Origin of the sequence: Frateuria sp. YIM B11624 (assembly GCF_049727805.1) — a bacterium.
Classification (GTDB): Bacteria; Pseudomonadota; Gammaproteobacteria; order Xanthomonadales; family Rhodanobacteraceae; genus Frateuria_A.
Window position 1 is genome coordinate 1 of record NZ_JBCNYA010000035.1, and the last position, 42,331, is coordinate 42,331.

Below are 42,331 nucleotides of genomic sequence, written 5' to 3' on the forward strand. Positions count from 1 at the left end.
GCATGATGCTATCAACACCATCGGAGAGCATCATCCAGGTTCGTCCATATGGGTTGAGCACGTCGCGCAGCCCTAACTACGCGTTCAAGGCGGACGGCTTCGCCGCCGCTTAACTCAAGCGTTAGGCAAACAGGCTCCATGGACAAAGACAACTCCGCTCGAATCTTTTGCGAACTGCATGGCGAGCAGTTGAGCTCTGTCACCTTCGTCCAGACCTACCTGCAACTCAGTTTCGACGGCCCTTGCGTCAACATCACTAACCCTCTCACCGTCCACTCGCAAACGTCCACCGTCACCTCTTGGCAACCTGGGTTCCGTGACGCCTTGTGCGCTCAGATCGGCAAGACTGTTTCCCCTGCCACCTTCGAAGCCGGCGAAGCTCTGACCGTCCGCTTCACGGACGACTCAGTGGTGTCTGTCTCTCTTCGTCCAAGCGATTACACTTCCGCCGAAGCAATCTATGCACACGGCTTCAAGAACAAGGGTTGGTTTGTCGCCTAACAACTCGTTCAAGGCGGACGCGCGTACCGCGCGCCGCTTAACTCCAGCATTAGGCCTCATGAAGCATGCTCCGCCGGGATACGAGTGTCCGTTCTGCGGCATCGCAGCGACCCTGCCGGCGTCCTACTCAAGGTCGGCCATCGTCTTCGCTGATGCCAATGTGTTCGCTGTGCTCCCGCTGCACTACTACGGCGGCATCAAGGGAAACTGTCTGATAGTCCCAAGGAGCCACTACGAGAATTTGCTCGAGGTTCCAGATAGCCTCGGGAACGACTTTTTTGCCGCTACACGTCGTTTGGCCCAAGCAATGCTGAGCGCATTCGGCTGTCAAGGCATATCAACGCGCCAACACAATGCCCCGGCTGGCGATCAAGATGTGTGGCACTACCATCAGCACGTTTTTCCTCGCTATTCCGGCGATGGGCTTCATGCCGGGCATAAGGGTGTGTACACCGCAGAGGAACGGGTAGCACTCGCAGCCAGGCTCCGGGCTGAGCTGCGGTAAGAGCGCGGGAACTGCGGGTGTGGCAGCATGAGGCCTAACAATTCATTCAAGCCGACGCCGCTTCGCGGCGCGGCTTAATTCAGGCGTTAGGCGGGTCGAATTCAATGACGATTACTCAGTCCCAGCAGGCAAATAGGCATTCTTGGTTCCGGCCGTTCATGGAAGCTTTTTTTTCTGATTTAGAAGCTTTTGACAAATCATTGCATTTCTCCAAAGCAGGAATTGCTAAGCTCCAGGGGAGCGCAAGGATGGCCCAAGCACTGGTCCCGTTCTTGGGTAATGAACCACTCAATCTGGAGGAAGCTGAGGCAGAGTCAGCTTGGGCTAAATCCGAAACAGCAGCAGGATTCCCGACCTTACATGCGTTCGCAACCATAACTCTTTGGGCACTACTCGAGAGTCTGGTACGTGAATTGCTCACAACGTGGTTGAACCGCGAGCAACACTTGCTCGGCGCAAAGATTTTCTCCAAGATCCGAGTGCCACTTTCGGATGTGCTTCCACTGCAAGGGGACGAGCGTGGCGAGTACCTTGCAAGCATTGTGGAAAGGGAATTAGGTGCTGGGCTCAAGAAGGGCGTTGCCCGGTTTGAGTTACTGCTTGAACCATTCGGCTTAGCGGGCTCCGTAGACGAACGAACCAAGAACCTAATCTTCGAGCTTGCTCAGATAAGGAACAACATTGTTCATCGGGCAATGATAGTGGACAAACAACTGGTTCAGTGCTGCCCCAATCTTAACTTGAAGGCCGGCGAGCGCCTCAAGCTCGACCAGAACCTTTATCGGCAATATTTCCTTGCCGTAAATGACTATTTGCTTACTATAATTGTACGCGTCGGCGAGTACTACGAGCTTGACATGCAAGAGACTCGCGATGTCTTGGGACAATACTAGGCGTACTGCCTAACACCTCATTCCAGCGGACGCCAACACCTCGCTTGCACTCTTACAAACCTAGCGGTGCCGGTGTCGCTAGTTGTAGGCGTTATGCCTCGCATGGATTGGCGTCTTACGAACCAGCGGAGCTACCGCACCGGCGTGTCCCTCACGCGCCGCACGTGGGATGCAGCCTTTCAGGCTTCCGATCACGAGCACTGTGCATTTTGTTGGGCAAAGTTCGCCGCCCCATGCGTGCCTGAGGCGATCCAGGCGGGGTACGTCACCTAGACGGCCTCCACTGGATATGCGACACGTGCTTGAAGACTTCCGTGGCCCTTTCGGCTGGGATGTGGTCTAGTGCCTGACAAATCGTTCAAGGCAGGCGGCTACGCCGCCGCTTAGCTCCAACGTTAGGCCCCACAGCCAGCACTACGGCATTTGCATTGAACCGGCCAAGACCACCCATCGCCAAGACTCGGTACACGAGCGCATACCGCAATGTGTTTGCTGCGTCCTGGCTCGGTGTCGCTCCGCTCTGGAAGGTGTTTTGGCTTATTGGGGTTGCCGGGCACGTCCTCATCCTCGTAACCACTGATTTCCTGCTTGGGTTCGTCCCGCGCCCTGTCCTCAGCCAATCCGCCATGATCTGGCCTGGTACGGAGTGGCTGGTCTATCTCTTCTATGCGGTGTTCTCTTCGATTTGTATTTGGCGTTGCGCGCACAACGCAAGCTCCCGTATATGGGCGACGCTTTCTCGCACCGCTGTTGTATTTAACGCTTTATTTGTCGCGTTCGGCATCCTGCTCTTGCTTGCTACCGGCGGGAGCTAACATTCATCCGAGCCGAAGCCGCTTCGCGGCCGGCCCAGTTCATGCGTTGGAGGGCCACCCGAGTGTCCATCACTCCCCAAGCCGAGCGTCTTTCCGCTCTCCTGCGCCAGCACGGTGTCGGCGATCCACCTGTTTCGGGCGTTGCAGCGTGGTGCGCGTTCAAGGCCTATGGTCGCGAGGTGTTTGGCGCCCCGGACGTCGGCCTCTTGTTCCAGGTCGGCACTTACGACTTTACGGGCGCTCCCCTGTTCTACTTCGATCCCGTATGCCAGTTCGAGGTCGCGGACTCCGACGGGGAGCATGATCACTTCGAGCAGTTGCACTGTGAGATGACCTGCCAAGCCGATGACCTCCTGAATGGCATCGAGGCTTCGCTGTGGTCCTTTGACTATCCAAGCGCCGATGCGTTCTTTGCCTCGGTGGAATCTCTCCCAGCCTTCCAGGCTGCCATCCAGCAAGCGGGCTACAGTGTTTCCGTCCGCCATGAGGCGGTCTAGCGCGTCCTCTCCAACAATTCATCCACGCCTAACCGCGACGCGGCTCGGCCCGGTTCAAGCGCAGGTCCCACGACACATGATCGAGATTGAACTCGAACCGCCGAGCAAGCCGACCTGCGAATGCTGCGGCAAGGACGCCGTTCGGCGCTGGAGCGCATGAGCTTCCACTTCTATTTGTATCGCGCGGGGGAAGGCTTGCCGCCCATCAATTCGTGGGCCGAGCTTCTTGCAGAACCGCTAGGGTCGCTGGAGCAAATCAGGAATGAGCTCAGCGAGTTGTTTCCGCAGATCCAATGGCAGCTCGGGAGCCATGCGTGGCACGGTTTCGGTGCTGGCTATCCTGCCCAAAGTCCCTACCTGGACATCCTCCTCAGCGAGGATGCTCCGGGGCAGTGTCACTTCGTGGTGCTCAACAAGGCGCCGCCGTCCGTGATGAGAAAGATCATGGAGCACATGAAGTTGAATTACGTCTGCGCGCCCGAGGCCGGAGATCTTGTCGATCCCTACGCTTACGGGGACGATGACCCGTACTACGCAAAACGCGCAGCCGACAGCAGGGAGTCCTGACGCAACAGGCTTTCAAATGCGGCGCCCAGGTTCTCTTTCGGAGCGAAGAAACATCTCTTTGAAGGAAGGAGGTACTGTGAAACCAGTGCTTGCTGTTGCCCTTGCAGCCCTCGTCTGCGGCCCGGCGTGCGCGCGTGGCCGCCTCGATCGTCCGGTCCTGTCCTGTAACAAGGCGCCTCTCCTGGCTGTTTTCCAAAGGCAGTTGCCGGACCACGTGCTTGCCACGACGGCCGACACACAGCCGAAGATCACTTCCGCGCTGCCGCCCATCGCGGGTTCGCTTTATCGCCGGGCGAGGACGGACCTGGTCTGTGTCGTCCTTGCCCTGGATGCCACGGGCAAGGTCCAGACGGCGGAGGTTTCGTATCCCGCGGGCGTAAGGCTGACGTCCCAGGAGCGCGCGCAGGTGCTCGCGACGCAGTGGTCTCCTGCGAAGTTGAAAGGCCAGCCCCGCCCGTCGCTGGTGAACATGGATTTCAAGTACGAGACCCGATAGCGGCCTCCCTGCCCAGGAAGCCGATCAGCGCGGCAGGCGCTCCGAGCCGCCCGCGGCGTGCCCCAGCGGACAGCCGGCGGATGTGTTGCCCTGCCCGCGCGCGCTCCGCCACGGCAGCAGCATGGGCACGTCGCGTTGGTAGTCGCGGTAGGTGTCGCCGAACTGGGCGACCAGGTCGCGCTCCTCGAGGAACTTGACCGCGACCAGGATGTAGCCAGTGGTCATCAGCGCGAACAGCAGGTGGCCGACGCTCATACTGGGAGTCGACCAGAACGCGACCAGGAAGCCGAGCATCAGCGGGTGGCGCACGATGCGGTAGTAGGCGCGCGTCACGAACGGCGCCTCGCGCTCCGGGCCGCGGCGTTGCGCATAGGACCAGACCTGGCGCAGGCCGAACAGGTCGAAGTGGTTGATCACGAAGGTGCCCGAGAGCACCAGCAGCCAGCCCGCCGCGGCCAGGGCGTAGAGCGCCCAGCGGACGGGTTCGCTGTCCAGTTGCCAGACCGGTTGCGGCAGCGTGCGCCATTGCCAGAACAGGAGGATCAGCACCAGGCTGCTGAAGAGCACGTAGGTGCTGCGCTCGATCGGCGCGGGCACGTAGCGCGTCCACCAGCGCTTGAAGGCCGGCCAGGCCATGCCGCTGTGCTGCACGGCGAAGAGGCCGAGCAGCAGCAGGTCGATGACCAGCGCGGCGGCGGTCGGGGCGGTCAAGCCGCCGTCGATGGTGCGCGGCACGCCGAAGCCGCTGACGAAGCCGATGGCGTAGAGGAAGGTGAGCAGGAAGACCGTGTAGCAGACGGCGCCGTAGAGGAGTGCGAGCAGGCGGGACATGGGTGGAACCTCGGTAGAGCGTTGATTGGGGCTGGTGGCGGGTGTGTCGGGGAGATCGCGTCCAAGGGCGCCCCCATCCGCCCTTCGGGCACCTTCCCCCGCGGGAGCGGGGGAAGGATCGGCAAGCGGCCCTCAGAGCGCGGAGAGGAAGGCGACCAGGTCGCTCTTCTGCTGCGCGCTCATGCGGATGTGGAAGCGGGTGTCGTAGAAGTCGACGACGTCGTGCAGCGTGGCCGCCGAACCGTTGTGGAAATACGGCGCGCGCGCGGCCACGCCACGCAGGATCGGCCCCTTGAACTTGCCGATGTCGGCCCACTTGCCGGTGAGCATGGCCAGGCCGGGATCGGTGGTCTGCACGCGCTTGCCGGTGGCGATGTTGGTGAGCGTGTACAGCGGCATGTCCGGGGTGCGCCGGCTGGCGTCGGAGATGCCGATGTTCACCGGCAGGGCTGCAGAGTGATTACCGATGTTCGGCGCGTTGTGGCAACTGCTGCAGCTGCCGCGGATCGACGGCAGGCCGGTGACGTCGTTCAGTCCGGCCACGCCGGTGATGTTGAACTTCATGGTGTTGAACAGCTTTTCGCCGCGGGCGATGGCGGCCCGCGCGCGGCCGCGGCGGTCGCGGGTGAATTGCGCAGGCATGTCCCAGCTGTCGAACAGCCGCATGGTCTTTTCGTCGAACGCGTCGCCGGTGGGATCGCCGCCGAGCGTGTCGTTGATGCCGATCCAGAAGCGCTGCTGCGTGAGGATGTTGGGACCGCCCATCGCATCGCCTTCGTTGAGCCGGCCGGCGGCGTTGTCGTCCATCTGCGCGGTGACCAGGTGCAGCTCGAACTCGACGATGCGGTCGATGATCGCGTCGCTGGGTGCGCTGGCAGCCTGCTCGTGGCCGAGAATGGCGTCGCGCGCCTGCGAGGCGAGGCTGCTGCGCAGGTTCTGCAGGTCGATGCCGGCATCCATAGGCGGCCTGAACGGGGTGAAGGTCTCGCGGCCGTCCCACATCACGGCGGTCAGCCAGATCAGGTTGGTCGCCGGCAGCGGGCGGCGGAACAGCGACAGCTCGTGCGCGCTGGCGTAGCCGTAGGGGTCGTCGACGCGGGTGAGGCGGAACTCGGCGTTGGCCGGGATCGGCATGCCCACGCGCACCAGGCCGCGGTTGAGCAGCATGGCGTAGGCGCTGCGGCGGGCGGCGACGCTGGAGACGTCGGCCAGCGGCGAGACCGCGCCGTCGACGAGCGCGAACACCGGATCCATGCCGTTGGTGCGGGCGAAGCGCTGGCGCAGTTCCTGCGGCGTGACCGTCCAGCCCTGCGCCTGGCGGTGGCAGGAATCGCACGAGCGGCCGTTGCTGCCGAAGCCCTGGAAGAACGGGTTGTCGTGGTCGATGCGGCCGCTGGGCGTACTGGTCTGCAGCCAGCCCGAGGCGTCGGGCGTGGCGAGCGGGTTGCCGCGCGACGGGTCGGCCTGTTGCGCGTGCGCGGCGCCGGCAGCCGCCAGCAACAGGGCGGTGAGGGCGGCGGTTCGGAGGGTGCGGTGGTCGAACATGCGGTGGTCCCCATGTGTCGGTGGCGCGCTCCCGCAGGGGCGCGCCGGGCGGCAAGGTGTTGGCACGACGGGGAACACCGGTCGACGGGGAATTGCGACATCGGGGATGGGTCGTTCGAGCGGACGGTTCCTTTTCCAAGGGGTGGTGGGTCCCGGTTTCGGCGCGTGCGTGTTGGTGCCCGGGCGCGTGATCAGCTCCCTCTCCCCTCCGTGGAGAGGGTTGGGGTGAGGGGTCGCACTAGCCTCGAAACTGCCTGCCGGCGACGGGAAAAAAGCACGTCGTCCCGATATGCCTCCCCGCGAGCCCCGGCCCCTCACCCTGCCCTCTCCCCGGAGGGGAGAGGGTTCCAGAAGGCGGGCCGCGAGGCGGGGTTGAATGCCCGTCCCAGACGGACATCGAACGCGTGAACCCGCAGCCGTAGGGTGGGCTTCAGCCCACCAGCGCCACGTATGCGGAAAAGGCGGGCTGAAGCCCACCCTACGTCAGTTCGAAAGGACGCCGCAGGAGGCGATGGGTCGGCGCAGCAGCGCTTCGGCGCCGGACAGTTGCGGATGCGCGGCCAGGCCGTTGCCCGCGATGACGGCCCGCGCATCGCGGGCCTGTGTCGAGGCATCGGCGCAATCGCCGCTGCGCGCGGCGGCGACGGCAAGCCACAGTTGCGCCGCGAGCCGGCGCGGATGCGTCGGCGGCAACTCGAGGCTGGCGCGCGGGATCGCCGCCGCCAGTCGCGCCTTCGCCTTGCCCGGCTCGCCATGCGCGAGCTCGACCTGTGCCAGCAGCGTATCCACCCACAGCAGTTGCGGGTCGTTGCCGGACGCGACGGAGGCAAGATCGCGATCGACCGTTGCCGCGAGCGTGGCCGGGCACTGCGGGCCAGGGGACTGGCTGCAGGCCAGCAGCAGGCGTGCTTCGGCGATCAGCGGCGGCAACAGGTACTTGCGTGTGCGCAGGCCGTCGATGGCTTCGGGCAGCCGTTCGCGCGCCCGTGCGGGCTGGCCTTCCAGCAGGTCGATGCCCGCCAGTTCGCTGTCCACCCGGCCGATGCGCATGCGGTTGGCCGGATCGCTGCCGTACAACGTGCGTGCGTCGTCGAAGAGCTTGCGCGCGCCGGCGAGGTCGCCGGCTTCGGCCACGCCGAACGCCGTGGCTTCCAGCGAATCCCCGTGCAAGGCGCTGTCCGCACCGAAGCCGCCGGCCGACCACGCCTGCGCCTGCCGGCAGTGCGCCTGCGCGCCGGCGCGATCCGCGCGCAGCCCGTCCAGCACGCAGGCCTTCTGCGCGGCGTACACCTGGGTGAGCTGGGGCCGACCGCCGTTGCGCGCGTACATCGCCAGCGCCTGGTCGAACAGCGCGTGCGCCTGCGTCCAGTGGCCGGCGCGCCAGGTGGCCGAGGCCAAACCCGCCAGCGCCAGGGTGGTCTCGTTGCTGGATGGGCCGAAATGCGCCAGCTCGAACTGCCAGGTACGACGCCACATCGCCATCGCCTCGTCGTAGCGTCCCAGGCCCTCCAGCGCGGACGCGACATCGTTGTAGCCGATGCCCACGCGCGAGTCGTCGGGCCCCCAGGTGGCGATGCGCTCGGCCAGGGCTTCGCGGGCCAGCGCGAGCGCGGCTTCGCCATGCCCTTCGCTGTTCTCGACCGCGCCCAGCGGGCCGAGCAGGTCGATCAGCGCCTCGCCGTGGATGCCCTGCGTCTGCATGCGACGGTGCGCCAGGCGCAGGTCGGCGCCGCCGGCCGCGTAATCTTCCATGCGTACTTCGGCATAGCCGCGCGCGGTGAGCGCGCGGATCGCCTCGATGTCGGTGGGCGCCAGCACACGATCGGACAGCGCGACGGCCTGGTCCGCCAGCGCGCGCGAACGCGCGACGTCGCCGAGGCTTTCGTACAGGCGCGAGAACATCGCCAGCAGGTCCACGCGGCCGCCTTCGTCCATCTGCGGCGAGTGGTCGAGCTTCGCCACCCCGTGCGCCACGAGTTCGCCCAGGCTGGGTTGTTTCGACGCGGCGACGCCATACCGGATCGGCGCGAACAGGCTCTCGACGAAGGCCCGGACCATGTTCGCGCGCACGGCTTCGCGGCGCGCCACCTGCGCCTGCCACAGGGCGATCGACAGCGAACCCAAGATGGCCAGCACGAACATCGCGGTGATCACCACGCCGCCGCGGTGCCGCGCCACGAACTTGCCGGTGCGGTACCAGCGCGAGGGCGGGTGCGCCTGTACCGGCTCGCTGTCGAGATGGCGCTCGATGTCCTCGGCCAGCGCGCCGGCCGAGGCGTAGCGCCGGTCCGGCTCCGCGCAGGCGGCCTTGCGCACGATGTTGTCGAGGTCGCCGCGCAGCTTGCGCCGCAGCGGCGCCACCGCGGCGGGCGACGGCGCCAGGCCGTAGGCGGTGGCAAGCGTCGGCGTGTCGGTGCGCGAGGGCAGCGTGTCCGATGCGCCGCTGGCGCGGCGGCGGCCGCTGATCAGTTCCTCCAGCAGGATGCCCAGCGCATAGACGTCGGTGGCGGTGGTCACCGGCTGCTGGGCGAACTGTTCCGGTGCGGCATAGGCCGGCGTGAGCGCGCGGTGCTGGGTGCGCGTGGCGCCGTCGATGTCCTCGTCGAGCAGCTTGGCGATGCCGAAGTCGAGCAGCTTGACGTCGCCGTCGGCGGTCACCAGCACGTTGGAGGGCTTCAGGTCGCGGTGCACGATCAGCGCGCGATGCGCCGTCTCCACCGCGCGGCAGACCCGCAGGAACAGCACCAGCCGCTGGCGCAGCGTCAGGCCGCGTTCGCGCGCGTAGCGGGTGATCGGCTGGCCGTCGACCAGTTCCAGCGCGATGTAGGCCTGCCCACCGTCGGTGATGCCGCCCTCGATCAGCCGCGCGATGCCCGGATGGCGCAGGCGCGCCAGCGCTTCGCGCTCGCGGCGGAACTGGCGCTGCGCCTCGGCGGTGTAGAGGCCACGCGCCAGCAATTTGATCGCCACGTCCTGGCGCACGCCCTCGCTCACGCGGAACGCGCGGAACACGGTCGACGAACCGCCCTCGCCCAGCACCTCGACCAGTTCGAATGGACCGATCCTGCTGCCCGCGGGCAGCGCTTCGGCCACGTCGGTGTCGCCGATCGCGCGCGCGGCGCCCGCGGCATCGCCGGTGGAGAGCAGCTCGCCGTCGGTGGCGTCGGCGGCGAGCAGGCGCTCGACCTGCGCGCGCTGGTGCGGGTCGGGACAGCGCTCGGCCAGCAGTTGCGCGCGCGCGGCGGCCGGCAGCGGCAGCGCTGCCTCGAACAGCTCGCGCAATGACAGTACGGACGCCATGACCCTTCTCCCCGGCACTGGCCTTGCCCTTCCATAAACCCCGGATGCCCGCCGTTTGCGACCTGGACCGCTACTCCATGCGCGCCTTGATGAACGCGCGCGCGAAGCGCCAGTCGCGGTCGATGGTGCGCCGGCACAGGCCGAGGGTTTCGCCGACCTGCTCCAGGCTGAGCCCGGCGAAGAAGCGCAGTTCGACGACCTGGGCGGCGCGCGCGTCGGTCCGTTCGAGTTCGTCCAGCGCCGCATCCAGCGCCAGCGCCTGCTCGGCGGTATCGAGCGCGAGTTTCAGCGCCTGGTCGTCCAGCGTGACGCGCTGCCATTGCCCGCCGGCGCGCAGGCGCAGGCGGTCGCGCGCGCGGTTGATCAGCAGGTGGCGCATGGCGCGCGCGGCGTAGCTGAAGAACTGCGCCGGATGCTCGAACTGCAGGCCCTCGCGCTGGCCCATGCGCAGGTACAACTCGTGCACCAGTTCGGTGGTGTCCAGGGTGGCGTTGCGGCGGCCGGCCAATTGCCTGGCGGCCATGGCTTTCAGGCGCGCGTAGACCGTGACGAACAGCGCCTCTGCCGACTGGTCGAGCGGCTTTTGCCAGGACTCGGACATGGCGAAGTACCCCGCCGATGCAGGCCTTCAACGGGCAGATGGTACGCCTGCGGCGGCCGGCCGGCGCATGGGGCAGGCAGGCGACGCGCAGCGCCGTCCGTAGCGACGCGGCCACGGGCCTCGCGGCATCCAGGGCCGTCAGGTCCAGGTGATGTTTCGTAACGATCCGTCAGGTGACGGCCGCGGAACGGATACGTAGCTTGGCGGCGGACGGGCCATGACGTCGGAGGTGGCAACGGGCCCGACACGGATCGCCAACCACAGGGAGTATCGCCATGGCCTGGTTGAAATTCAGGGATGCCCGCCAGCAGGAATGGCTTCTGCAGCAGGAAGGGCTCTGGCTGTTCTGCCAGCAGTATGCCTACGCGCAGTTGATGAACGAGCGGGCTCGCGTGGTGCCTGCAGAGACCCCCTGGTACGGGCCGAACATCAGCAACGTGGAAGTGAACTTCAACAACTTCCGCGAGAGGAAGATCCGCAACGCCGAAAGGACTTACGACGTACTGACGCGGGCGTCACTGCTTGACGGCGCCAACATTTTTTCCCAACTGGTGCAGATGAAGGACGAGTTGGACCTGTATACCGCAAGGTTCGCGGACATGAAGCGCCGCGTGGCGCAGGACAACGCCAGCAGCATCGAGGGCCATGTGAAATGGATCGGCCGTGGCATCACGGGCATGCGATTCGTGCGCGATGCAGCGGCCACCGCCGTTCTGGCCATGGCCACCGTCGCGACCGGCGGAGCGGCGGCGGTCGCCGCCGGCACCGCGGATGCGGCGGCCGCGGCGGAATCCGCTGCCGCGGCCAGAATGGCCTTCGCCGGAGGCCGCATGGCCATCACGGCGGTCGGCTCGGCGATGAAGGGGCTGTCGGCCTATGAAGACTCCGTATTATCCAAGGGCGTTTCCTGGAGCGACAGCGGGAGTATCGGTGCCGGGCTGATCACTGTCACTTCGACATTCGTGGTCAACGCCATTCCCATCCTTTCGAATCTCAGCAAGGATCCTGTCAAGCAATCGGTCCTGATCCTGGCCAAGGCGCCGATGAGCGCCTTCTCGGCGTTCGCCGTCGGCATGACCAAGGGTGACAGCATCAGTAAGTCGCTGGCCTCGGCGCTGTTTAGCGCCGGTATTTCCGCCGTTCCATTCAACGCCAAGATCAAGAACTGGGCTTTGCCGATTTTTGCCAGAGTGAGTTGGAGCCAAGTCGGCACAGGCGCCGCGGCAAGTTTCGTCCACGCTGGCGCGAATATGGGCGGCGCGGCGCTAGCCGATTTGATTACCGCCAAGCCCAAGCCGCACGTATCGGCGCAGGTGAGCAATCTGGTCGGGGTTGCCACGCATATCGACCGTTCGCTGTCGAGCGCAGATTACATCCGCCGCACCGCGCTTCGATCCGTGTGATGACTGGGGCGCACATCACATGACCTTGCGGGACGCGTCGAGAGCCCCGTGTTCACGCGATGTCGCCAGCAGCGGACCGCGCCCCCATCGATGACCCAATGCGAAAGCAACCAGAGGATCGACGCTTGTTCCGCAGATAGCCTCAGTCCCGGAGCCCAACGAACCCCGGCTCCAAGGCGGCGCGCACGACGTACATGGCATCCATCCGCGGCACCGGCCGCGTGAGCAGGCCGAGCAGGCGGCGGAACTGCGACGCGGTGACCCAGCGCTGGCCCTGCAGCCACAGTTGCGTGCGCACCATGTCGGCGCGCTCGCGGCGGGCGTCGTCGGTCGGGCGGATGCGGCGGTGCAGGTAACGCGCGACCTCGCCGGGCGAGCGGCACCATTCGATGCCGGCCAGGGCATGCAGCCACAGGTCCGAGCAGGACACGGCGCTCAGCGTCCAGCGGCGCGCGAGCGTGCGCAGCAGCGGCGGGCAGTCGCGCTCGAGGCGGGCGAGCACGGCGTCGGGCACCGCGTGCCGGTAGTAGCGCGCCACCAGGCGCAGCGGCGGCAGCGCCCACCAGGGCGGCTCGGCGCCGTGCCACAGCAGGTCCCAGTCACGCAGAGTCATGCGCGTGGCGAGCAGCGAGATGTCGTTGAGGTGCAGCAGACGCAGGCTGCGGCCGCAGAGGTTGCCGGCCGCGTGCAGCAGCAGGTGGGCCATCAGCGCCGCGTGCGACGGATAGGAGTTCAGGCCGGGCTGCGCGTCATGCGGATACACCGCCGCGGTGAGGTCGACGGCCGCCAGCGGCAGGCGCTCGTGGATGTGCGTGTGCAGCTCGATGTTGACCGGCGTGTCGCGGTGCTCGCCGAGCGCGGCCACCGGCGGCTCGCATGCCGGCTTGAACACCTGGTGCTTCCATTGCGCGAACGAATCGACGTAGCCCAGTTCACGCAGCAGCCCGGCGGTGCGCCCGGCATCGCCCGGATGCACCAGCAGGTCGATGTCGGCCATCGGCCGTTCGCCGGGAACGTACAGCCCGAGTGCGTGCAGCGCCGAACCCTTGAGCGGCACCAGCGCCACGCCGGCGGTCCGTGCGGCGGCGTCCAGGCGGTGCAGCAGATCGGCGATGCGCCGGTGCCGCTGTTCGACGTGCTCGCGCTGGCTGGCGAGGAAGCGCCGCCACGCTTCGTGTTGCCAACCCGGACGGCGGTCGAGCAGTGGCGATACGCCGTGCGCGGCCGACGCGGCCATGGCCAGGCGCCACTCCAGCGGGCTCCACTCGGGCGTGGCGCCGCCAGGCAACGCGAGTTCGGCGGCGAGCGCCTCGGTGGCGCGGCGCAGCCCGGCGCGGACGACACGTAGCGGCGGCACGGCGTCAGGCATGGCTGAGGGTTGCCGTGGCCGCGGGCCGCGCCTGCCCGGTGCGGTGCGTCTGCTCGCTGGCGATCAGCGCGTTCCAGCGCGCATCGAGCGCGGCGAGCGCCAGGGCGTGGTGCTCGGCCGGTTGCGTCAGGGCCGACTGCTGCAGTTCGACCTGCGCGTGCAGCAGGTCGCGCACGTGGCGGTAGAAGTCCGAGTCGTAGGCGCCGCGGAACATCATCGCCAGGTCGTTGCTTTCCTCCCAGTGCGTCTTGCGGCCGAGCTGGGCCTTCACCTTCTCGTAGAACTTGGTGCCCGGCAGCGGATAGGACACGCTCACGCCGATGTCGTCCGGCGCCGCCCGCGCGATCAGCTCGCGCGTGGCGAGCAGGTCTTCCAGTTCTTCGCCGAGATAGCCCAGTTGCACGAAAAAGCCCACGCGGATGCCGTGACGGCCGAGCCGCTCGCGCGCGCCGATCAGGTCGGCCACGCGGGTGCCCTTGTTCATGTCGTCGAGCACGTGCTGGCTGCCGCTCTCGGCGCCGATCCACACTTCCACGCAGCCGGCCTGCGCCAGTGCCTCGGCCATCGCCTCGCTGCACAGGTCGGCGCGGGCCTGGATGGTGAACGGCACGGAGCCGGCGCTCTCGTGCAGGTGCCTGGCGAAGGTCTGCACCCAGTCCACGTAGAAGCCGAAGATGTCGTCGGCCATCCAGATGTGGTCCGGCCCGAACGTGTGCTTGAGGTGTGCCATCTCGGTGGCCACGTCGATGGCGCCGCGCTGGCGGTAGTGGTTGCCCCAGATCGGCTTGGCGCACCAGTTGCAGCGGAACGGGCAGCCGCGCGAGGCGGCCATGTTGAGGCTGAAGTAGCCGTGCCGTTCCTTCCAGAACGCGCGGTAGCGTTCGATGTCGATCAGGTCCCACGCGGGATGGCCGACCAGCCGCGCGTCGGGCGGCTGGATGCCGATGCGCTGCAGTTGCGTCTGGCCGTCCAGACGCACGGCCACGCCGGCGAGGCCGGCGGTCCAGTCGCGATTGTCGATGGCGCGGTCGCGGTCGAGCCGGTCGACCAGCGCCGACAACGCGGCGACGCCCTCGCCGAGCAGCACGACGTCGGCGCCGGCGGCGAGGAAGGCATCCGGCTGGTCGGACGCATCGGAGCCGGCCACGATCACCCGCGCACCGCTGGCGTGTGCCTCGCCGATCATCCGGCAGGCCGCCTCGCGCATGCGGCTCAAGCACATCTTGGTGAGGAAGTTGAAGTTGTCCTCGTACAGCACCACCAGCGCGGGCGCGGCGGCATGCAGGGCCTGGGCGTAGGCCTCCACGCCGTCGGCCAGCATGGTGTCGAACAGCGTGACCTCGTGCCCGTGCTGGCGCAGGAACGCGGCGACCTGGATCGTCGCCAGCGGCGGATAGGGCTTGCCGCGTTCCCACTGCTTGCGGTCGTACTGCAGGAAGTAGGAGTGGCTGACCTGGATCTTGAGCATGGGTTCGCTGCCCGGCCATGGCGGAGAGGACCGCGCAGGGCGGCCATGCAACGCCCTTGGGCGTGCATGCGGGTATGTGCCGGGTCGAAGGGTTGAGGTTGCGGCGATACGTTCGCGAGGTTGCGGCGGTGCGTTCGCTCTGAAGCCCTCTCCCCTCCGGGGAGAAGGTTTGGGTGAGGGGCCGGGGCTCGCGGGGAAGTCATCAGTGCGTCCCCACCCATAAAAATGCCTCGCCCATAGATGGCCTTCCGCAAGAGCGTCCCCTCACCCCAGCCCTCTCCCCGGAGGGGAGAGGGAGCATGTATGAGGCGCGGCCGAAACCCTTCGCAATCTGAAGCTCTCTCCCCTCCGGGGAGAGGGTTTGGGTGAGGGGCCGGGGCTCGCGGGGCAGTCATCAGTGCGTCCCCACCCATAAAAAGCCTCGCCCGTAGATGGCCTTCCGCAAGAGTGTCCCCTCACCCCAGCCCTCTCCCGGCGGGGAGAGGGAGCAGGGATATGCGGCAGTTGGCGAAACCCGGCACAACCTCTGCCGCGCACGCGCGCACTCACGCGGCATCGGGAAGTGCGTCGGTACGCGATCCCACCCGCGAGGCTTCCGTTCCGCCGATGGTCCTGCCCGTCTTCCAGCCGGCCTCAGCCACCGTCGCCGATCCTTTCGGCGAACACGTCGTCTGTGGCTTGGCACTGCAACGGACGGTGCTGGGCGGGCGCTTCCATTTCTGCAGCGACAGCGAGCCGCTTCTCGGACTGGTCGAGGCCGCCTACGGCGGGCTGGCGCCCGGCGAGCTGCCCGGGGCGCGCGACTTCCATGTCGAACTGCGCCTGCTGCCCGCCCGTGCGAAGAAGCGCGACGAACCACCGCCGGTGTGCCAGAGCGCAGGCGCGGGACTGCTTTGCGGCGTGATGGACGAAAGCAACTACGTCGTGCTCGACCCGCAGGGTTGCCGCGCACTAGTCGTCGCTTCACAGGACATGCTGGCGCATGCCTACCACCTGCGCTACGAGCTGATCGAGTTCGCCGTGTTCACCCTCGCCACCCGCGGCATGGGCCTGGTGCCGCTGCATGGCGCGTGCCTGGGACACGCGGGCCGCGGCGTGCTGCTGCTGGGCGAGAGCGGCGCGGGCAAATCCACGCTGGCGCTGCACGGTCTGCTGCACGGACTGGATTTCCTCGCCGAGGATGCCGTGTTCGTGCAGCCGGACCGCTTGCTGGCGACCGGCGTGCCGAACTTCCTGCACGTGCGGCCCGACGCACTCGGGCTGCTCGCGCAGAGCCACGTTCGCCAATGGCTGGCGCGCTCGCCGCGCATCACCCGGCGCAGCGGCGTGGCGAAGATCGAGGCCGACCTGCGCCAGGGCGTGGGCCGGCTGGCCGGCGGACCGCTGGAACTGGTCGGCGCAGTGCGGGTGTCGCCCGAGCGTGCTGCCGCCGGCGAGGAGCTGTCGGGCCCGCTTGCCGCCGGCGAAGCAGCCGCCTGGCTGGCAGCCAACCAGCCCTATGCAGCGAACCAGCCGGGCTGGCACGCGTTCGTGCAGGCGCTGGTGCAGCGGGGCGTGTACGTCCTGCGGCGCGGGCGCGATCCGCAGGCATCGGTCGATGCACTGCGGCGGCTGCTCGACCGCCGCGATGCGCCCGGTGAAACCGAGTCTCCGTCGCGCCAGACGGCGTCGGGCAGGACAACTTTTCCACGCAGCGCTTGCACTCAGGAACGATGAGCACCGTCCCCGGTAAGAACGCCACGCTGGACCGGCCCGACGGACTGGCCGGGACCGTGTCGCCGTGGCGCCAGCGCGCGCTGGCGAAGCTCGTCCGCAGCCTGCCCGCATCGCGCTTCTGGCGCGCCTTCGCGCTCACGCTCGCCCGCCGCGACCTGCTGCAGATCGCGGCCTACGTGGTGCTGTCGCTGGGCGCGGCGCTGGCCGGAAGCCTCGCGGCGATCTGCCTGGTGCCGCTGGTGCAGCCAGGGCCGTCGCAGGCCTTCACCCGCTACGCCAGCGTGGAAATGCAGGCGACCGCCTTCGCCGTGGCCACCGCCAGCTTCGCGCTGCTGCGCTGGCAGGTGGCGCGGCTGGGCGCCGGCCTGGTCAGCCGCTGCGGCATGAACCTGCGGCGGATGGTGCATGCGCGGCTGATCGATGCGCCGCTGGGCGAGCTGGCCGACGCGAGTTCGGCGGAGATCGCCAACCTGCTCACCTATAACATCGAGATCCTCGCGCAGGGGTACCGCGCGTTGCTGCAGTTGGCCGTGATCGCCGTCACCACGGCGGTGAGCCTGGCCTTCGTGTTCTGGGTCTCGCCGATACTGATGCTGGTCTCGCCCCTGCTGATGGGGCTGGCGTTGCTCGCCGCGCGCGCCTGGGGGCGCGAGCAGTCCGCGGTGAGCCGGCAGTACGTGGCCGACATGACGCGGCTGTTCTGGCTCAGCGAGGATTTTCCGCGGCGCCTGCGCTACGTGCGCTCGTTCGGGCGCCAGGGTGCGGAGAAGGCCGGCTACGGGGCGATCTCCGCGCAGCTGGGCCTGGGCTACCGGCGCCAGCTCGAACTGGTCGCGTCCGGCCGGCTGCTGCTCGAACTGCTCGCCGCCGCGGGCATCGCCGGCCTGTTCGTGCTCGCCCATCGCTGGCACGGCATCGACAGCGCCTCGCTGATCGCCGTCAGCCTGCTGCTCGGGCGCCTGCTGCCCTACCTGGTGTCGACCCGGCAGAGCTGCCAGCAGCTGCGCTCGGCGGCGCCCGCGCTAGAGTTGTGGCAACGCCACATGCGGCACCGCCACGATGCCCTGCCGACGCTGCCCGCACGCGCCCTGCCGATGGGCGACGTGCTGGCGATCGAGCGGCTGCGCCTGCGCGCGCCGCTGGACGCGCTGTGCGTGCGCGAGCTGGTGCTGGCGCCCGGCGAGCTGACGCTCGTCTCGGGCGATTCGGGCATCGGCAAGAGCAGCCTGGTCGACGTGCTGGCGGGAATGACTTTGCCCGCCGAGTTCGCCGCGCGGGTTGGCGACCGGTCGTTCGGCTTCGACGACTATCGCGCGCTGGTGAGCAACGGCGCCTACGTCAGCCAGAGCGTGCGGCCGTGGCAGCACACGGTGCGCGACTGCCTGGCCTGGGCCGCACCCGGCGCGAGCGAGGAAACCATGCTCGGCGTGCTCGAGGACGTCGGGCTCGGCCGCTGGCTGGCGGCCGCGCGCGAAGGACTGGACGCCACCCTCCACGGCAGCGCCAGCCGCCTCTCCGGCGGCGAGCTGCAGCGCCTGATGCTGGCCCAGGTGATCCTGCGCCAGCCGTTCGTGGCCGTGCTAGACGAGGCCACCGGCGCGCTCGATGCGGCCTCCGAACTGGCCGTGCTCGCCACCCTCAAGCGGCGGCTGCCGCGCTCGATCCTGGTCGTGGTCTCGCACCGCGCCAGCGTGGCGGCGATGGCCGAGCAGCACCTGGAGATCGGCCGCGACCTGGCCGCAAGGATCGTGCGTTACGCCGCTGCCGACCTGTCCGCACCCGACGACGCCGCGTTCGGCTGAACCGCGGGCACATGTGAAGTGGACGCGCGGGCCCTTCTCCGCCGTGGCCTGGCACCTGCGGCCAGGATGGATGTCTAGAGTCGGCCACTACCGACGGGACCGGCCCATGAAACAGGCACCGCTGCACAGGACGCTCGACCAGGACATCTGCGTGCACATCTTCACCGCGTCCGCCGCGATGGTGGGCGTGTGCATCACGGTCATCGGCCTGCTTCGCGTGGTCATCACGATCCGCCGCGCCGACCTCATCGGCGACGACCTGCTCGCCCTCAACGCGATGCTCTACCTGGTCACCTGCCTGCTTTCCTACTGGGCCTTGCGCACCCGCAGCCTGCAACGCAACCACACGCTGGAGCGCATCTCCGACACACTGTTCCTGCTGGCCCTGACGCTGACCACACTCAACGCGGGCTTCATCACGTGGGCAATGTCGGTGACCTGAGCGGCCATGGGCGACCTACGGGATTGCCACCCGCAGAAGCGGCGCAGCCGACCACGCCATGGCGCCCGCAGCAACCGCGAACACGAGATACAGGACCCTTACCGTGCGGATGTCCCGCCTGTCTGCTGGCGCCCGTGCGGAGCTCGGTGACAGCCCGGCGACGCGTCCCAGCAGGCTCATGTAACGAACGAGGTAAGGGGCATCCGCGCGGCCCTTCCCGGGATCGGCCTTGGCGAGCCGGTGCAGGATGAAGATGCTCGCCAGGGCGGAGGCAAAGCAGACCGCGCCGAGGCCATCCACGACTTGCTCGGCGGCAGGCATGCGGCCCTCCGACTTCAGTTCCGCAGCCGCGGCACGCCGTGCTGGTCGCGTTCCTCCACCGCCAGCGAGCGCGTGTCCGGATGCGACAGGCGGCTGTCTCGCGGCAGGTCGAGGGTGGCGTCGCCGCGGCCGAGCGCCAGCGCGTTGCGGTAGCAGCGCTGGGCGAGCGGGATGTCACCCTGGCCGACGCTCGTGTCGCCCATGGCTTCCCACGCGCCCGCGCTGGGCGCGATGGCGAGCGAACGTTCGAGATAGGTGCGTGCCTTGCCCCACAGTTGCTGGCGCACGCACATGCGGCCGAGCGCGAGCAGCAGGCCGGGATCGTTGGGATGCGCATCGAGCCACGCTTCGGCGCGGCGCAGGCGGGCGTCGAGGTCGTCGCCGTCGAGCGCGCCCCAGGTTTCGGCCAGTTGCGGCGACCACTCGCGGCGCAGCGCGGATTCGAGTTCGTCCATGGCCGCCAGCGCCAGGCCGAAACCGGCAGCGCGGCGGGCGTAGGCGTCGATCACCGCGGGCGCGCGGCGCTGCCCCTTGGGCAGTTGCGACCACAGCGTGTTGAGCGCCTGGCCGTCCGCGGCGGCGCCGATCGCGGCGACCAGCACCTGCGTTTCCAGCGCGGCATAGCGCTGGGTGCCGAACGCGCCGCTTTTCTGCAGCGGATCGAGCGCGGCCAGCGCACGGCGCGGCTCGCCGGCGGCCAGCGCGGCCAGCGCGAGCTCGTGCCAGCCGCCGGGCGTGAGGCTGCCGCTGTCGGCTTCCGGGTTGAGCAGGGCGAGCGCCTCGGCCGGCTTGCCGTCGCGGCGCAGCACGCGGGCGCGCACTACGCGGGCGGCCTGCGGCGAAGCCTGGCCGGCGCGGTTGAGCGCCTCCAGCGCGCGCGCCGGCTCGCCGCGCCGCGAGGCGGCCTCGGCGGAGGCGAGCAGGGCGGGGCCGCGCAGTTCGGACAGGCGCGCGGCGCGCTCCAGGTCGCGCTCGGCTTCGCCGTGGCGGCCTTCCATCAGCGCGACCAGGCCGCTGCCCAGACGCTGCCGGCTGATCCGCCGGTGCCGGCGCGTCATCGCGCCGAACGGCCAGCGCGCCAGGCGCCACAGGCCGGTGAGGATCGCCCAGGCCAGCAGCACGATGACCAGCGCGGCGACCACGGTGGTTTCCACCCGCCAGCCGCGCAGGCGCACCAGCACGTAGCCGGGGTCCTCGGCGACCCAGTGCCAGCCGAACGCAGCCAGCGCCGCGACGACGATCAGCAGCAACAGCCAGCGCCAGAGCTTCACGGCCGGCGCCCCGTGCTGGCGGCGCGCGCCGGCGTGGCGTCGACCGCCTTGAGTGCGTGTACCGCGCGCAGGTTGCGCAGCTCGGCCAGCGCGGCGCCCAGTTGCACCGGCGTGGCCGGCTTGAGCGTGCCGGCCAGGCTCGCCAGTTGCGCCTGCGCATGGGCCACGGCCGGATCGGCGGTGTCGAACTGCGCCGCAAGACTGATCTGCGCGCGGACGATGGCGGCGTGCGCGGCATCGACGTCGGCGGCCAGCAGTGCGGCCTGCGCCTGCGCCAGGTCGAGCGCGGTGAGTTCGCGCGAGAAGCGCGCGTCGGCCACGGCCAGCGGCGCACCGTTGTCGCGCTGCACGCTGACCACGGTGCCCAGCGCCCGGCGGATGCGTGCCCAGGCACCGGGGTTGGCCTGCCCGGTCGAGCTGTCCTGCGGCTTGAGCGGAAGTGTGTCCAGCGCGCCGCGCAACTGCTGCAGCGTGTCGACCGCACGGGTGTGCGGCTCGCTCTGCTGCAGCGCCTCGCGCTCGGCGGCGATGCTCTGGCGCACGCCGGAGAAGGCGCCGTCGTTCACCGCGGCCAGCGCCTCGTCGGCCAGCCCGTAGGCCGCGGCCGCGCCCTGCGCGTCGTGGAACAGCACGTAGCGCTGCTGGCCCATGCGCAGCAGCGTTTCGGTTTCGTCGAGCAGCATCGCGTCGTGGCCGGACAGGCTCTTCTCCGACAGCTTGGCGACCGCGTCCTCCAGGTTGCGCAGGCGCTCGGCCTGGCCCAGCAGTTCCTCGCGCAGGCCGCGGTTGACCTGTTCGGCGTCGCCCAGGCGCTGGCGCAGCACGGTGCGTTCGTCGCCGATCGTATTGACGGTGTCTTCCAGCTGGCCGACGCGCTGATCCAGGTTGTCGCTGGCATTGCCGCGGATCTGCTGCCACTGGCGCCAGGCGACATAGCCGGCCAGGCCGAGCGCGAGCAGCGAGAGCAGCAGCGCAAGTGCCAGCGCGCCACCGCGGCGCGGGGCCGGTGCGGGCGCACGACGCGGTGCAGGGCTCGCGGCGGGAACGGGGGCCGCGGCGGGACGATCGGAGGCGAGGTCGTCTTGGCTCATGCGCGCCATGCTAGCAGCCCGCATGGCGGGGTTCGCATGGCGGGCGTGAAGCGGCGCGCCCTCGCGCGGACGTGCGAATGCCCTCAGCGCGCGGCCGCGAGCAGGTCGGCCGGCAGCGCCGAGGCGGCGCGACGCACGTGGCGGAAGCCGGCCTCGCGGGCGGCCGCTTCCAGGCGCTCGCTGCTGGCCACCGCCACGGCGTGGCACAGGCGCAACCACGCTGCTGCCGGCAGCGCCTGGTGCAGGTGTGCCAGGGACTGCGCACTGGACAGCAGCACGCGCGCACCGGGGCGCAACTGGCACACCGCCTCGACGTGCCGCCGGTCCAGCCGCGGCGCGGTGCGCCGGTACACCCACACCTCGCGCAGGCGCGCGCCGCCATCGCGCAGGCGCTGCTGCAGCAGGCCGCGTCCGCCCGGCGCGCCGACCAGCGCCACGCCGCGGTCGCGCACGTCGCGCAATGCCGGCAGGTCGAGCAGGCCTTCGCTGTCCTGGTGCCGCACGGGCGCTTCCACGGCGAGGCCGTGGCGGCGCAGCGCGGCGGCGGTGCCCTGGCCCACGGCCAGCACCGTGGCGCGCGTACGCAGCGGTGCCAGCGCGGCGGCGAAACGCACGGCGGCGGGGCTGGTGAACAGCAGCAGTGGGTCCGCGCGCAGGGCCTCGCGCAGTTGCGCGCGAGCGCGGTCCGTATCCTCGCTCGCGCGCAGGGACAGCCCGGGCAGCAACAACGGCACGCCGCCGCGTGCACGCACCTGGCGCGCGAAGCCCGAGGCCGTGCCGGCCGGCCGGGTGATCACGATGACGCGGCCGTCGAGTCCGCCGTGGGTGGAAGCGTGTGGCACTGCGCGGCCCGTGCAGCAGGGAAGGCGCCCAGTGTAAGCCGCTCGCTACACTTGCCGCTTTCCCCCGATGTCCCCTGCGCCGTGACTGCCGATCCCCAACTGCTTGCCGACGACCTGCTCCGCTTCATCCGCGACAAGATCCCGCTCGCCCGCGCGATGGACCTGCGGCTGCATCGCTGCGGCCACGACTCGCTGGCGCTGGTCGCGCCGCTGGCGCCGAACGTCAACGACAAGGGCTGCGCGTTCGGCGGCAGCCTCGCCAGCCTGATGACGCTGGCCGGCTGGGCGCTGGTGGAACTGGCGCTCCAGCGGCGCGGCGAGGACTGCGACGTGTTCGTCGGCGACTCGCAGGTGCGCTACCTGGAGCCGGTGTGGAGCGACTTCCTCGCCGAGGCGCGCCTGGCCGAAGGCGCCGGTTTCGACACCTTCTTCGCCACGCTGGCCGAACGCGGCAAGGCACGCATCGACGTGCGCTGCGTGGTGCCCGGCAGCGGCGAACGCCCGGCCGCGATGCTGGAGGCGCGCTTCGTCGCCAAGCGGCGCGCTGGGGCACAATGAGCTCTCGCCATCCAGGGAATCCCGCCATGCGCCGCTACCTGCTTCCGCTGCTCGCGCTCGTCGTCATGCTGTGCGCCGGCTGCGCCACCGACCAGCGCAACCAGGCGCTGATCCAGACGCTCAACGCCTACGCCAGCACGCTGCGCTGGGGCGATTTCCAGAGCGCCATGCAGTTCGTCGATCCGAAGGTGCGCGAGGCCCATCAGCCGACCGCGCTGGACCTGGCGCGCTACCAGCAGGTGCGCGTGACCGGCTACGACGAAGGCCCGGGTGCCGTGCCCGACGGCGAGAACCAGGTGCGCCAGGTGGTGCAGATCGGGCTGGTCAACATCAACACGCAGTCCGAGCGCATGGTGATCGATCGGCAGACCTGGCGCTACGACCCGGAGAAGAAGCGCTGGTGGCTGACGAGCGGCTTGCCGGACATCACGCAGCAATAGAGCGGTCTCCACCCTGCCTGACCTGCTCCCTCTCCCCTCCGGGGAGAGGGCCGGGGTGAGGGGACACTCTTGCGGAAGGCTCCCTGCGGGCAGCGCTTTCCGAAGGTGCAGACGCACCCGTGACTCCCCGCGAGCCCCGACCCCTCACCCAAACCCTTTCCCCGGAGGGGAGAGGGCTTCAGGGCGCGCTGCCTTTGCGCCCGCCGCGGGAGTCCCGGATAATCGCCGGTTTGCGCATCCGGCCAGGCCCATCGAGCCATGAACGACTTCCTGCACAAGCTCCCCACCTTCGTGGGCAACCACCTGGCGCTGTCGGCGCTGTTCGTGATCATCCTGCTCGCGCTGGTCGCGATGGAGTTCGGCCGCCTGCTGCGCAAGTACAAGGAACTCACCCCGGGCGGGCTCACGCTGCTGATCAACCGCGAGAACCCGCTGCTGGTCGACCTGTCCGCGCGCGCCGACTTCGAGAAGATGCACGTGCCGGGCGCGCGCCACGTGCTGCCCAGCCAGTTCGACCCCGAGCACAAGGACCTGGCCAAGGCCAAGGACCTGCCAGTGGTGGTGATGGACAAGGACGGCCGCGGTTCGGACAAGGCCGCGCAGCGGCTGGTCAAAGCCGGCTTCACCAAGGTCTACACGCTCGGTGGCGGCGTGCTGGCCTGGCAGCAGGCGCAGTTGCCGCTGGCCAAGGGAAACAAGTGACCGGCAACCCATAGCCGGTCGGCAAACGGCCGTCTATTCGCCGATGCCGGCGCGGCCAGCAAGGATCTGCGCCAGCACGTCGGGCGCGTAGTCGAACGAATCGAAGTACAGCCGCTCGTCGGGCAGGCCGGCTTCGGCGAACAGCCGGCGACCGGCGTCGATCATCGCCGGCGGCCCGCTCATGTAGACCTCGTGGCCGGACAGGTCCGGCAGGTCCTCCAGCACCGCCTCGTGCACCAGGCCCGCGCGCAGGCCCGCGGCGGCAGCCTGCTCGGGATCGGACAGCACCGGATGGAAATCCAGGTGCGATGCCTCGCGCGCCCAGCGCTCGGCCAGCGCGCGCAGGTACAGGTCGTCCACGCTGCGTGCGCCCCAGTACAGCGCCATCCGCCGGCGCGTGCCCAGCGCCAGGAAGTGCTCGACGATCGCCTTGACCGGCGCGAAGCCGGTGCCGCCGGCCATGAACACCATCGGCCGCTCCGAATCCTCGCGCGGCACGAAGGTGCCCAGCGGCCCCTCGATGTGCAATCGCGCGCCCGGCGCCAGCCCTTCATGCACCCACGAAGTGAAGCCGCCGCCGGCGACGTGGCGCACGTGCAGTTCGATGCTGCCGTCGTCCTTCGGGCCGCCGGCGATCGAGAACGGCCGGCGCCTGCCTTCGGCCAGCAGCACGTCCAGGTACTGGCCCGGCAGCCATTTGAGCGGCGTCGCGCCGGGCACCGGCCGGAGCACCAGCCGGGTCACGTCGGGCGCCAGCGCCTGCTTATCCGCCACCTCGACGGTGAGCCGGCGGCGCGCGATGTCCTCCACCGACGTCACTTCGCGCGCGGCGATCACCAGGTCGCTGGCCGCTACCGCCTGGCACATCAGGATCGCGTGTTCGGACGCCGCGCTGCCGCTCAGCGCCACCGGCGGGTTGCGCGGGTAGTCGCATTGCCCGGCCAGCAAGGTCGCCTTGCAACTGCCGCAGACGCCGGCGCGGCACGAGTACGGCAGCGCGATACCAGCGCGCTGCGCCGCCTCGAGCACGGTTTCGCCCGGCGCGGCCGGAAAGGTGCGGCCGGAGTTGGCAAGGGTGATGGTGAACACCCGCGCATTGTCGCCGCGACCGCCATCGACGGACAATGCATGCTTTCCCATCAGGCGACCCTCGTCATGGCGATCTGGAAGCAGGCACCGGACCTCGAGCGCATCAATGCGTGGAGCGAGAACACGCTGATGCAGGTGCTGGGCATCCGCTTCACCGCGATCGGCGAGGACTGGCTCGCCGGCAGCATGCCGGTGGATGCGCGCACGCACCAGCCGTTCGGGCTGCTGCACGGCGGCGCCTCGGTGGCGCTGGCCGAGACGCTGGGCAGCTCCGCCGCCTTGCTGACGCTCGATCCGGAACAGGAGGTGGCGGTGGGGCTGGACATCAACGCGAACCACGTGCGCGGCGTGCGCAGCGGGATCGTCACGGGCACGGCCAAGGCGCTGCACCTGGGACGTTCGACGCAGGTGTGGGAAATCCGCATCGAGAACGAGGAAGGCGCGCTGGTGTGCATCTCGCGGCTGACCATGGCGGTGGTGCCGCGGCGGGCGGTGGTGCGGTGAGCTACGGATCGAAGCCCGCAGCGCTTGCTCCCTCTCCCCTCCGGGGAGAGGCTTGGGGTGAGGGGCGCTCTTGCGAAAGGGTTTCGCAAGCACATGGTTTTTTCCCCCGTGCTCCGAACAATCCCTTCCGCGAGCCCCGGCCCCTCACCCCGACCCTCTCCCCGGAGGGGAGAGGGGGATGAACATCACCACCCCCTACGCCAACCTCACCCCCGACCTCGTCCTCGACGCCGTGGGCGCCTGCTGCCTGTGGCCGGACGGCCGCCTGCTCGCCCTCAACAGCTACGAGAACCGCGTCTGGCAGGTCGGCATCGAGGACGGCGCGCCGGTGATCGCCAAGTTCTACCGGCCGGGCCGCTGGAGCGATGCGGCGATCGCCGAGGAGCACGCCTTCGCGCTCGAACTGGCCGCGGACGAACTGCCGGTGGTCGCGCCGCTGGCGTTCGGCGGACGCACCCTGCTCGCCCACGGCGGCTACCGCTACGCGCTCTACCCGCGCCGCGGCGGCCGCGCGCCGTCGCTGGAATCGGCCGAACAACTGCAATGGCTGGGCCGCCTGATCGCGCGCCTGCACGCCGTGGGTTCGCGCTCGCCGTTCGAGCACCGCGAGCGCATCGACCGCGCCACGCTGATCGGGCGCCCGGCGCAGGCGGTGCTGGCTTCGCCGTTGCTGCCGGCGCACCTGGCCGACGGCTACCGCGCCGCCGTGCGCCGGCTCGACGACGCGGTCGCCGCGCACCTCGAAGCGATCGGCCCGGTACGCCAGCTTCGCCTGCACGGCGACTGCCATCCCGGCAACCTGCTGTGGACCGACGCCGGCCCGCACTTCGTGGACCTGGACGACGCACGCACGGGCCCGGCCGTGCAGGACCTGTGGATGCTCGCCCACGACGCCGCCGCGATGGACGCCCTGCTGGAGGGCTACGGCTCGATGCGCGACTTCGACGCGGCCGAGCTCGCGCTGGTGCCTGCATTGCGCGCCATGCGCCAGGTCCACCACGCCGGCTGGATCGCGCAACGCTGGTCCGATCCGGCCTTCCCCGCGGCATTCCCGTTCTCGGCCGAGCCGCGCTGGTGGGAACAGCACGTGGCCGATCTGCACGAGCTGGCCGACGGACTGGCCTGAAGTCGCAGACGGCGCGCCGCAAAATCGGCACACTGCGCGCTCCGCAAACCGTGTCCCGGAACCCGAATGCGCAGCTTCCTCTTCCGCCTGATCGGCATCCTCGAAATCGCCGGTGGCCTGTACGGCGCCGCGGGCGCGTTGCGCCGGCTGCTGCTGATGGGTTCCACCTACGACGCATTGCACGCGCTGCTGGCGCTGATCGCCTTCGGCTTCGTGCTGGTGGCGGGCGTGCTGCTGGTCGAGGGCAGCGAGCGCGGCGTGGCGTTCTCGCGCATCGCACAACTGCTGCAACTGCCGTTGATCGCCACGCCGGTGTTCAGCTATGCGCTGCACGCGGGCGGCTTCCTCAACATCTACACCACCTTCCACCTGGCGCGGCCGTGGCTGGACTGGAGCTTCGGTACGCAGGGCTTCGTGCTGGCGATCGCCGGGCCGTCGGTGTCGCGCGTGGGCGTGAACCTGCTGGCGTTGGTGTCGTGGCTGGTGCTCAAGCTGCGGTAACCGCGACGTCCGGATGGACGTGCCGGGTATCATGGCGCGATGAACATCCCCACCCCGCACGATTCCGCTGCGCTGCCGCGCATCCGCTTGAAGTCCGACCGCGCCCCCGGCCATCCCTGGGTGTGGTCCGCGCAGGTGTACAAGCCCGAACAGCGGCTGCCGCCGGGCAGCGTGGTCGAGGTGGTGGACAGCAAGGACCGTTTCGTCGGTCGCGGCTTCTGGAACGGCCACGCGCGCATCGCGCTGCGCCTGCTCACTGCAAACCCTGGCGAGGCGATCGACGCGGATTGGATCACCCAACGTATCGCCCGCGCGGTGCAGCTGCGCCGCGAGCTGCTGCAACTGGATCGCGCCAGCGACGCCTGGCGCGTGGTGCACAGCGAGGGCGACGGCCTGTCCGGCCTGGTGGTGGACCGTTATGCGGACATCCTGGTGATCGAATATTTCGCCGCCGGCATGTGGAAGTTCCGCGAGGCGATCCACGCCGCGCTGCTCGGCCACTTCCCCGGCGCGCGGCTGTACTGGTTTGCCGAGAGCCACGTGCAGAAGCAGGAATCCTTCGACTGCCGCAGCCCCGAGCCGCCGGCGCCGGTGCAGGTGCACGAGCACGGCCTGGCCTTCCACGCCGCGCCGGGCTATGGCCACAAGACCGGCTTCTTCGCCGACCAGCGCGAGAACCGCCGCCGTTTCGCCGAACTCGCCCGCGGCCGGCGCGTGCTCGACCTGTGCTGCAACTCGGGTGGCTTCGCGGTGCACGCGATGTCCGCCGGCGCGCGCGAGGCGACCGGCGTGGACATGGACGCCGGCATCCTGGAGATCGCGCGCGCCAATGCCGCCGCCAACGAGCTGACGGTGGACTTCCAGCAGGCGGACATCTTCGACTGGCTGCGCCAGGCCGCCGCCAAGGGCGAGCAGTACGACGCGGTGATCCTGGATCCGGCCAAGCTCACCCGCGACCGCAGCAAGGTGTTCGACGCGCTGAAGAAGTATTTCGCGATGAACCGCCTGGCGCTGGACGTGATCCCGCCCGGCGGCCTGCTGCTGACCTGCTCCTGCACCGGCCTGGTCGCGGAGGCGGATTTCCTGGAAATGCTGCGCCGCGTGGCGCTCAACGCCGGCCGCGAGATTCAGGTACTGCAGGTGGCCGGCGCCGGCGCCGACCATCCGGTGCGCGCCGACGTGCCGGAAGGCCGCTACCTCAAGGCGGTGTTCTGCCGCGTGGAGTAGGTTCTCGTAGGTGGGCTTCAGCCCACCCTCGGGTGCCGGCAAAGAGCGGCGGACTGACGCCCGCCTACGACATCATGCAGGCTCGGACTCGCGGTCCGGCGACCGCCGCACCACCGGCCGCGCGTCCTTGTCGAACACCAGCGTGCAGTGCCGCTGGCTGCGCATCGCCTGGGCCTCCTGCGCGTCGACGTCGAGCGCCATCACTTCCTCGACCAGGCTCACCGCGGCCGGCCCCTGGCGGCGCCGGGTCCGGTGCGCGAAACGCGCTTGGTTGTAGTACGCCCAGGCGGCGAACACCACGGCGCAGATCAGCGCGTAGCCGAGGATGGCCAGCAGGTCGGAGGTCTGGTTGGCGTAGCGCTCGGCCGACAATTCCACGTACGCGGTGCGCAGGCCGGCCAGCCACGCGACCAGCGTGACCAGCGGCAGCCACAGGTACAGCCACGCCATCCACGCCAGCAGCGTGACCAGCGACCAGAGTGCGCGTTGCGTCGGCGGGCGCCGGCGCTCGTTCTGGATCACGAACCCTTCGGCTTTCATCGCAGTCCCCGGTCCGGGCTGACCCAGATCGCGCGCACGCCGCGGCGCTTGATCAGCGCCTTGGGGAACGCCACCACCGTGGTCAGCGTGTTGATCATCCAGTAGGCGATCGGATACCAGATCATCCAGTAGTAGTTGCGCCCGATGCGCGTTTCGTAGCGCCGGTCGATCACCAGGCTGAGCAGGAACTGGGTCAGGCAGGTCAGCCCGAGGATCACGCCGTGCCAGCGCGGCAGCAGGCTGGGAATCGCCAGGTTCGGCGGCATGGGGATGAACTGGCCCAGCGCCCAGACCGCGATCACCACGATCATCAGGTAGGCCCACACCAGGCTGAGCACGTATTCCATCGCGACTGGCCACATGCGCCGGCGGCGCCAGTTGAACAGGCCGTGGGCGTAGCGCAGCAGCACCTCGCTGCCGCCCTGTGCCCAGCGCAGGCGCTGGCGCCACAGACCGTGCAGGGTTTCAGGCGTGAGCAGCCAGCACAGCGCATTGGGCTCGTAGCGCACGTCCCAGTGGCGCATCTGCAGGCGCCAGCTCACGTCGATGTCCTCGGTGACCATGTCGACGTTCCAGTAGCCCACGTCCAGCAGTGCGCGCTTGCGGAACGCGGCGATCACGCCCGACACCGTGAAGATGCGGCCGTACACGCGCTGCGCGCGCTTGATCAGGCCGATGATCGAGGAGAACTCGCCCACCTGCAGCTTGCCCAGCAAGGTCGAGCGGTTGCGGATGCGCGGGTTGCCGGTGACCGCGCCCACGCGCGGGCTGTCCAGCAGGTGGCGCATCATCCAGTGCGCGGCGTGCTCGTCCAGCAGGGTATCGCCGTCGATGCAGACGAGGAACTCGTGGCGTGCGGCCAGCGCGGCCATGCGCAGGCCCATCGCCTTGCCCTGGTTGGCGGCGAAATGGATCACCCGCAGCTGCGGCACTTCCTCGGCCAGGGCGTCCAGTTGGTCGCCGGTGTCATCGGTGGAACCGTCGTTGACCGCGATGATCTCGAACTCGGGCCAGCGCTGGCGCGCCAGCTGCTCGATCGTCTCGCGGATGTGCGTGCCCTCGTTGTGGCAGGGCACGAGGATGCTGATCGGCGGTTGGCTGGGCAGCGGCGCGGGCTCGTTGCGCGGCGGCTCGCGCCGCTCCCAGCGCAGGAAATAGATGATGCTGCCGCTCATCCACAAGAGCGACATCACCAGCGGGTAATAGAAGGCGAAGTCGAGCAGCATCGACAGGGCGTGATTCGTCGTTTCCACGATCAGCGCTCCTTGTACGGGTAGGTGGCCGAGGAAATGCCCGGGCGGATGCGCTCGAGCTCGGGATGGTCGGCCGGGAAGTCGTCGGGGTAGTAGCCCAGGTGCAGCGCGCCGTGGACCTGCAGCAGGCGCAGCCGCTCGATCACATCGGCGGCGGCGATCGGCTGGCGCGTGCGCCAGTCCTGCGTGGCCAGCTCGAACACGGTCTTCTCGCGCGCGCCCGGCACGGTCGCGACGGCAGCGGCGAGGCGTTCGAACCAGGCCTTCGAAGGCTTGGCCTCGTCCAACTGCGGCATCGCCATCAGGCCCACTTCGTCGTAGCCCTGCACGAATGCCGGCAGCGACTGCGCGAACCAGGCTTCGGCCTTGCCATCGAGCACGGGCGCGGCGAAAAGGTTGCGCGCCGAATGCAGTTGCGGGCGCCAGGTGCGCGCGCGTTCGAGCAACTGGTGGGTGAAGTCGACCAGCCACGCGGTGCGCGCGGGGCCGGGTGCGGGTGCGTCGTGAAGGCGGTCGGTGTCGCGCAGCAGCGCGTCATCGGAAAACAGCAGGCCGTCGAACTTGGCGTGGCTGGCCAGGTCCTCGTAGAGGTCGCCGATCCACTGGCGCACGGCCGGCTGCGAGGGATCCAGCCGCGCCACGTCCTTGCCCTCCCCGGCCAGGCCCAGCGCGGCCACAGGCTCGTTCGAGCGCGGACGGAAAGCGAGCACTGGCATCCAGGCATAGACGTGCACGCCGGCGCGCGTCTGCAACTGCCAGGCCACGCGCGAGAACAGGTCCGCGCGCATCGGCAGGTGCCGGTTGGGGAAGTACAACGCATCGGCCACACCGTCGCCGTCGGGATCGGCGTAGGCCTGCAGCCAGACCTGATCGACGTGCATGCGCTTGATGCGGTCGAGCAGCTTGGAGAGGTTGCGCTCCTGCTGCGCGGGATCGGCGTCGTAGACGTAATCCAGGTCGACCTGCACCACGCGCTTCGGTTCGACCTCGTGCGACGGCAGCAGTTGCCAGGCCAGGTCCGACACGCCCGGATCACCGCCGAGCAGCAGGCGCGGCAGGGTATGGTCGCGCGCCGGGTCGGGCACGTCGTCGCCCAGCGTGAGCGACATGTCCATGCCCAGGCTGGCGGCAATCTCGCGCGCCGGGCGGTTGAAGGCGCCGTACGGCCAGACGATGGCGTGCGGCGCCACGCCGGTGTGCTCGCGGATGGCTTGCGCGCTGCGCGCGAGATCCTCGGTGATGCGCTGGCGCCAGGCCGCTTCGGTTTCGTAGCTGCCGGTGGCCGCGTCATAGCGGCGCGTGACGGCGGAGGGCAGCAGGTTGCCCTGCGGGTTGCCTGCGATGCCCTCGTGCAGGGAGTCGGTATGCGAGGCGATCTCGACCAGCCCCGAGCGCTGCATCTCGCGCACCTGCGCCCAACTGACGAAGCAGGAGGCGTCGCAGTCGCGACCGTTGTAGTCGAGCCGATCGCCGGGCGCGGTTTCGATCCAGCCGGTGACCAGCGCGAACAGCGCCGGGTAGTGATAGGCCTGCAGCAACGGGTAGACGCGCGTGTAGAAGCTTTCCAGGCCGTCGTCGAAGGTGAGCAGGAAGGCCTTGTCCGGCAACGCCGGGCCGCCGTGCGCGGCGGCGCGCACCTGCGCCGGGCTGACCGCGGTCCAGCCGTTGGCGTGCAGGTAGTCGAGCTGGCCGACCAGGTGGTCCAGGCTGGTCGCGTCGGGATCGGTGGTCGGGCCCTGCGCCGGGTCGTGGATGTCGTGGTAGCTCAGGATCACCAGCCGGCCGGCGTGCGCGGGCACGGCCAGGAGCAGCAGCAGGGCGAGGATCAGGTGGCGCATGTCACTCCCCCCAGTGCAGGGTCAGTTCGAGCGTGGCGCGCGTCTCGCGGCGGCCGTCGTAGGGCTGGCTGTGCCAGCCCAGCTGCCAGCCGAACACGAGCCCCTCGTGCGGTTGCCAGGTCTGGCCGTAGCCGACCTCGGCGACCCAGCCGGCGGCCTGGCCCTGCTGCGCGTAGCTGCCCACCGCCACGTCGACGAGCTGGTGCCAGGTACGGCCGTAGCGGTCGGCCAGCACGTGGTCCAGGTGCGCATTGACGGTGGCCGCGCCGTCGCGGCGCGGGTTGAAGTAGGCGGTGTCGTCCAGCGTGTTGTGCGAGGTGTACAGGTCCGCGCCCAGGTCCAGTTGCAGGCGCGGACGAGTGAGCACGCGGCCGGTGACGCCGAGGTCCGCCGCGCGGCGGCGGTTGCCGTCGCTGAAGTTGGCTCCCTGCACGCCCAAACGCGCGCTCAGCAGCTCGCTGGCGCGCCACTGCACGGTGCTGTCCAGCGTGCTGCCGTGAATGCCGTAGTAGCGGGCGCGCAGCGGGATGTCGGCGCCGGAGCTGCTGGCGTCCGTGCTCCAGCTCCAGTGGTCGCTGATCGCCCAGTCGAAGCCAGCCTCCGCCGCCGTGGGATCGCCGCCGGTGCCGCGCGTGGGCAGCGCCTGCAGGTAGGCCTGCACGCCGCGCCATTCGCCGCGCACGCCCAGCCCCGCGTCGGTGCGGTGGGCGTCGCCTTCGGGCAGCGAGGCCTGCGCGTGGCGGGCGATGCCGTAGATGCGCCAGTGGTCGGCCAGCAGCGGCGAGGCAAGCGTGGCCTGGGTGTCCTGGTCGCGGTCGCCGTAGTCGATGGTGTTGCCGTGGCCGAAGGTCTGCTGCGCATCGAACTGCCAGCCGCGCTGGCGGTTCCAGGCGTCGCGCTGGCGCTGGACCTGGCTGTCGCGGGGATAGCGTGCCTCGATCGCTTCCAGGTCGGCCTCGACGCCGGGGAAGTCGCCCAGGTCGCGGCGGGTCTCGAGTCCGCCCATGCGCGCGCCGAGGTCCTGCGGGTCGAGCCCGCGGGCGATCGCCAGGTCCTGCTCAGCCAGCCGCGGCCAGCCGCGGGCGCGCTCGTTGTTGCCCAGCTCGCGGCGCCAGGCGGCGCTGGCCGGTGCCTCGTGCACACCAGCGGCAAGGCGTGCATGGGCGTCGGCCAGCAGGCCGGCGTAGTTGCGCAGCAGGGCGGCGTTGAGGTCGTCCTCGCTGCGGTGCGGGTTGGCCTCCGGCTCGGTCTGCCCCGGCGGATGCAGCCACACCGGCTGCGCCGCGGCGGCGGCGTCGATGGTTTGGCGCGCCTTGGCGTACTGGCCCGCCTCGCTGTAGGCGTACATCAGCACGATGGCCGGGTCCGACTCGCCCTCGGGAATGCTGCCGGGCGCGGCCGGGCCGGCCTGCTCGAGCAGGCCTGCCGCCTCCTCCGGGCGCTGGCGGTCGAGCAGCGCCTCGGCCAGCGGGCGCAGCACGTAAGGCGGAAGGGCCTCGCGCTCGGCCGGGCTCATGGCGTCGTAGGCGGCGACCACTTCGGCGTCGCGACTGGCGCCTTGCAGCGCCACCAGCCGGTCCAGGCGCGCGCGGCGCACGATCGCCGGGTCGTCGGCATGGCGGGCGATCACGGCATCGAGCTCGCGTACTGCGGCGTCCGCGGCAGCATAGGGGTCGGCATCGGGCGCCACCGCGTCGCGCACCGCGCGGGTGGCGCGATGCGCCGCCGCGTCGGCGTCCAGGCGGGCCAGCAGCGCGGGATCGTCAGGCAGCCTGCGCGCCAGTTCGCGCGCACGGCTGACTGCGCCGGCGTCGGCCAGGATCAGCACCTGCCGGCGCCGCAGCGCCACGTCGTCGGGATGGCTGCGCAGTGCGTCCTCGCACAGCGCCAGTGCGCGGGTCCAGTCACCGGCATGGCGCAGCGTGTCGATGGTCGACACCACGCCGCCGGTGCCAGTGTCGTCCATGGCGGACGCCGGCTGGCCGCACAGCGCGACCAGCACCGCGGTGGCGAGCGCAAGCCGGCTGGCCGCCGGGATGGGGCCTCGAATGAACATTGCCGTTGTTCCCCCTGCTCCTGTCCGGCACCACTCCACCGGCTGCTGCTCAGCCGTCTTGACGGCCGACTATCTGTGTGAGGTTTTTGTGAACTCTATCACATCGTAATTGCAGTTTTTTAACGCATGCCCGGCTTTCGCCGTGCACGCGTGTGTTCTTAATCAGGAGTGCGTAGGGCGCGCGCAAATTCAGCCGTCGTGGGGAATGCGCCCGCGCAGCGAAGCGGCGTCGAACGGGCCGGGCTGCGCGATCAGCGCGCGTGCGGCATCGACCTGGCCCCACACGTTCCACAGCAGCACGCCGCGCACGCGGCCGCCGTCGAGGTAGTAGACGACGCCCTTGCGGTGCGGCTCGCTCCAGTCCTCCACCAGCTGCAGCCGCGCATCGAGCAGGCCGACCGCCTCGTAGCCGAGGTCGAACAGGTCCGAGTAGAAGTACGGCAGAGTGGTGTAGTCCCCACCCGCGCCGGCCATGGCGCGGCCGGCGTGGGCGCCCATCTCGACCGCCGCGTTTTCGTGCTCCACGCGCAGGCGCCGGCCGAGCGACGGGTTGAAGAAGTTGGCCAGGTCGCCCGCGGCCCAGATGTCGGGATCGCTGGTGCGCAGCCGGGCGTCGACCAGCACGCCGTCAGCCACCTCCAGCCCGGCCTGCTCCACCAGCGCGGTATCCGGAACCACGCCCAGGCCGGCGACGACGGCATCCACGCGCAGACGCCGGCCGTCGGACAGCACCAGCTCGACATCCCCGTCGCCGGCGCTGCCGCCCACCACCTTGACGCCAGACAGCAGCTCCACGCCGCGCCCGCGGTAGTAATCGTCCAGGAAGGACGCCAGCGTGGGCGGATAGCGCCCGCTGCCGATCGACGCACCCGGAAACAGCATCCTCACCTTGCAGCCGGCGCCGGCGAGCGCGGCGGCCAGTTCGCTGCCGATGAAGCCACCGCCCACCACGGCGATGCGTGCGCCCTCCACCGCGTAGCCACGCAGGCGGCGGTAGTCGTCGGTGGTGCGGAAATGGATGACCCGCTCGTTGGCGGCGAACGGAAGCACGCGCGGCGATGCGCCGGTGGCCAGCAGCAGGCGGCGGTAGCGCCAGTTGTCACCGCGGTCGTCGACCACGCGATGGCCGGCGCGGTCCAGCGTCTGCGCGCGGCGGCCCAGGTGTAGTTCGGCGCCGCTCGCCGCGGTCTGCAGGTCGATCGAGGCTAGCGTCTTGTCGCCCTTCCACAATGCCTTGGACAGTGGCGGCCGCTCGTACGGCGGCTCGGTCTCCGCGCCGAGGATCCCGATGCTCGCGGCCGCATCGGCGGCGCTGATCGCCTTGGCCGCCGCATCGGCGGCCATGCCGCCGCCCACGATCAGGTAGTCGTACGCGTGTTCCATGTTTCGGCTCCGATGACAGGTCACGGTCCATCATGCGCCCGTTTGCACGGAGCGGGCGCGGCGCCGGTGCAAAGCCGCATGCACGCCGTCTTGATCGAGGCCACCGCCACACTCGCTTCGATGAGCAGCCGCCCCAGCGAAATCGACCCCGCCCTGCGTGCGCAGGCGCGGGCGGCCGGCCTGGTCTACGTCAGCGACGCACAGCCGGGCATCCGCCGCCTGCGCCGCGGCAAGAGCTTCAGCTACCGCGATGCGGACGGCCAACCGATCACGGACAAGGCCGAACTGGCGCGCATCCGCGCGCTGGCGATCCCGCCGGCCTACGAGGACGTGTGGATCTGCGCCGATCCCGACGGCCACCTGCAGGCTACCGGCCGCGATGCGCGCGGACGCAAGCAATACCGCTACCACCCGGACTGGCGCGCGCTGCGCGAGCACGGCAAGTTCGACCGCATCCTGGCCTTCGGCGCGGCGCTGCCCAAGCTGCGCCGGCGCACCCGCCAGGACCTCGCGCTGGCCGGGCTGCCGCGCGAAAAGGTACTGGCGCTGCTGGTACGCCTGCTGGACGAGACGCTGATCCGCGTCGGCAACGAGGCCTACGCGCGCGAGAACCGGAGCTACGGCCTGACCACGCTGCGCTCGCGCCACCTGCGCGTGGTGCGCGGCCGGCTGCGTTTCTGCTTCCGCGGCAAGAGCGGCCAGGAACAGGAGGTCGAACTGGACGACCAGCGGCTGGCCCGCCTCGCGCGCCACGTGCAGCAACTGCCCGGCCAACGGCTGTTCCAGTACCTGGACGATGCGGGCGAACGCCAGCCGATCGATTCGGGCATGGTCAACGACTACCTGCACGCCATCTGCGGCGAGGCCTTCAGCGCCAAGGACTTCCGCACCTGGGGCGGCACCACCTGCGCCGCCGGCGTGCTGGCCTGCACGCCGCTGCCCGAAAAGGGCGGCGAGCGCGCGCGCCGCAGCGCGCTGGTCGAAGCCGTCGGGCAGGTGGCCGAGGTGCTCGGCAACACGCCGGCGGTCTGCCGCAAGTCCTACATCCACCCGCAGGTCTTCGAAGGCTGGCGCGACGGCAGCCTGCAACGCGCGATCACCCCAACCTGCGCCGGGCGACCGCGCCAATTGGAACTGGCCACGCTGCGCTTCCTGCGGCAACGGCTCCGGCCGAAGCGTCGCGGCGGCTGAGACGGCAGCGCGTAAACTGGGCGTGTAGCTTGCCGGAACCTGCCATGCCCCTCGCCGACGTACTCCTGTTCCTCCTTCTCCTCGTCGCACTCGCCGTGCTGGCGTTGCAACTGGTGCTCCTGCGCCGCAGCCGCGCCGACGACGGCCTGGCGGTTCGCCTGGACGCGCTCAAGCACGACGGTGAGCGCCTCGAACGCGCGCTGCGCGAGGAACAGCGCGCCGGCCGCGAGGAACTGCAGCAGGGCTTCGACCGCTTCCGCGGCCACGTCGCCGAGCAGCTTTCCGGCATGTCGAGCCAGCAGGCCGAGCGCATCGACGGTTTCGGCCAGCGCCTGGACGGCCTCACCGCGCGCACCGATGCGGGCCTGCAGGCCCTGGCGCAGCGGCTGACCGACGACGCCCGCAAGAGCCGCGAGGAGGTCACCCTTACCCTCGACCGCGTCAGCGAACAGCAGCAGCAGCGGCTGGCGGCGCTCACTGCCGACAACGAAAAGCGCATGGGCGAGGTGCGCGCCACGCTGGAGGCCAAGCTCAAGGCGCTGCAGGACGACAACGCCGCCAAGCTGGAACAGATGCGCGCGACCGTGGACGAGAAGCTGCAGAGCACGCTGGAAACGCGCCTGGGCCAGTCCTTCAAGCTGGTGTCCGAGCGTCTCGAAGCCGTGCAGCGCGGCCTGGGCGAGATGCAGAGCCTGGCCAGCGGCGTGGGCGACCTGAAGCGCGTGCTGAGCAACCCGAAGGCCCGCGGCATCTTCGGCGAAGTGCAACTCGCCTCGCTGTTGAGCGAACTGCTTACGGCGGAACAATACGCGTTGAACGTGGCGACGGTCCCCGACTCCAACGACCGTGTCGAATTCGCGATCCGCCTGCCGGGCCAGGACATCGATGGGCAGGTATGGCTGCCGATCGACTCGAAGTTCCCGACCGAGGATTACGAGCGATTGCTCGACGCGCACGATCGCGCGGATGCCGCCGCCGCCGAACTCGCGGCGCTGGCGCTGGAGCGCCGCATCCGCGACGAGGCGAAATCCATCAAGGACAAGTACGTGTCTCCGCCGCACACCACGGATTTCGCGGTGCTGTTCCTGCCGACCGAGGGGCTGTACGCGGAAGTCATCCGCCGCCCCGGGCTGTTCGAGCAACTGCAGCGCGACCATCGCATCACCATTGCCGGCCCGTCGACGCTGAGTGCGCTGCTCAACAGCCTGCGCATGGGTTTCCGCACGCTCGCCATCGAGAAGCGCTCCAGCGAGGTCTGGCAACTGCTGGGCGCGGTGAAGAACGAGTTCGGCAAGTTCGCGGGCATCCTCGAGAAGGCCGAAAAGCAGATCAACACGGTGAGCAAGAGCCTCGGCGAAGCCGGAAAGAAGACCCGCACCATCGAGCGCAAGCTGCGTGGCGTGGAGACCCTCTCGGGCGAAGTGACGCAGCAGCTGCTGGGCGTGGTGCCCGAGCTGGACGACGACGTCGAGGAAGACACCGTCTGACACATCCGCTCCCTCTCCCCTCCGGGGAGAGGGCCGGGGTGAGGGGCGCTCTAGCCGAAGACCGGCCTGTGCGCCGCTTGTTCGTCATGCAAGCGCGAAAAAAACCATCCTCCCCGCGAGCCCCGGCCCCTCACCCAAACCCTCTCCCCAGGGGAGAAGGTTTCGGAGCGCGGGGCTTTACACATGCCTGGGTACGTCACCCGGCAGCGGACGCTAAACTGTCACGTCCGCAAGCCAAGGCATCCGCATGAGCGACCCGAGCACCCCCAACGACGTCACCCAGGCCCAGGCCGAGGAAGCCGTGCGCACGCTGCTGCGCTGGGCCGGCGACGATCCCACGCGCGAGGGCCTGCTGGACACGCCGCGCCGCGTGACCAAGGCCTACCGCGACTGGTTCTCCGGCTACGCCGACGATCCGTCCGAGTTCCTCAAGCGCACCTTCAAGGAGGTCGAGGGCTACGACGAGATGGTGGTGCTGCGCGACATCGAGTTCGAGAGCCACTGCGAGCATCACATGGCGCCGATCATCGGCCGCGCCCACGTGGGCTACCTGCCGACCAACCGCGTAGTCGGCATCAGCAAGCTGGCCCGCGTGGTGGAGGGCTACGCGCGCCGCTTCCAGGTGCAGGAGAAGCTCACCGCGCAGATCGCCCACTGCATCCAGGAGCACCTCCGGCCCGCCGGCGTCGCGGTGGTGATCGACGCCAGCCACGAATGCATGACTACGCGCGGCGTGCACAAGCGCGGCGTATCGATGGTCACCAGCCAGATGCTCGGCGCCTTCCGCGACGACGCGCGCACCCGCGCGGAGTTCCTGCAGTTCATCGGGATCCACGGCGCGCGCTGAAGTTTCGCCGGCTTCGGCCGTTACAGGGGCGCCCTTCCACCGGCTCCCCTTTCGAGTGCACCTGGACCTTGCCACCCTGAGCCTGCTTGGCGCCCTGCAGGCGTTGCTGCTTGCGCCGCTGCTGCTGGTGGCCACGCGCGCCTATACCGGCCGCGCGCGCACCAGCCTGCGCATCTGGGGCACGGTGCTGGTGCTGCAGTCGCTGGGCTGGCTGCTGGCGGCGCTGCGGGGACAGATCAGCGACTGGTGGTCGATCGTGCTGGCCAACGGCGTGCTGATCATTTCCTATGCCGAGACCGCGCGTGCGCTGCGCCTGCTGCTGGGCGTGCCGCAGCGGCGGGCGTGGCTGGCCGCGATCGGCCTGGCCGCGTGGCTGGGCATCGCCTGGTTCGGCATCGTCCAGCCGGACTACCGCACCCGGGTGTGCATCGGCGCCGCCCTGGTGGGCTGCTACCTGGGCATGTTGCTGTGGCCGCTGCGCCACGCGTTGCGTCCCGGTGGCTCGGCCGCGCAGCGGGTGATGTTGCTGGTGCTGGCCGGCGCCGCCGTCGCCTGGTTCCTGCGGCTGCACGAGCTGGGCACCGCGGCGCAGGCGGGGCTGTTGCAGGCCACGCCGGGCAACGTCGTCAACATGATCTACGGCACGCTCGAGCCGGTCTTCGCCAGCATCGGTTTCCTGCTGATGTACAACGAAACGGCGCAGGCCGAGTTGCGTCGCCTGGCCCGCACCGATCCGCTCACCGGCACGCTCAACCGGCTGGCGCTGGACGAGGAGGGGCGCCGGCTGTTCGGCCAGGACGATGCGCTCGCCGCGGTGATGCTGGACGCGGACCATTTCAAGGCGATCAACGACCGCTTCGGCCATGCGGTGGGCGACCGCGTGCTGGCGTCGCTGGCCCGGGGCATCGCCGCCCTGCTGCGCCCGGGCGACGTGCTGGGACGCGCCGGCGGCGAGGAATTCCTGGTGCTGCTGCCGCGCAGCGACCTGGCCGGCGCCATGGCGCTGGCGGAGTCGTTGCGTATCCATGTGACGATGATGTCGCTGGAACTGGACGGGCAGGTGCAGCCGATCTCCGTATCGATCGGCGTGGCGGTGCGTGCGTCGGGCGACCGCGACGTGGCCGCCCTGGTGCGGCGTGCCGACCGCGCGCTGTACGAGGCCAAACGCGCCGGCCGCAACCGGGTCGTGGCCGCGGACGCGCCCGTCGCCTGATGCGCTTGCCGCTGCCGCGCGCGGCCTGCTCCAATGCACCGATGCGCCGCCTGCTCCCGCTCTTCGCCCTGCTCTGCACGACCGTCCATGCGGGCGACTATCCGTCCACCGTCGCCGCCTACCTGGCGCAGTTCGACCAGGATGGCGACGGGCGCATCGGTCCGCAGGAATACGTCGATTACCTGAGCGCCGGCTTCCACGCCATGGACACCAATGGCGACGGCGTGCTGGAAGCGGCGGAGCTGCCGCCCGGCCCCCGCCGCACGCCGCGCACGCTGGCCGCGTTCCAGGCCGACCTGCGCGCGCAATTCCGCCGGATGGACCGCAACCACGACGGCTTCCTCAGCGCGCGGGAGATGGCGCAGCCGCCGCGGTAGCGGTGCGTTGGCGTCGATGTGGCCGGAAGAGCCGGTGGGCTCAAGCCCACCCTACGTCGGATCGGACACGGGGGTTTTGCGACCCGTGCGCACGCCGGCCTTGCCCGACACGCAGTAATCCCGTCGCAGCGATGCGCTATCGTGCGCGCTTCGCCTGCCGGCCACCTGTGCATGGACCCGACCCACACCGTTCTGAGCGACACGCGCCGCCGCGCGGCGGTGGCCTTCATCTTCGTCACCGTGCTGCTGGACATGCTGGCGTTCGGCATCGTCATCCCGGTGCTGCCACACCTGATCGAGCAGCTCGCCGGCGGCGGCATCGCCCGGGCCGCGTGGTGGGTGGGCGTGTTCTCCACCGTGTTCGCGGTGGTGCAGTTCGCGTTCTCGCCGGTGCAGGGCGCGCTGTCGGACCGCTTCGGACGGCGTCCGGTGATCCTGATCTCCAACCTCGGGCTGGCGATCGACTTCGTGGTGCTGGCGCTGGCACCCACGCTGTGGCTGCTGCTGGTCAGCCGCACGCTGCTGGGCATGACCGCGGCGAGCTTCACCACCGCCAACGCCTACATCGCCGACATCACGCCCAAGGACAAGCGCGCCGCCGCCTACGGCGTGCTGGGCGGCGCCTTCGGGCTGGGCTTCATCGTCGGGCCGGGATTGGGCGGCTTCCTCGGCGACATCTCGCTGCGCCTGCCGTTCTGGGTCGCCGGCGCCCTGGCGCTGTGCAACTTCCTGTACGGCTTCTTCATCCTGCCCGAATCGCTGCCCAAAGAACGGCGCACGCCGCGCTTCGAGTTGCACAGTGCGCACCCGCTGGGATCGCTCAAGCTGCTGCGGCGCTACCCGCAGGTGCTCGGGCTGGGCATCGTGATGTTCCTGGTGTACCTGGCGCACTACGTGCTGCAGACCACCTTCGTGCTGTACGCGGATTACCGCTACGGCTGGGGCCCGCAGGCGGTCGGCTTCGTGCTGATGCTGGTGGGCGCCTGCGACGGCTCGGTGCAGGCCTTCCTCACCGGCCGGCTGACGCCGCGCTTCGGCGAGCGGCGCGTGCTGCTGGCCGGCATGGCCTGCGGCATCGGCGCGTTCCTGCTGATGGGCGTGGCCAACCAGGGCTGGCTGTTCCTCGCCGGCATCCCGCTGATGGCGCTGTGGAGCCTGTCCGGGCCGCCGATCCAGGCGATCATGACGCACCAGGTCGATCCTTCCGAACAGGGTCGCCTGCAGGGCGCGATCACCAGCCTGGGCAGTTTCGCCGGCATCTTCGGGCCCTACCTGTTCGCGCAGGTGTTCGCCTTCTCGATCGCACCCGGCTCGCCGGTGCACCTGCCGGGACTGGCCTTCGTGCTGTCGGCGCTGCTGCTGGTCGCCGGCACCGTGATCGCCGCGCGGGTGACCGCGCACACCGCACCGCTGGCCGGCGAAACGGACATCCCCGACGCGGATGGGCCGCAGGCGCTGCCGCACGATTCCTCCCACTGACTGGAGTTCTTCCATGACGCTTTCGATGTACCAGGCTTCCGTTCCCGTGTTCGTGCGCGCGCTGTCCAACCTCCTCCACGTGCTGAAGAAGGGCGAGGCGCACGCCAAGGCCAAGGGCGTCACCGACGAGGTGCTGCTGGGCACCCGCCTGATCCCCGACATGCTGCCGCTGACCAAGCAGGTGCAGATCGCCTGCGACATGGCCGCGGGGGGGGGGGGGGGGGGGGTGGGGGGGGGGAAGGGG

Annotated in this window: 40 protein-coding genes; 24 read left to right on the forward strand and 16 right to left on the reverse strand. The window is 69.6% G+C overall.

What is annotated here, in order from left to right; genetic code table 11:
- Positions 1-138 precede the first annotated feature (138 nt).
- From AAIL17_RS15535 to AAIL17_RS15560, 6 genes are all read left to right on the forward strand, one after another.
- A complete protein-coding gene (locus tag AAIL17_RS15535; protein WP_424683764.1) occupies positions 139-501 on the forward strand; it encodes a hypothetical protein in 363 nt (120 codons plus the stop codon).
- 58 nt (positions 502-559) lie between these two features.
- Positions 560-1,006: an HIT family protein gene (locus AAIL17_RS15540; RefSeq protein ID WP_424683765.1), complete on the forward strand. Its 447-nt coding sequence runs from the start codon at positions 560-562 to the stop codon at positions 1,004-1,006.
- A gap of 104 nt (positions 1,007-1,110) precedes the next feature.
- A complete protein-coding gene (locus AAIL17_RS15545; RefSeq protein ID WP_424683766.1) occupies positions 1,111-1,899 on the forward strand; it encodes a hypothetical protein in 789 nt (262 codons plus the stop codon).
- Positions 1,900-2,776: 877 nt separating this feature from the next.
- Entirely contained in the window at positions 2,777-3,211 is a 435-nt protein-coding gene (locus AAIL17_RS15550; RefSeq protein ID WP_424683767.1) for a hypothetical protein, read from the forward strand.
- Between the two features lie 156 nt (positions 3,212-3,367).
- Positions 3,368-3,778, forward strand: a complete 411-nt coding sequence (locus AAIL17_RS15555; RefSeq protein WP_424683768.1) for a hypothetical protein — start codon at positions 3,368-3,370, stop codon at positions 3,776-3,778.
- A 76-nt stretch (positions 3,779-3,854) separates the two neighbouring features.
- Complete coding sequence (locus AAIL17_RS15560; protein ID WP_424683769.1) at positions 3,855-4,274, forward strand: hypothetical protein; 420 nt, start codon at positions 3,855-3,857, stop codon at positions 4,272-4,274.
- 24 nt (positions 4,275-4,298) lie between these two features.
- Here the strand turns inward: AAIL17_RS15560 and mddA are convergent, their stop codons facing one another.
- The 4 genes from mddA to AAIL17_RS15580 form a co-directional block, all read right to left on the reverse strand.
- Entirely contained in the window at positions 4,299-5,105 is an 807-nt protein-coding gene (gene mddA / locus AAIL17_RS15565) for a methanethiol S-methyltransferase (RefSeq protein ID WP_424683770.1), read from the reverse strand.
- Positions 5,106-5,237: 132 nt separating this feature from the next.
- Positions 5,238-6,650: a hypothetical protein gene (locus AAIL17_RS15570; protein WP_424683771.1), complete on the reverse strand. Its 1,413-nt coding sequence runs from the start codon at positions 6,648-6,650 to the stop codon at positions 5,238-5,240.
- Between the two features lie 483 nt (positions 6,651-7,133).
- On the reverse strand, positions 7,134-9,950 hold the full coding sequence (locus tag AAIL17_RS15575) for a protein kinase domain-containing protein (RefSeq protein WP_424683772.1): 2,817 nt from the start codon (positions 9,948-9,950) through the stop codon (positions 7,134-7,136).
- Positions 9,951-10,020: 70 nt separating this feature from the next.
- The gene (locus tag AAIL17_RS15580) at positions 10,021-10,551 is read right to left on the reverse strand and encodes an ECF-type sigma factor (protein WP_424683773.1); all 531 of its coding nucleotides are present in this window, start codon (positions 10,549-10,551) and stop codon (positions 10,021-10,023) included.
- Between the two features lie 275 nt (positions 10,552-10,826).
- Between AAIL17_RS15580 and AAIL17_RS15585 the strand changes: the two genes are divergently transcribed.
- On the forward strand, positions 10,827-11,954 hold the full coding sequence (locus AAIL17_RS15585; RefSeq protein ID WP_424683774.1) for a hypothetical protein: 1,128 nt from the start codon (positions 10,827-10,829) through the stop codon (positions 11,952-11,954).
- A gap of 142 nt (positions 11,955-12,096) precedes the next feature.
- Here the strand turns inward: AAIL17_RS15585 and AAIL17_RS15590 are convergent, their stop codons facing one another.
- Both AAIL17_RS15590 and AAIL17_RS15595 read right to left on the reverse strand, forming a co-directional pair.
- Positions 12,097-13,311, reverse strand: a complete 1,215-nt coding sequence (locus AAIL17_RS15590) for a nucleotidyltransferase family protein (RefSeq protein ID WP_424683800.1) — start codon at positions 13,309-13,311, stop codon at positions 12,097-12,099.
- Positions 13,312-13,315: 4 nt separating this feature from the next.
- Entirely contained in the window at positions 13,316-14,791 is a 1,476-nt protein-coding gene (locus AAIL17_RS15595; protein WP_424683775.1) for a B12-binding domain-containing radical SAM protein, read from the reverse strand.
- A 606-nt stretch (positions 14,792-15,397) separates the two neighbouring features.
- Between AAIL17_RS15595 and AAIL17_RS15600 the strand changes: the two genes are divergently transcribed.
- The 3 genes from AAIL17_RS15600 to AAIL17_RS15610 all read left to right on the forward strand — a co-directional run bounded on the left by AAIL17_RS15600 (position 15,398) and on the right by AAIL17_RS15610 (position 18,751).
- Entirely contained in the window at positions 15,398-16,507 is a 1,110-nt protein-coding gene (locus AAIL17_RS15600; RefSeq protein WP_424683776.1) for a serine kinase, read from the forward strand.
- Entirely contained in the window at positions 16,504-18,309 is a 1,806-nt protein-coding gene (locus AAIL17_RS15605) for an ATP-binding cassette domain-containing protein (protein ID WP_424683777.1), read from the forward strand. The genes AAIL17_RS15600 and AAIL17_RS15605 overlap by 4 nt, the downstream gene beginning before the upstream one ends.
- Before the next feature lie 106 nt (positions 18,310-18,415).
- Positions 18,416-18,751, forward strand: coding sequence for a hypothetical protein (locus AAIL17_RS15610; RefSeq protein ID WP_424683778.1), 336 nt, complete (start codon positions 18,416-18,418; stop codon positions 18,749-18,751).
- A 15-nt stretch (positions 18,752-18,766) separates the two neighbouring features.
- Here the strand turns inward: AAIL17_RS15610 and AAIL17_RS15615 are convergent, their stop codons facing one another.
- The 4 genes from AAIL17_RS15615 to AAIL17_RS15630 all read right to left on the reverse strand — a co-directional run bounded on the left by AAIL17_RS15615 (position 18,767) and on the right by AAIL17_RS15630 (position 22,276).
- The gene (locus tag AAIL17_RS15615) at positions 18,767-19,072 is read right to left on the reverse strand and encodes a hypothetical protein (protein ID WP_424683779.1); all 306 of its coding nucleotides are present in this window, start codon (positions 19,070-19,072) and stop codon (positions 18,767-18,769) included.
- A gap of 14 nt (positions 19,073-19,086) precedes the next feature.
- Positions 19,087-20,343 (reverse strand): heme biosynthesis HemY N-terminal domain-containing protein, encoded by a 1,257-nt coding sequence (locus AAIL17_RS15620; RefSeq protein WP_424683780.1) that lies wholly within the window; start codon positions 20,341-20,343, stop codon positions 19,087-19,089.
- A complete protein-coding gene (locus AAIL17_RS15625; protein WP_424683781.1) occupies positions 20,340-21,434 on the reverse strand; it encodes a uroporphyrinogen-III C-methyltransferase in 1,095 nt (364 codons plus the stop codon). The genes AAIL17_RS15620 and AAIL17_RS15625 overlap by 4 nt, the downstream gene beginning before the upstream one ends.
- Before the next feature lie 83 nt (positions 21,435-21,517).
- Positions 21,518-22,276 (reverse strand): uroporphyrinogen-III synthase, encoded by a 759-nt coding sequence (locus AAIL17_RS15630; RefSeq protein ID WP_424683782.1) that lies wholly within the window; start codon positions 22,274-22,276, stop codon positions 21,518-21,520.
- Between the two features lie 81 nt (positions 22,277-22,357).
- Between AAIL17_RS15630 and AAIL17_RS15635 the strand changes: the two genes are divergently transcribed.
- The 3 genes from AAIL17_RS15635 to AAIL17_RS15645 all read left to right on the forward strand — a co-directional run bounded on the left by AAIL17_RS15635 (position 22,358) and on the right by AAIL17_RS15645 (position 23,976).
- Complete coding sequence (locus AAIL17_RS15635) at positions 22,358-22,834, forward strand: YiiD C-terminal domain-containing protein (RefSeq protein WP_424683783.1); 477 nt, start codon at positions 22,358-22,360, stop codon at positions 22,832-22,834.
- Between the two features lie 26 nt (positions 22,835-22,860).
- Entirely contained in the window at positions 22,861-23,274 is a 414-nt protein-coding gene (locus AAIL17_RS15640) for a hypothetical protein (RefSeq protein ID WP_424683784.1), read from the forward strand.
- A gap of 258 nt (positions 23,275-23,532) precedes the next feature.
- Complete coding sequence (locus tag AAIL17_RS15645) at positions 23,533-23,976, forward strand: rhodanese-like domain-containing protein (protein ID WP_424683785.1); 444 nt, start codon at positions 23,533-23,535, stop codon at positions 23,974-23,976.
- A 33-nt stretch (positions 23,977-24,009) separates the two neighbouring features.
- On the opposite strand, the gene AAIL17_RS15650 is transcribed toward AAIL17_RS15645, so the two are convergent.
- Positions 24,010-25,116: a 2Fe-2S iron-sulfur cluster-binding protein gene (locus AAIL17_RS15650; RefSeq protein WP_424683786.1), complete on the reverse strand. Its 1,107-nt coding sequence runs from the start codon at positions 25,114-25,116 to the stop codon at positions 24,010-24,012.
- Between the two features lie 15 nt (positions 25,117-25,131).
- On the opposite strand from AAIL17_RS15650, the gene AAIL17_RS15655 reads away from it, so the two are divergent.
- From AAIL17_RS15655 to AAIL17_RS15670, 4 genes are all read left to right on the forward strand, one after another.
- The gene (locus AAIL17_RS15655; RefSeq protein ID WP_424683801.1) at positions 25,132-25,569 is read left to right on the forward strand and encodes a hotdog fold thioesterase; all 438 of its coding nucleotides are present in this window, start codon (positions 25,132-25,134) and stop codon (positions 25,567-25,569) included.
- Between the two features lie 178 nt (positions 25,570-25,747).
- Positions 25,748-26,695: a serine/threonine protein kinase gene (locus AAIL17_RS15660; RefSeq protein ID WP_424683787.1), complete on the forward strand. Its 948-nt coding sequence runs from the start codon at positions 25,748-25,750 to the stop codon at positions 26,693-26,695.
- A gap of 66 nt (positions 26,696-26,761) precedes the next feature.
- Positions 26,762-27,196, forward strand: a complete 435-nt coding sequence (locus tag AAIL17_RS15665) for a hypothetical protein (protein ID WP_424683788.1) — start codon at positions 26,762-26,764, stop codon at positions 27,194-27,196.
- Positions 27,197-27,235: 39 nt separating this feature from the next.
- Positions 27,236-28,423 carry a class I SAM-dependent rRNA methyltransferase gene (locus AAIL17_RS15670; protein WP_424683789.1) on the forward strand — a complete coding sequence of 396 codons (1,188 nt, stop codon included), beginning with the start codon at positions 27,236-27,238 and terminating at the stop codon, positions 28,421-28,423.
- 72 nt (positions 28,424-28,495) lie between these two features.
- Here the strand turns inward: AAIL17_RS15670 and pgaD are convergent, their stop codons facing one another.
- The 5 genes from pgaD to AAIL17_RS15695 form a co-directional block, all read right to left on the reverse strand.
- On the reverse strand, positions 28,496-28,963 hold the full coding sequence (gene pgaD, locus AAIL17_RS15675; RefSeq protein WP_424683790.1) for a poly-beta-1,6-N-acetyl-D-glucosamine biosynthesis protein PgaD: 468 nt from the start codon (positions 28,961-28,963) through the stop codon (positions 28,496-28,498).
- A complete protein-coding gene (gene pgaC, locus AAIL17_RS15680; protein WP_424683802.1) occupies positions 28,960-30,189 on the reverse strand; it encodes a poly-beta-1,6-N-acetyl-D-glucosamine synthase in 1,230 nt (409 codons plus the stop codon). Before pgaC ends, pgaD begins: the two co-directional genes overlap by 4 nt.
- 29 nt (positions 30,190-30,218) lie before the next feature.
- Complete coding sequence (pgaB, locus tag AAIL17_RS15685; protein WP_424683791.1) at positions 30,219-32,054, reverse strand: poly-beta-1,6-N-acetyl-D-glucosamine N-deacetylase PgaB; 1,836 nt, start codon at positions 32,052-32,054, stop codon at positions 30,219-30,221.
- A 1-nt stretch (position 32,055) separates the two neighbouring features.
- Positions 32,056-34,110: a poly-beta-1,6 N-acetyl-D-glucosamine export porin PgaA gene (pgaA, locus tag AAIL17_RS15690; protein WP_424683792.1), complete on the reverse strand. Its 2,055-nt coding sequence runs from the start codon at positions 34,108-34,110 to the stop codon at positions 32,056-32,058.
- A 189-nt stretch (positions 34,111-34,299) separates the two neighbouring features.
- Positions 34,300-35,493, reverse strand: a complete 1,194-nt coding sequence (locus AAIL17_RS15695) for an NAD(P)/FAD-dependent oxidoreductase (protein ID WP_424683793.1) — start codon at positions 35,491-35,493, stop codon at positions 34,300-34,302.
- 78 nt (positions 35,494-35,571) lie between these two features.
- Here AAIL17_RS15695 and AAIL17_RS15700 point away from each other — a divergent pair, with 78 nt between their 5' ends.
- The 7 genes from AAIL17_RS15700 to AAIL17_RS15730 all read left to right on the forward strand — a co-directional run.
- The gene (locus AAIL17_RS15700) at positions 35,572-36,684 is read left to right on the forward strand and encodes a DNA topoisomerase IB (protein ID WP_424683794.1); all 1,113 of its coding nucleotides are present in this window, start codon (positions 35,572-35,574) and stop codon (positions 36,682-36,684) included.
- Positions 36,685-36,728: 44 nt separating this feature from the next.
- Positions 36,729-38,171 (forward strand): DNA recombination protein RmuC, encoded by a 1,443-nt coding sequence (gene rmuC / locus AAIL17_RS15705; protein WP_424683795.1) that lies wholly within the window; start codon positions 36,729-36,731, stop codon positions 38,169-38,171.
- A gap of 247 nt (positions 38,172-38,418) precedes the next feature.
- A complete protein-coding gene (folE, locus tag AAIL17_RS15710) occupies positions 38,419-39,018 on the forward strand; it encodes a GTP cyclohydrolase I FolE (RefSeq protein WP_424683796.1) in 600 nt (199 codons plus the stop codon).
- 55 nt (positions 39,019-39,073) lie between these two features.
- Positions 39,074-40,231, forward strand: coding sequence for a GGDEF domain-containing protein (locus tag AAIL17_RS15715; protein WP_424683797.1), 1,158 nt, complete (start codon positions 39,074-39,076; stop codon positions 40,229-40,231).
- Between the two features lie 41 nt (positions 40,232-40,272).
- Positions 40,273-40,608 carry an EF-hand domain-containing protein gene (locus AAIL17_RS15720; protein ID WP_424683798.1) on the forward strand — a complete coding sequence of 112 codons (336 nt, stop codon included), beginning with the start codon at positions 40,273-40,275 and terminating at the stop codon, positions 40,606-40,608.
- A gap of 171 nt (positions 40,609-40,779) precedes the next feature.
- On the forward strand, positions 40,780-42,087 hold the full coding sequence (locus tag AAIL17_RS15725; RefSeq protein ID WP_424683803.1) for a TCR/Tet family MFS transporter: 1,308 nt from the start codon (positions 40,780-40,782) through the stop codon (positions 42,085-42,087).
- A 13-nt stretch (positions 42,088-42,100) separates the two neighbouring features.
- A partial coding sequence (locus AAIL17_RS15730) for a DUF1993 family protein (RefSeq protein ID WP_424683799.1) occupies positions 42,101-42,331 on the forward strand: 231 nt, incomplete at its 3' end.

Excerpts from the sequence above, each read along its gene's own strand:
- AAIL17_RS15540 (WP_424683765.1), top strand. The coding sequence starts at position 560 with ATGAAGCATGCTCCGCCGGGATACGAGTGTCCGTTCTGCGGCATCGCA.
- AAIL17_RS15580 (WP_424683773.1), bottom strand. The coding sequence starts at position 10,551 with ATGTCCGAGTCCTGGCAAAAGCCGCTCGACCAGTCGGCAGAGGCGCTG.
- AAIL17_RS15595 (WP_424683775.1), bottom strand. The coding sequence starts at position 14,791 with ATGCTCAAGATCCAGGTCAGCCACTCCTACTTCCTGCAGTACGACCGC.
- AAIL17_RS15650 (WP_424683786.1), bottom strand. The coding sequence starts at position 25,116 with ATGGGAAAGCATGCATTGTCCGTCGATGGCGGTCGCGGCGACAATGCG.
- AAIL17_RS15700 (WP_424683794.1), top strand. The coding sequence starts at position 35,572 with ATGCACGCCGTCTTGATCGAGGCCACCGCCACACTCGCTTCGATGAGC.
- rmuC (WP_424683795.1), top strand. The coding sequence starts at position 36,729 with ATGCCCCTCGCCGACGTACTCCTGTTCCTCCTTCTCCTCGTCGCACTC.
- AAIL17_RS15655 (WP_424683801.1), top strand. The coding sequence starts at position 25,132 with ATGGCGATCTGGAAGCAGGCACCGGACCTCGAGCGCATCAATGCGTGG.
- pgaB (WP_424683791.1), bottom strand. The coding sequence starts at position 32,054 with ATGCGCCACCTGATCCTCGCCCTGCTGCTGCTCCTGGCCGTGCCCGCG.
- AAIL17_RS15615 (WP_424683779.1), bottom strand. The coding sequence starts at position 19,072 with ATGCCTGCCGCCGAGCAAGTCGTGGATGGCCTCGGCGCGGTCTGCTTT.
- AAIL17_RS15695 (WP_424683793.1), bottom strand. The coding sequence starts at position 35,493 with ATGGAACACGCGTACGACTACCTGATCGTGGGCGGCGGCATGGCCGCC.
- pgaD (WP_424683790.1), bottom strand. The coding sequence starts at position 28,963 with ATGAAAGCCGAAGGGTTCGTGATCCAGAACGAGCGCCGGCGCCCGCCG.
- AAIL17_RS15555 (WP_424683768.1), top strand. The coding sequence starts at position 3,368 with ATGAGCTTCCACTTCTATTTGTATCGCGCGGGGGAAGGCTTGCCGCCC.
- AAIL17_RS15660 (WP_424683787.1), top strand. The coding sequence starts at position 25,748 with ATGAACATCACCACCCCCTACGCCAACCTCACCCCCGACCTCGTCCTC.
- folE (WP_424683796.1), top strand. The coding sequence starts at position 38,419 with ATGAGCGACCCGAGCACCCCCAACGACGTCACCCAGGCCCAGGCCGAG.
- pgaC (WP_424683802.1), bottom strand. The coding sequence starts at position 30,189 with ATGCTGCTCGACTTCGCCTTCTATTACCCGCTGGTGATGTCGCTCTTG.
- AAIL17_RS15725 (WP_424683803.1), top strand. The coding sequence starts at position 40,780 with ATGGACCCGACCCACACCGTTCTGAGCGACACGCGCCGCCGCGCGGCG.
- AAIL17_RS15720 (WP_424683798.1), top strand. The coding sequence starts at position 40,273 with ATGCGCCGCCTGCTCCCGCTCTTCGCCCTGCTCTGCACGACCGTCCAT.
- AAIL17_RS15600 (WP_424683776.1), top strand. The coding sequence starts at position 15,398 with ATGGTCCTGCCCGTCTTCCAGCCGGCCTCAGCCACCGTCGCCGATCCT.
- AAIL17_RS15575 (WP_424683772.1), bottom strand. The coding sequence starts at position 9,950 with ATGGCGTCCGTACTGTCATTGCGCGAGCTGTTCGAGGCAGCGCTGCCG.
- mddA (WP_424683770.1), bottom strand. The coding sequence starts at position 5,105 with ATGTCCCGCCTGCTCGCACTCCTCTACGGCGCCGTCTGCTACACGGTC.
- AAIL17_RS15545 (WP_424683766.1), top strand. The coding sequence starts at position 1,111 with ATGACGATTACTCAGTCCCAGCAGGCAAATAGGCATTCTTGGTTCCGG.
- AAIL17_RS15645 (WP_424683785.1), top strand. The coding sequence starts at position 23,533 with ATGAACGACTTCCTGCACAAGCTCCCCACCTTCGTGGGCAACCACCTG.
- pgaA (WP_424683792.1), bottom strand. The coding sequence starts at position 34,110 with ATGTTCATTCGAGGCCCCATCCCGGCGGCCAGCCGGCTTGCGCTCGCC.
- AAIL17_RS15665 (WP_424683788.1), top strand. The coding sequence starts at position 26,762 with ATGCGCAGCTTCCTCTTCCGCCTGATCGGCATCCTCGAAATCGCCGGT.
- AAIL17_RS15670 (WP_424683789.1), top strand. The coding sequence starts at position 27,236 with ATGAACATCCCCACCCCGCACGATTCCGCTGCGCTGCCGCGCATCCGC.
- AAIL17_RS15570 (WP_424683771.1), bottom strand. The coding sequence starts at position 6,650 with ATGTTCGACCACCGCACCCTCCGAACCGCCGCCCTCACCGCCCTGTTG.
- AAIL17_RS15640 (WP_424683784.1), top strand. The coding sequence starts at position 22,861 with ATGCGCCGCTACCTGCTTCCGCTGCTCGCGCTCGTCGTCATGCTGTGC.
- AAIL17_RS15535 (WP_424683764.1), top strand. The coding sequence starts at position 139 with ATGGACAAAGACAACTCCGCTCGAATCTTTTGCGAACTGCATGGCGAG.
- AAIL17_RS15625 (WP_424683781.1), bottom strand. The coding sequence starts at position 21,434 with ATGAGCCAAGACGACCTCGCCTCCGATCGTCCCGCCGCGGCCCCCGTT.
- AAIL17_RS15585 (WP_424683774.1), top strand. The coding sequence starts at position 10,827 with ATGGCCTGGTTGAAATTCAGGGATGCCCGCCAGCAGGAATGGCTTCTG.
- AAIL17_RS15610 (WP_424683778.1), top strand. The coding sequence starts at position 18,416 with ATGAAACAGGCACCGCTGCACAGGACGCTCGACCAGGACATCTGCGTG.
- AAIL17_RS15605 (WP_424683777.1), top strand. The coding sequence starts at position 16,504 with ATGAGCACCGTCCCCGGTAAGAACGCCACGCTGGACCGGCCCGACGGA.